Genomic DNA, 57,671 nt, shown 5'->3' with positions numbered 1-57,671 from the left:
CGCATTCAATCCGTATTCAGGCAACTATGCGGCCGGCCGGCAAGGCTCGTTCGCCAATCCTCTGACGGGGCGGGAAGGCGCGGGTCGCGGCGGTATCGTCGGCAACCAGTACAACGGCAACTATGCGGGCGGCCGTCAGGTGGCCGGTTACAACGCCCGCACGGGCCGCGCGGGCGCTGCCGAGTTCGGCATTTCCGGCAATGCGCAGACAGGGCAATACCAGACGGCCAGCAGAGGCGTCGTGACCAACCAGTCGCGCGGCAATGCCGTCGCCTGGAACAACGGCGATGTCTATGCGGGACACGACGGCAATGTTTATCGTCGATCCGACGGCGGGTCGTGGGAACAGCACACGTCGAACGGATGGCAAACGGCCCAACCGGACGACAGGATCGGCAACGACCTCCAGCAGCAGCATGACGCGCGCATGACGGGCGAGCAGCGCTTCAGCCAGCATGCGGGCGGATTCGGCGGAAGCGGCGGATTTGGCGGCCAGCACTTCGGCGGATTTGGCGGAGGCAACGGATTCGGCGGCGCGCATTTTGGCGGTGGTGGGTTCCACGGCGGGCGGCGCTAAGGGTTACGTGGCGGCACTTCAGCGCTGCGGTGCTGCTGCACTTCGGGCTTGGATGCGCACAAAACGCCCTTCGCCCGCTGCGGCGGCAGTCGCGACATGGATCAGGCAGTGCTGCATGATAGAGTTTGCTGAACGCGTCACCGTCGGGCGTATCTTCGCGGACACGCCCGCTCCCAGCACCTGATCCGTCACTGCGAGGCCGAGCATGGAGACGAAACTGACCGCCCACCTGCCCACCGTCGATATCGAAATTACGCGACGCAAGCTGCCCGATCGCAATGCGGAGAGCGTTGCGATTCACATTACCGCCGTGCCATCCGTCGGAGCCGCCGCGCGGTGGTTTCTGCAACCGGATCTTTTCTCGCTCGCGTCGCCGCTGTCGATGTTCTCGATGTGGTCGATGTGGATGCGCGCCTGGCAGCCGTGGCTGCCTTCGGTTACCGCTTTTCAACCATCTCAGGAGCCTGAAAAGCGGCTGACGGACGACGCGGCATAGGCAGAGTCTCTGCATGGAGGGTCGAACATGCACGCAATGGTTTTCGACGGATCGAGTCCCATGCTCGCCGAACGCGATTTACCCCCGCGAGCGCCGTCAGCAGGAGAACTGCTGATCGACGTGCTGGCCTGCGGCGTGTGCCGGACCGATCTGCATGTCGTCGATGGCGAATTGAGCGAACCGAAACGGCCGGTGATCCCAGGACATGAGATCGTCGGCCGGGTCGCGGCACGCGGCGCGGACGTGACGGCATTCGATATCGGCGATCGCGTCGGCGTGCCGTGGCTCGGCAGGACTTGCGGCGTCTGTCCGTATTGCGCGAGCGGCCGCGAGAACCTCTGCGACGCGCCGGGCTTCACCGGCTATACGATCGACGGCGGCTACGCCGAGCAGGTGATCGCCGATCACCGCTATTGCCTGCCGCTGCCCGAGCGCTACGACGACGCGCAAGCTGCGCCGCTGCTGTGCGCCGGTCTGATCGGCTACCGGACGCTCAGCATGGCGGGCGACGCGAAGCGCATCGGCATTTACGGCTTCGGCGCGGCGGCGCATATCGTCGCGCAGGTCGCGCGTCATCAGGGCCGTACGGTGTACGCGTTCACGCGACCCGGCGACGACACCGCGCAGCAACTCGCACGCAGGCTCGGTGCGACCTGGGCGGGCGGCAGCGATGAAGCGCCACCCGAACCGCTCGATGCCGCGCTGATCTTCGCGCCCGTCGGCGCGCTCGTGCCGCCCGCGTTGAAGGCGGTCGTCAAGGGTGGCATCGTTGTGTGCGGCGGCATTCACATGAGCGACATTCCGGCGTTTCCGTATGCGTTTTTGTGGGGTGAGCGCCGCGTCGTATCGGTTGCGAACCTGACGAGAGCCGATGGCGCAGCGTTCATGAAGATCGCTGGCGACACGCAGCTCGATATCGAAGTGACGCGCTATCCGCTCGCTGACGCAAACCGCGCGCTCGACGATCTGCGCAGTGGACGGCTGTCGGGCGCGGCGGTGTTGATGACGCGTTGAGTGCGGGGCGTTCGAATGTCGTCAGAAGATCGAGCGCCCTGTGTAGGTGGTCAACCACTCTAAAGCCAGCACGCCAGCCAGCGAATTGCCGTTGCTGTCGAGCCCCGGCGACCACACGCACACGGCCATCTCGCCCGGCAACAGCGCGACGATCCCGCCGCCCACGCCGCTCTTTGCCGGCAAGCCGACACGATAGACGAAGTCGCCCGCCGCGTCGTACGTGCCGCACGTCAGCATCAACGCCGACAAACGCTTGGCCGAACTCGAATCGAGAATGCGCTCGCCCGTCGACGGCACGACGCCGCCATTGCTCAGATAAAGCGCTGCCTTTGCGAGTTCGATGCAACTCATCGAAATCGCGCACTGACGGCAGTACGCCTCGACCACTGTCTCGGGCGGCATCTCCATGTTGCCGAAGCTCGCCATGAAGTGCGCCATCGCGCGATTGCGATGCCCGTGCTGCAATTCGGATTGCGCGACGCGCATGTCGTAGTCGATCGACGGTTCGCCCGTGACGCGCCGCATGAATTCGACGAGCGCGGTCTCCGCCTTGACGAAACGGCGGGACAACACATCGGTGACGACCAGCGCGCCCGCGTTGATGAACGGGTTACGCGGCTTGCCCTGCTCCGCCTCCAGTTGCACGAGCGAATTGAACGCCGTGCCCGACGGCTCCCGGCCGACGCGCCGCCACAGGTCGTCGCCCAGCAGCCTGAATGCCATCGTGCAGGCGAAAAGCTTCGAGATGCTTTGAATCGAAAAGCGCGTGTCGGCTTCACCGACACGAAACACGTCCCCCGTCGTCGTGACGATGGCCATGCCGAAGCTGCGCGCGGGCACCTTCGCGAGTTCGGGGATGTAGTCGGCCACGCGCCCTTTGTCGAGCCAGGGCTGCAAGTCGGTGTGAATCTGTTGAAGGATGCGCGAATAGTCCATCGATGCTTTGGGCGATGACGGTTGGATGAGTCGAGATCGGATCAGGCGCTATTGTGCATTGAAAATATTTCAACGGCGTCGTCACCGCAACGTGCTCATCGCGAAGAACCGAAGCATGCATCGACCTGCTTCAACAGCTTGCGCGACAGCCGCGTTGCGCGTCCCTGGATCAAGCGGTCGGAAAGTCGCGACAATCCATACGATGCCACGAGCGCGATCATCACAGTCACGGCATACAACGCGAGCGAAACATCCTTATCGGACTGTCTGAACGTTTCAGCGAAGAAATGAAACGTCACGTACACGCAGATGAAATGCCACAGGTAGATACCGTAGCTCTCGCGTCCCAAGGCGGCTGCGCACTGCCGGATGACGCGCGCAACGCGCGAGCGCGCCCAACTGCGCACCGCATCGCTTTGCGAACAGGCGAACAGCAGAAACGCAACCGCCCCACATGCGGCAAATATCGGTGCAAACGCATGCGACCTCGCCAGCCATACGCCGAGCGCCGCCGTTGCGATCGCGAACAGGACGGCCAGCACGAGATACAGCCACGTCGCGCGCATCGAGACAGCCGACGTGCCCAGCAGATGCGAACGGAAGCCGTACCACGCCCACATGCCGACCATGAAGCACGGCCCCTGAACGGGCGGCCAGAAGTAGCCGAACGAGTTATTGCTGACCTGACAGTCCAACGCGCCATGACAGTCGCCGACATGAAGCGTGGCGATGGACAGCGCGAGCAGCACCGCCGTCGCCAGCATAAGACGCACGCGGTTCATCGCCGCAAAGAACAGCAGCGGCGCGATCATGTAGAACAGCATCTCGACGCCGATCGACCATCCGCCCGGCACGACGTTGTTGATCGCCGTCGGCGACAGCGCATGCAGGAACAGCACGTTGAGCAGAATATCGACGGGACCATGCGTGCCCAGAATCCACGCGCGCTCGTAGCCCGAACGCATAGCGCCGTAGCTGATCAGTCCATAGACGGCGATGGCCGCGTAATACAGCGGAGCGATGCGGAAGAAGCGTTTGATATAGAAACGCAATGTGACGTGACGCGCGTCCGTGCAACGCTCGTGGTCGATTTCGAGCGTCATGAAGATCGTGATCGCGCTGATCACGAAGAACAGCTGCACGCCGTATTGACCCATGCGCGCCACGAGCGTGACGGCATGCGGAAGATTGGGAAACTGAAACGACAGGTGTACTGCGACTACCCCGACGATCGCGAGCGCCCGACCTGCGTCGAGCGCGGCAACGCGTCCTTGATCCATGCGATTGTCCTCCTCGCTTTGTGACTGCGCCTTTGAAGGCCGCGAGGTTCGTGGACAAATCGTGCTTTGCGGAAGTTCCTGATTTTTTCGCCTGCGTCGCGTGGTGCGGAGAAACAGGCGTGAACTGCTTTGTGAACCGCTTTGTGAACCCCTTTACGCCGCTTCCGGCTGCTCCGCCAGATGCAAGCCGTCGCGGCTCGTCTTGTGCGCGTCGATCAACCGATACACCGTTTCACCCGGCACCGTCTCCGATTCGAGCAACTGGTCCGCAATCGCACGCAGCACAGGCTCGTTGTCGCGCAGCAGCGCATAGCATGCATCGCTCAGATCCTTGAGCAGGATGTTCGCGTGCTCGATGGCGCCCTTCATCTGCAAGCCCGCGTATTGCGCAGGCAGCGCGGCCAGGCTGAACAGATTGCCGTCCGCGTTGAAACCGAACTTCGACACCATGTCGAGGCTGATGCGCGAGGCTTCCTGCAAGTCGGACGCGGCGCCGCTCGACGCTTCCGAGAACATCAGCAGCTCGGCATTGCGTCCGCCCAGCAGCACCTGAATCTCGTTGCGCATTTCGGTTTCGCGGTACAGATGCTTGTCCTGCGTCTTCGTGATGAGCGCAACGCCCAATGCGCCGCCGCGCGGCAGGATCGTCACTTCTTCGAGGATGCCCGTGCCGAGCAAGGCCGCAACGAGTCCGTGTCCCGCTTCGTGAACGGCAATACGGTTGCGCTCTTCTTCCGTGAGGGCGCGTTCGGCGCCATTCACATCGCCGATACGCGCGATCTTGATCGCTTCGACGAAGTGCTTCGCGGCCACGGTGTTGTCGCCCACCTTGCGCGCGACGAGCCCCGCCTGGTTGACGACCATCGCGAGCGTGGCGGGCGACAGCCCCGTAGTCAGACGCGCGAGCTGATTGAAGTCGATATCCTCGGCCTTCGAGGTGAGCCGCTCCGCATAGAAACGAATGATGTCCGCGCGATCTTCGAGATCGGGCAGACGCACCTGCACCGTGCGGTCGAAGCGGCCAGGACGGCGCAACGCTTCGTCGAGATTGTCCGGATGATTCGTCGCCGCGACGATGATCACGCCCTCGTTCGATTCGAAGCCGTCCATCTCCGCGAGCAACTGGTTGATGACGCGATTGCTTTCGGCCTCGACGGGACCGCCGCCCGTATCGGTGCGCTTCGCGAGACCATCGGCCTCGTCGATGAAGATGACGGTCGGCGCATTCTTGCGCGCGAGTTCGAACAGATGCTTGACCTTCTGAATGCCGACGCCGTAGTACTTCGCGCTGAAATAGCTGCCCGTGATCGAAATGAAGTTCGCGCCGCATTCACCCGCGAGCGCCTGCGCGAGACGCGTCTTGCCGACGCCCGGCCCGCCCGTCATCAGGATGCCGCACGGCGCGCGCACGCCCATGCCCGTGAACTGCTTCGGATTGGTCAGATAAGCCTGAATGTCGGACAACGCAGCCTTCGCTTCGCCTGCGCCGATCACGTCCTCGAACGACAGCGCCGGCGTCCTTTCCAGCAGCCGCGCGCCGCTCGTCATTTCGCGACGCATGAACCACACGAGCCCGCCGATGAGCAGCAGCGGCAGCAGCACGCTGATCGCATCGCGGGTTTTGTCGAACGCATCCATCCAGCGCGCGGAGCCGGTGTGGATATCGGCGTCCGGCAGATAAACCATTTGATAAGGCGAACGCGCGTCCGCTTTCATTTCACCCAGCAGCAACGCATTCGAGAATGCGCCGTTGTGATCGGTGACGTAGTACTTCGCGCCATCCGCCGTCGACACGAGAATCGCATTCGGACTCACGCCGACTGCCGTGACGTTGTGATCGCGAATATCGCGCAACATCTCCGACGCATCGCGCTCCTGATGGGTCCACGCCGCCGTGTCCTTGCGCATTTCGCTCGCGACGCCCGTCAGTACCGGCGAGCCTTGCACGTTACGCTGATCGTGGCGCAGATGCAGGAACGTCACGAGCGCCGCGAATGCCGTCGCGGTCACGCCAAGCATTACATAGCGGCCGTAGCGCGACCAGAACGTGTTCTTTGCCGGTTTCATCAGTTGATTCCTAAAACGGGCCACATCGTGGCCGACGCGCGAAAGCGCGGACAAAATAAGACGAGCATGCGCGCGTGATGCGCGTAACGGGACTGGATTGGAATGTGCCCGCAGCAGCGAGCGAGGAAGGGACCAGTTCTTTAGTGCAACGATGTCGGTAAAAAAGACTTGCTTATGCGGCCCTCTTTCGACTTCGGTGTGTCTATCGCATTATGCCCAGGCTTATGCCATTTCCAAAACGGTAGAAAAGGGCGTATTTAAGGGCTGATTCGCACAATCGAACCGATTGGCCTTACAGAACGGGCATTGCGGGAAGAAGTACCAATTGATGTTTGGATGACAAAACACTTTTATCTTCGCAAGGCAGCGAAGACACAGCACGCGGACGTTGCATCTGCGCAGTGTCGGTCATACGAAGATCGGGCACAGGCGAACCCGAAGCGCTCCGCCTGTGCCCGATAACGTCAGCGTCTCACGACACCCATGAGCAACGTGACGATGAAGATGATGAGGAACAGGACGAACAGGATCTTCGCGATGCTGGCTGCTCCCGCTGCAATCCCGCCGAAGCCGAATACGGCAGCGATCAGCGCGATGACGAAGAAAACCAAGGCGTAATAAAGCATGTTCCGACCTCCGTTGCTTGAGTTATGGTCCCGGGCGGCTTGCGCGGCGACGTCCCACCACTTGAGCAAGCCGTGTACCCGACCCGAAGCAACGGAGCCTTCAACGCAGGCGTCGCAAACCTACGCGATCGCGGCCACCGCCGCGCGCAACCCGAGCAGATAGCTGTCCACGCCGAACCCGCAAATCTGGCCCTTCACGATCTCCGCGAACACCGATTGATGACGAAACGCCTCGCGCGCATGAATGTTCGACATATGAATCTCGACCACAGGAACGGTCAGAATCGCGAGCGCATCGCGAATGCCGTAGCTGTAATGCGTCCATGCGCCCGCGTTGATCAGCACGGCGTCCGCGCCGTCAGTGAACGCCTGATGAATGCGCTCGCACATGTCGCCTTCGTGATTGGTCTGATAACTGTCGACCTCCACGTTCAACTCGCGCCCGAGCGCCTGCAATGCGCCGTCGATTTCCGCGAGCGTCACCGTGCCGTACTGCACCGGATCGCGCTTGCCGAACATGTTGTGATTGATCCCATGCAGCATCAGTACTTTTTTCATGTGTCCTCCGTTGGTTCGAGATCAGAGCGTCGCGCTGACTCGAGTATCGATGATCGCGCCCGTGCGCGCCGATTCCGCGATGGCTTCCGTAATGCGCAGGTTCTGCAGGCCATCACGTACGGTGACGAGCGGCTGCGCGTTGCCTTCGATCACGTCGCAGAAGTGATCCAGTTGCCGCTCGAGCGGGTCCGTGCGCTCGATGCTCGCAGTGGATACGTCGAACGGCTTCCACCACGAGCGGTCGCTTTTAGTAGCGTAGGTCTTTAGACGCATCGTGGGCACTGACAGCGAACCCATGTCGCCCGCGATCACGTAGCAGTCTTCGTCGTCGTAAGACGCATAGCTTTTGTTTTCCTGCGAGGTCTGCTCCCAGCTGCGCGGTGACGCCGCCGTGTCCGACAGCAGGAACGTGCCGAGCGCGCCATTTTCGAAACGCAGATTGATCGCCACCGTATCTTCGACGGCAAACCCGCGCGCCGCGTTCGACGCAAACGCCTGCACCGCGACGATCTCGCCGCACAGCGAACGCAGATTGCCGATCTCGTGAATCATGTTGATGAGGATCGGGCCGCCGCCCGTCTCGCGCCGCCATGGCGCGGCGTCGAAGTATTCGTCGGGCTTGAAGAACACGGCGCTGCCCATCACGCCGACCACCTTGCCGATCCGCCCTGCTCCGATGATCTCGCGCGCCTTCGCGAGAATCGGGCTGTGCGCACGATGATGGCCGACGAGCAGCGGCACGCCGGCCGCGTCCGCCGAAGCGCGCAGGCGCTCGCCTTCATCGAGGGTATGCGCGACGGGCTTCTCGATCAGCGCGGGAACACGCGCGCCGATGCATTCGAGCGCCTGCGCGACATGCAACTGGTTCGGCGTGGCGAGCACCACGCCATCGGGACGGCTCGCGGCGAACAGTTCGCCGAGCGAGCGGAAGAGCGGCACGCCGCTCTGGTTCGCCACTTCCTGCGCGGCGGGATTGGGATCGACGATCGCGGCCAGACGGCAACGCGGATTCTGCTGGATCAGTTCGATGTGACGTCGCCCGATAAGCCCGGCGCCGGCGACGGCAAGCTGCACGTGTCTCATGATTTCGTGATGTTTATCGCCCAGGGATTGGACGTCTTGGTGAATTCGGACTAGATTACTCGTGCCGATCACCAACACAATGCAGCCCAATGGAAAATCATCATGCGCTATTAGCCAATAATGACGGCTTCCTGCGCGATCTGCAGTTGTTCTGCACCGTGGCCCGCCGCGCGAGCTTCATCACCGCGTCGACCGAAATGGGCATCTCGCCTTCGCATGTGAGCAAGCGCATCGCGTTGCTGGAAAAAAGTCTAGGCGTGAAGCTGTTCCTGCGCACGACCCGCCGCGTCAGCGTGACGAGCGACGGCGAAGCGGCGTTCCAGTGGGCGCAAAAAATCCTCGACGACGTGCAAGGCATGTCCGAGGCCTTCGCCGGACTGAAGAGCGATCCGCGCGGCGTGATCCGCATCAGCACGAGCCTGCGTCTTGGCCGCGATCACGTATCGCCGATCCTCTTGCTGCTGAGAAAGCGCTATACGGCGCTCGAAATCTGGCTCGAACTGCTCGACCGGCGCGTCGATCTGGTCGGCGAGAACTTCGATATCGACGTGCGGGTCGGCAACATCCAGGAGCCGCATCTGATCGCGCACAAGATCGTCGACAGCGCGCGCATCCTGTGCGCGTCGCCCGCCTATCTGAAGCGTGCGGGGACGCCACGCACGCTCGGCGAACTCGCGCAGCACGATTGCCTGCTGTTTCGCGATCGCGACCAGCGCTTCGGCGTGTGGCGCCTGACGGGTCCGGACGGCGAGAAATCGGTCAAGGTCACGGGCCCGATCGCGTCGAATCACAGCGACATCGTGCAGCGCTGGGCGCTCGAAGGCTATGGCGTGATCATGGCGTCGATCTGGGACGTCGCATCGAGCCTCGAATCGGGCGCGCTCGTGCGCGTGCTGCCGCAACACCAGCAACCCGCCGATGTCTGGGCCATGACGTCGGCGCGCGCGTCGTCGTCCGCGAAGATTCGCGTGTGCGTGGAGTTTCTCAAGGAACAGCTGACGCGCGGACCGTACGCGCTGAAAACGCGCGGCGTGGCCGGGTTCTGACAGAGACGCGCTGCGCTGCGTGACGCGGCCTCAGCCTGCCGAACGCGGCGCGGGTCCGAGCCTTTCGGCAACGGCCGCACAGGCGGCGCGCAGCGGCTCGACATAGGATTCGAGCGGCGTGTCGTTGCGCCTGAATAGCGGAATGCTCACGCTGATGCACGCGATGGGCAGGCCATCCGCGGCGCGAATCGCGCATCCGTAGCAGAAGATCTGCGGTTCGTTTTCCTCGCGGTCTTCGGCGTAGCCGCGTTCGCGCGTCTCGTCCAGCTCGGCGCGCAAGGCATCCGGTTCGACGATCGTATTGGCCGTGAAGCGCGTGAGCGTCAGCCCGTCGAGCAGCGCATCGCGCGCCGCGTTGTCCAGCGCGGCGAGATAGGCCTTGCCGACCGAACTCGAATACAAGGTCACGCGCGTGCCGATGCGCGACGCCATGCGCACCGCGTGCGGGCTTTCCAGCTTTTCGATGTAGACCATCTCGCTGCCGCTACGCACGGCGAGGTGCACGGTTTCCTGCGTCGCGTCGCGCAGCGCCTGCAGCGCGTCCGCCGCCGCGACACGCACGTCCGAGCGCTCCCAGCTGCGGCTGGCCAGCGTCATCAAACGCGGGCCCAGCTCGAACGTACCGCCGCGCAGACTTTCGACGACCAGCCCTTCGGCCATCAACGCGCCGACGATCCGATACACCGTCGGACGCGGAAAGCCGCTCGCCGCCGCCAGTTGCGGCACGCTGGGCGCATCCTTTGCATCGGCGATCAGCTGCAGCACCGACATGAACTTCGAGAAGGCGGCGGTGCCTGTGGCGCGTGCGGCTTCGAGCGCATCGGCGGCGGGTGTCGGCATGGTCGTTGGATGAGCGTTGAAAGGCGGAACAAGGCGACGCGATTATAACGAGGCGCGCCGCCGTGCCATCACGCGACCAGATATCCGCCGTCGACGGGCAGCACGGTGCCCGTGATGAACGACGCGCCCGGCGAGCACAGAAACGCGACGGCCGGACCGATGTCGTCGGGCGAGCCCCAGCGTCCGAGCGGCGTGCGTTCGAGTATCGCCTTCGAACGCTCGTCGTTCTGCTGCAGCGCCTGCGTCAGCGGCGTGGCGATCCAGCCGGGCGCTACCGCGTTGACGCGGATGCGATCGGCCGCATACGCGATGGCGAGCGACTTCGTCAGTTGCGCGACGCCGCCCTTGCTCGCGCTGTACGCCGGCACCAGCCCGCCGCCGAAGAAGCTCAGCATCGAAGCCGTATTGACGATCGCGCCGCCGTGCGCGCGCAACAGCGGCCGCGCCGCCGCGCACGCGCGCATCGTGCCCGTGAGGTTGATATCCAGCACCTGCGCGAAGACGTCAGGGTCGAGTTCGTCGCCACGGCGTATCACGCCCGCGCAATTCACCAGCATGTCGAGCGAAGGCAACGACGCGAACAGCGCATCGACGCCCTCTTTCGACGCGACGTCGAGCGGCACTGCTTCGATGCCGTCGGCGGCGAGCGCGCTGCGCTGCTCGTCGGTCGGCGCGAGCCCGGCCGCGATCACCCGCGCGCCGAGCGCCGCCAGTTGACGCGCAATGCCCGCGCCGATGCCTTGCGTGCCGCCCGTGACGACGGCCGTCTTGCCTGCAAACAGATCGTGTTGAAACGTCATATCGATTGATGAAGTTCAGGGGTGAGTCATACGGGTTTCAGGCGTGGCGCCCGTGTCCGCGTGCTCGGCAATCGGCACGCGCACGACGAACATGTACACCAGCGCCGCCGCGAACGCGACGCCCGCGCTGATCAGGAACGCGTTGACGAACGAATGTGTCTTGTCGACCACGACGCCCGTGATGAACGGCGCGAACGAGCCGCCAAAGTAGCCGCCGAAGTTCTGGATGCTGCCCAGCGACGCCACCAGGTGCCGCGGCGCGGCCACGCTGACGAGCGCCCATGCCGCGCCGCTTGCCAGGTTGACGAAGTACATCGCCAGAGAGAGGTAGACGATCGCGAGCGTCAACGTCGGCGTGAATGCGGCGGGCACCGTGAACGCGGCCGCGCCGATCAGCCCGCAGCAGATCGGCCACTTGCGGCTGCGGATCGGCGCCATGCCGCGCGCCATTAGGCCATCGGCGACGAAGCCGCTCGACAGCATGCCGAGCGTGCCGAAGATGTACGGAATCGACACGACCCAGCCCGTCTTCGCGATGGTCAGATGCCGTTCGTGTTCGAGATAGGCAGGCAGCCACGTCAGATACAGCCACACCATATAGATCACGCCCATGAAGCCGAAGATCATGCCCCACGTCGTCGCGTTGCCGAACAGGCCGCGCCATTCGGCGAACGTCATCTTGCGTTCCGCGCGCGCGAGCGGCTCTTCTTCCGTCAGATGCTTGACTTCATGCGGCTCGAGCGCGATGTCGGCGCGATTGCGGTAGATCATGTACCAGCCGATCGACACTGCAATGCCCAGCACGCCCATCACGACGAACATCCAGCGCCAGCCGAACGACAGCAGCAGAACGGTGAGAATGGGCGGCGCGAGCGCCGGTCCGATGGTCGACGAGGTGGTGAAAATACCCGTCGGACGGCCGCGTTCACGCAGCGCATACCATTCGCTGACAACCTTGGCGCCCGCCGGGAATTGCGGCGCTTCGCCGATGCCGAGCGCGATGCGCGCCGCGAGAAACTGCGGCAACGTATGCACGAGACCGCCGCACAACTGCGCGCACGACCACACGAACATCCCGAGGCCGAGCATGACGCGCGCGCCGAAGCGGTCGAGCATCGCACCGACGGGAAGCTGCGAAAACGCGTACGCAAACGAAAAGGCCGACAGCAGCAGCCCCATTTGCGACGCCGACAAGCCAAGCTCGCCGCTCACCGAATGATTGGCGATCGACAGCGTACTGCGATCCAGGTAATTGACGATGCCCGCCAGCGTCAGGAACGTTAGCGCGATCCATTGAATGCGCCGCAGGCGCGGTGATTTCTCTTGCATGTGATGTCTCCTCCGTTGCTCTTGCGAGTCTGTGTGGAAGTTACTGCGTGAATGGCATGGGGTTGCCTGGCAATCAGTAAGTGGCGCGTCCTCCGGAAAGATCGAACACTGCGCCCGTGCTGAACGTGCATGACGACGAGCACAGCCACAACGTCAGTTCCGCGACTTCGTCCGGCTCGCCGAGACGCTTCATCGGGCTCTTGTCGATCATCGTCTGCACGTGCGCGGGCGACATCTGTTCGAGCAGCGACGTGCGCACGGCAGCGGGCGCAATCGCGTTGACGAGCACGTTGCCCTGCGCCAGTTCCTTGCCGAGCGATTTCGTCAGCGCCAGCACGCCCGCTTTCGCGGCGCTGTAGGCGGACGCATTCGGCGTGCCTTCCTTGCCCGCGAGCGACGCGATATTGACGATGCGCGCATCGCGCGCGCGGCGCAGCGTGGGCACGAGTTGCCGGCACACGTTGAAGGTGCCTTTGAGATTCACATCGACGATGCGCGACCATTCGGCGGGATCGTATTCGTCGAGGGGCATCGTCGGTCCTGCGTAGCCCGCGTTATTGACCAGCACGTTGACGCCGCCGAAGCGTTCGAGCGTTGCCTGCGCCGCGCGCTCCACTGATGCGATGTCGACGATATCGACCGCAAAGCACGCGATGCGCGGGTTATCGGCGAATGAAGCATCCGTATCGCGATCCCACACGGCCACGGAAGCGCCGCAGTCCGCGAGCCGGCGCGCGATCTCCGCGCCGATCCCACGCGCGCCGCCCGTCACGACGGCCACGGCGCCCGTGAAGTCATACGACGCACGGCGCAATTCGAAAGGCGCATTCACCGCTCACCTCACGAACTGGTCGACATAGTTTGCGCCGAGCCCGACGCGCTCGTAGTGCGCGCGGCACATGTCGAGCTTGGTGAACACGTCTTCGTAGCCGGTGTAGTTGCCATACGGATCGCAGTAGTACATGACGCCGTTGACCTGGAAGTACGTAATCATTTCTTCGACGTCTTCAGGCACATAGAGCGTGTGCGTTTCGCCCGGCGGCTCGAACACGTAGCTGCCTTCCGTGGCGACCCAGTCGTGCTCCAGATAACGCCAGCGCCCTTTGAGCACCATGCCGTGCACGGCCTGCGGATGGCGATGGCGGCTCAGCACGCCCGACTTGCGCACGCGCAGCAGATTCATCCAGTAGCCGCTCGATACGTTCAGGCACAGCGGCCGGAACGAGACGTTCTCGCCTTGCGGCACCCACACGCGTTCATCCTGTGGAATCGCGGACTCGACGACGATTTCACGCAGCGCTTCGGGCGGATTGGGGAGCTGATAAGGCGTCATCGCATCGACGCCATTGGTTGGGGCTGTCATTGTGTCTCCGAAGATTTCGTCCATATTATGGACTAGAAAATCGTATTGTGGACACAATGGTCGAACGGATCGACAGCGGTGTCAAGCGTTGATTACGCGATTGCGCACATGCTTGCGAAAGGAAAACCGCTGACCAACGGGGCGTTCAAGCCGTGCTGTGGGTCGCATCGCCGACACGTGTTTCGAGAAAACGCAGCAGCGCTTTCACCTTGCTCGAATGACGGCGATTGGGCAGATAAGCGGCGTAGACGACGGCCTCGCCGTTTTGCGCCGTTATGTCGTAATCGGCGAAGAGGCGCATCAAACGCCCCGCCTTGATCTCGCGATTAACGAGCCAGTCGGGCAACAATGCCAGCCCTTGCCCGGCGAGCACCGCTTCGAGCAGCATCTCGAGGCTGTTCGAAATGAGCCGTCCGCGCACGTCGATACGCTCGTGTTCCGCGCCCTGGCTAAACGTCCACACCTGACGCGCGCGATAACTGCCGCCATACGCGATGCGCAGACATTCGTGTCCGGCGAGCGCGGCGGGCGTCGGCGGCGTGCCGGCGCGTTGCAGATAGTCGTGGTTCGCAACGATATAGCGCGGATTGTCGGCGAGCTTCTTCACGACGAGATTGGGATCGCGCGACAGCAGGCCGATCCGCACGGCGACATCGATGCGATCGAGCGCGAGGTCTGCGTAGTGATCGGCGACGACGACATCGAGTGCGACGCGCGGATACTCGGCGAGAAACGCGGCGAGATGCGGCGCGAGCTGGATGCGGTTGTACGCGGACGGCACGGTGATGCGCAGTGCACCGACGGGCGCGGCGCCGCTGTCGACAATGCTCTCATCGGCTTCGGCGAGATCGTCGAGTACTTTGGAGATCTGCTCGACGTAGGCGGTGCCTGCATCCGTCAGGCTGACCTTACGCGGCGTGCGGGTGAGCAAGGCCGTGCCGAGCGATGCTTCGAGCGCATCCATGAGCCGCGTCACCGACGACGTCGCGACGCCGAGACGCTGCGCGGCCTTGGCGAAACCGCCTGCGTCGGCGACTTCGAGCAGAGTGTTCAACGCGAGCAGTTTGTCCATGCGGGCGATTATGCCGATGAAGGTGATTGCGTTCCACGCAACGGACGTTTGCAATCTGTGCCTATTCAGGCGGCGGGTCGTAACGGTTAATCTGTGTTGGTGGGATCTGCGATGCGGATTTGGGTTTGCTGGGCGCAAGCTGGGTGGTTTGCGTGTGGTTTTGCTGGCATCCGCGTGATGTTATTGGTTCGCAAGCGTTGCCCCTGTGCGGGGCGGCACTTTGGTTTTGCCTGGCGCAAGCTGGGTGGTCTGCTTGTGGTTTTGCTGGCATCCGCGGTTTGTTAGCGTGTTTCAGGCGTTGCCCCTGTGCGGGGCGGCACTTTGGGTTTGCCTGGCGCAAGCTGGGCGGTTTGCTTGTGGTTTCGCTGGCATCCGCGATTTGTTAGCGTGTTTCAGGCGTTGCCCCTGTGCGGGGCGGCACCTACTTTTCTTTGCCGCCGCAAAGAAAAGTAGGCAAAAGAAAGCGGCTAACACCGCCAGCTCTTGTGTTTGCCTGAGGGCCCCCACAGGGTCTTACGCTTCACACGGTGGCGTTCTTGTTTGCGTGTGTTGCCAACGCTTCGAACAGATGCCTCACCCGCTTCGAACGTCCGCATAACTGCTGGCGGCAGCGAATGGTATCGGCCGCCCAGGTGGCAAACTGTGTGCAGGTTGTCCCGTCGTATAGCCTGGCGCCCCTACAGCTCGGGGCGCGTGCGCTATCGGTCCGAAGTGAGGCGTGTGGAGCACTTGGGCCTACACACAGTTTGCCACCTGGGCGGCAGTAGACTGTCTGGCACCGCATGCTGAAGCGCAGGCGCGTGAAGCGGGTGAGGCGTACAGAGAGAACGTTGGCAACGAGTTCGAACAGGTACGCTGCCGTGTGAAGCGTAAGACCCGTTGGGGGCCCTCAGGCAAACACAAGAACTGGCGGTGTTAGCCGCTTTCTTTTGCCTACTTTTCTTTGCGGCGGCAAAGAAAAGTAGGTGCCGCCCCGCACAGGGGCAACGCTTGCGAACCGATAACATCACGCGGATGCCAGCGGAAACTACACGCAAACCACCCAGCCTGCACCCGCACCCAATACACGCCACGCGCAGCGTTCACCGCAATTCGCTATGCTGCAAGGCAACACCGAACCACAACACGCACGCCAGGCATTCAAGCCATAGCCAGACATTGGCAAAAGGCAAATGGCAAAAAGGCAAAACGGAAAAAGGAAGAAGGAGTCGGCATGACCAGCAGTCCATCAACACTCGCACGCAGCGAACCACCCACCACCGCGCTCACGCGCGGCCTGATAACGTTATTCGCCTTCAGCTGCGGCGCGATCGTCGCCAACCTCTACTACGCTCAACCAATCACCGAACTGATCGCGCCGTCCATCCACATGTCGAGCGGCATGGCGAGCCTGATCGTCTCGCTCACGCAGATCGGCTACGCGCTCGGCCTGTTCTTTCTGGTGCCGCTCGGCGACCTGCTGGAAAACCGCAAACTGATGATCACGACGGCGCTAGTGTCGATAGCAAGCCTCGCCGCCGCGACCTTCACGCATGCGCCAGGCGCGTTCCTCGCGGTCTCGCTGCTGATCGGCTTCAGTTCCGTCGCGGTGCAGATATTGATCCCCCTGGCCGCGCATCTCGCGCCAGACGAAACGCGTGGACGCGTCGTCGGCACGATCATGGGCGGACTGCTGCTCGGCATTCTGCTGTCGCGGCCCATTTCGAGTGTCGTCGCGGGTCACTTCGGATGGCGTGTCGTGTTCGGCTCCGCTGCCGTGCTGATGGCGATCGTCACGACCGTCCTCGCGCTGACCATCCCGACACGCCAGCCCTCGCATCAGGCGACGTATCCGCAACTGATCGCATCGCTCGGGCATCTGCTGCGCACGATGCCCGTGCTGCGTCATCGCGCGCTGTATCAGGCCTTGATGTTCGGCTCGTTCAGCCTGTTCTGGACGGCCGTGCCCGTCGAACTGACGCGTCACTACGGGCTGTCGCAGACGGCCATCGCCGTGTTCGCGCTGGTCGGCGCAATCGGCGCGACGTCGGCGCCCATCGCGGGCCGGCTCGCGGATGCAGGTCACACGGTGCGCGCGACGCTGATCGCGCTGGTGGTCGGCGCGCTCGCCTATTCGCCCAATCTGATTCACCCCGCGTGGGGCGTTGCCGGTCTCGTCGTGACGGGCGTCGTGCTCGACTTCGCGGTGCAGATGAACATGGTGCTCGGCCAGCGCGAGATCTATGCGTTGCATGCCGCGAGCCGCAACCGGCTGAACGCGCTGTATATGACGAGCATCTTCGTCGGCGGCGCGATCGGTTCGGCGCTCGCCAGCCCGCTGTACGATCATGGCGGCTGGACGCTGGTGGCAAGCGTCGCGACCGCGTTCCCGGTGATCGCACTCGTGCACTATCTCTTGATCGGCAGGCCGCACGCGGCGAGCCGCGCATGAAGAACTGAATCACGTTACTCGCGCAGAACGCAAACGACAACGGCGCGAACCGGCTCGACTGATCTGCCGGTTCGCGCCGTTTTTTCTTGCAGCGCGTGCGTTACCGATGCGCGCTATTCATGCGCACCAAGCGGTTGCGGCAACGGCCCGGTATCTTCATCGGTACGCTCGCTCAGCCCCGCTTTCATCCGTGCACGCTTCGACCACACGGCAGTCAGGATCGGCACGAGCAGCGCGGTCACGAGGCACGCGGTCGCGACCATCGCGGTCGCGGCCGGGACCACGGGTTTGAAGTGCGGAATCATCTCGCCGATGATCGACGGGTTGGCCACCGCCGCGCCCGCCGTCGACGATGCCGCGAGACCCGCCGCCCCGTTGCCGCCCGCGATATAGCGGTCGGCGAGAATCAGCGGAATGCCCGTGATGACGATCACGCCCAACCCGAGCAGCACGCCCGGAATGCCGCTCTTGACGATCACGTTCAGGTCGATGCCGTTGCCGAGCGCGAAGCCGAAGAACGGAATCAGCGGCACCACGCAGCGCCCGAACAATTCGCGCAGCGCGCTATCCAGATTGCCCAGCGTGAAGCCGATGACGAACGGCAGCACCGCGCCGACGAACAGCCGCGGCTCGAAGAACGCGACGCCCGTCGCGCCGAGAATGATCATGCTGACGAGCGGCCCCGATTCGATCGACATCAGCACGAACGCGCCCGCTTCTTCCTTTGTGCCGTACTGCTGCATCACGGCCGCATAGAGACCGCCGTTGGTCATGTCCATCGAGGTCGTGATGGCCAGCACCGACAGCCCGGCGAACAGACCCGTCTTGATGCCGTCGATCGGCAACAGAGACGAGGCGATGATCGTCGCGAGCCACGCCACCAGCATCTTCGTGACAAGCAGCGTGCCCGACTTGCGCAGCACGGTACCCGTGGCGCGCAGATCGATGGTTGCGCCCATGCAGAAGAACCACACGGCGAGAATCGGCACGGTGCCCGTAATCAGGCCATTCGTGAACGACCCAAAGTATTTGCCCGCGCCCGGCGCGAACGAATGCACGCATGCGCCCAGCAACAGCGGTACCAGCATGAGACCGCCCGGTATGCGGTCGATTGCCTTCTTCAGTTTCATGTCTCCTCCATACGACGCCAGGCCGGTGATGGGAACGGTGGAAAGGTCCGGTATGGTCCGGCTACATCCACCTGTCCGCGGACTATAGCATCGACAAAGGAACGATGTTCCGTTTTTGTCGACGCCGAGATTAATCGTTTACCCTGCTTTCAGAATACGGGTCCGAGAACAGGGAGATTTAACGTTTTCATCATTTCGGACCGGCGTTCCGATCGTGCTAGACTGCGCCCACAATCAACCCGGACGCGACGTCCAGCGTGCCGCCCTGCAGTGGAGGAGACATGGAAGTCAGACAGAGCATCAACAGCGAATACGCGAAAACGCTCGATACAGCGGGCCTTAGAAAAGAGTTTCTGGTCGAGAAGGTGTTCGAGCCGGACGCGCTGGCGCTCACGTATAGCCATATCGACCGGATCATCGTCGGCGGCGCGTTTCCGCAGACGCGCGCTGTCGAAGTGCCTGGTTCGCTAGGCAAGTCGATCGGTGTCAGCTATCTGCTGGAGCGGCGCGAACTCGGCGCGATCAATATCGGCGGCGACGGCTGGGTCGAAGCGGACGGCAAACGCTTTGTGGTGCGCAACGAGGAAGCGATCTATGTCGGCAAGGGCACGCAGTCGCTGACCTTCGGCAGCGACGATCCCGCGCATCCCGCGAAGTTTTATCTCAACTGCGCGCCTGCGCAGGCCACGTATCCGACGCGCACCATCACGCTCGCCGAAGCGTCACCGCAAACGCTCGGCGACCCCGCGACGAGCAACCGCCGCACGATCTACAAGTTCATCGTTCCCGAAGTGCTGCCCACCTGCCAGCTGTCGATGGGCATGACCAAGCTCGAGCCGGGCAGCCTCTGGAACACGATGCCGTGCCATACGCACGAGCGGCGCATGGAGGTGTATTTCTACTTCAACGTCGCCGATGACGCCGCCGTCTTCCACATGCTCGGCGAGCCGCAGGAGACGCGCCATATTCTCGTGCACAACGAGCAGGCCGTGATCTCGCCGAGCTGGTCGATTCACTCGGGCGTCGGCACGCGCGCCTATACGTTCATCTGGGGCATGGTCGGCGAAAACCAGGTGTTCAGCGACATGGACCATCTCGCCGTGCGCGATCTGCGCTAATGCAACGCAGCCTTTCATCGAACAGGAATCGCGCATGACTTCGCATCCTTCGCATCCATTTGATCTTGGCGGCAAGGTCGCGCTCGTGACGGGCAGCAACACGGGACTCGGCGCGGGCATGGCGCGCGCGCTCGCGGCCGCGGGCTGCGACATCGTCGGCGTGAGCCGCTCGGACGACAGCGACACCGCGCAACAGGTGAAGGCGCTGGGCCGCCGCTATGTCGGCGTGAGCGCCGACCTGTCCAGCACGGCGCCCATCGACGACATCGTGGGCGCCGCGCTCGAAGCCTGCGGGCGCATCGACGTGCTGGTGAACAATGCGGGCATCATCCGCCGCGCGGACGCGCTGACGTTCAGCGAGGACGACTGGGACGCCGTGATGAACGTGAACCTGAAGAGTGCGTTCTTTCTCGCGCAGGCTGTTGCACGTCACTTCGTCGATCAGGAGAAGCGCGGCAAGATCATCAACGTTGCGTCGATGCTGTCGTTCCAGGGCGGCATCCGCGTCGCGTCGTACACATCGTCGAAGAGCGGCATGCTGGGCCTGACGCGGCTGCTCGCCAACGAATGGGCCGCACGCGGCATCAACGTGAACGCGATCGCGCCGGGTTACATGGCGACGTCGAACACGGCGGCGCTGCGCGACGACGAGCAGCGCAACAGCGAGATTCTTGCGCGCATTCCGGCGGGACGCTGGGGCACACCCGACGATCTCGCGGGGCCGGTCGTGTTTCTGGCGTCGTCCGCTTCGGACTACGTGCACGGCCACACGCTCGCGGTCGACGGCGGCTGGCTCGCGCGATGATGTGATTTGATGTGAATTGCGCGGCGCACGCGGTATATTTCGACGATCAGCAACATCGTTGTGGAAGACGCTGCGGGCAACCGCTGCAAAGACACTATGGCAGCCACCGACAAACTCAAGACCACGGCCGCCGCGCCCCGCAAGCGCGCCGCCGCTCCGCTCGTGCCCGACGCGGACACCGCCGACAAGGGCGAATCGCTCTCGTCGATTGCGCGCGTATTTGCGATCCTCGGCGCGATCGGAGACAGCGGGCAGATTGGCATCAGCGAACTATCGCAACGGCTTTCGCTGTCGAAGACGACCGTGCACCGCGTGCTGCAAACGCTGAAGGCGCTCGGCTATGTGACCCAGGAAGTCGAGACCGAGCGCTATCACCTCACCATCCGGCTGTTCGAACTCGGCGCGAAGGCGCTGGAGAGCGTCGATCTCGTGCGCGAGGCTGACATCGAAATGCGCCGCATTGCGGGCGCGACGCGTGAGGCCGTGCACCTCGGCACGTTCGACGAAGACGCGATTATCTACATTCACAAGATCGATGCCGATTATGGGCTGCGGATGCAGTCACGGATCGGGCGGCGCAATCCGTTGCATAGCACGGCGATCGGCAAGGTTTTGCTTGCGTGGATGGAACCGGCTGAAGCGCGCGAGGTGTTGTCGCATATCGAGTTTCGCAAGTCGACGGCGAAGACGTTGTCGTCGGCTGACGCTGTGATGAGTATTTTGCCGCAGGTGCGGGCGCAGGGGTTTGGCGAGGATATCGAGGAGCAGGAAGAGGGTTTGCGGTGCCTGGCGGTGCCTGTGTTCGACCGGTTTGGGCGGGTGATTGCAGGCTTGTCGGTGTCGTTTCCGACGATGCGGTGTGGGGCGGATACCAAGTTGCATTACGTGGCCTTGCTTAAGGCTGCGGGGGCTGCTGTGTCGGCGAGGCTTGGGTATCGGGAGGTGGCGCAGGTGGCGGCTGAGGTCACACATCCGGAGTGAGGGCGCCTGTGCGGCGCGGGCGGTTTGGTGTTTTGGGCTTTGCGCTGGCGTCCGCGTTACGGTGTTTGCTACGCACCCGGTTTGGTTTTCTTGCGTCGGCGCTGGCATCCGCGTTATGCCTCCGTGCTTCAAGCGTCGCCCCTGTGCGGGGCGGCACCTACTTTTCTTTGCCGCCGCAAAGAAAAGTAGGCAAAAGAAAGCGGCTCACACCGCCAGCCCGTATTCTTATCCACGGGCCCTCAACGTCCCCACTATTCACCCAGCAACGTCCTTGTTTGCGTGAGTTGCCAGCGCTTCGAACAGATGCCTCACCCGCTTCCAATGCCCGCATAACTGCCCAGCGGCAGCGAATGGTATGCGCCGCCCAGGTGGCAAACTGTGTGCAGGTTGTCCCGTCGTATAGCCTGGCGCCCCTACAGCTCGGGGCGCGTGCGCTATCGGTCCGAAGTGAGGCGTGTGGAGCACTTGGGCCTACACACAGTTTGCCACCTGGGCGGCCGTGGACTGTCTGGCACGGCGTGCTGTAGCGCAGGCGCGTGAAGCGGGTGAGGCGCACCGCTAGAGCGCTGGCAACTATCGTGGGTCACGAGGTTGCCGTGTGAAGTGTAAGACCCTTCGGGGGCCCTCAGGCAAATACTAGAACTGGCGGTGTTAGCCGCTTTCTTTTGCCTACTTTTCTTTGCGGCGGCAAAGAAAAGTAGGTGCCGCCCCGCACAGGGGCAACGCTTGCGAACCAATAACATCACGCGGATGCCAGCGCAAAGCCCCAAAACACCAAACCGCCCGCGCCGCGCAGGCCCAAAAAACCCTCACCGCAAATACTCCCCCAAAAAATCAACAAACGTCCGCAGCTTGACGGAAAGCTGATTCCTCTCAAGATAAATCGCATGAATATCCGCCGCAGGCAACGCCCAATCAACCAAAAGCGGCACGAGCGCGCCCCGCTCGAGATACTCCCCAATTTCCCACTCAGAACGCACAACCACACCACGCCCTTCAAGCGCCCAGTGCAGCACTGCACTGCCATCGTTACTCGCTAGCGGCCCGTCGACCTTCACGGTCTCCACGCGCTTGCCGCGCGAAAAATGCCACGTCCCATAAGCCGACTCATTCTCGCGCAGCACGATACACGCATGCCGCGTCAAATCATGCGGCAACAAAGGCGTCCCGTGACGCTTCACATATTCGGGCGACGCACACACAATCCGCCGGTTCTTCATCAGCAAACGCGCATTGACACGCGCATCCGGCACCTCGCCAAACCGGATGCCAAGATCGAAACCCTCTTCCTGCAAACTCATCGGCCTGTCGGTCAGATGAAGCTGAATCTTCATCATCGGAAACCGCGCGACGAAATCGGAAATCGCAGGCGCAATCCGCGCACGGCCAAAGCCAAACGAAGCATTCACACGCAGCAATCCCGCCGGCTCAGCCCGGCTGCGCGTCACCAGCTGTTCAAGCTCCTGCAACTCATCGAGTATCCGCGAGCCATTCGCAAGATATAGCTCGCCTTCCGGCGTCAGGCTCAAACGCCGCGTCGTGCGGTTCATCAGCCGCACGCCGAGCCGCTTTTCGAGTTGCGCCAGACGCTTGCTGACGGCAGGCGGCGTCACGCCAAGCTCGCGCGCCGCCGCCGCAAGATTGCGATGCCGCGCAACCAGCGCGAACAGATTCAGATCCGAGAAGCCGTCCATGTTCAATGTCTCCCAACGCTCGCCGCGATTCGTTCCCTGTAGTTACGACCGGAATGCATTCAGGGAAACCCAATCGCCCAAGGCATCAATTAGACTCGATTCAACCTTGGGAGACAACGATGTTCGAAGGATTCACCGATGCGTCGGCCCACATCGACGGCATCACGATTCATGCAATCAAGGGCGGACACGGTCCCGCGCTGCTGCTGTTGCACGGCCATCCGCAGACACATGCGATCTGGCACAAGGTCGCGCCCGCGCTGGCCAGGCACTTCACCGTGATCGCCGCCGACCTGCGCGGCTACGGCGACAGCGGCAAGCCGCAAGGCACGACGGATCACGCGAACTACGCGAAGCGCCGCATGGCGCTCGATCAGGTCGAACTGATGCGCGCGCACGGCTTCGCGTCGTTTGCCGTGATCGGCCATGACCGCGGCGGGCGCGTGGCCGCGCGCATGGCGCTCGATCACCCCGATGCCATCGAACGCCTCGTCACGCTCGACGTCGCGCCGACGCTCGCCATGTACGAGCAAACCTCATTCGATTTCGCCCGCGCTTACTGGCACTGGTTCATGCTGGTACGGCCCGCGCCATTTCCGGAGACGTTGATCCGCGCGGACCCCGACCTCTATCTGAAGCAGACCATCGGTGCGCGCAGCGCGGGCCTCGCGCCGTTCACCGCCGAAGCCTACGCCGAATATCTGCGCTGTCTGTCCGATCCCGCCACCGCGCATGGCATCTGCGAGGACTACCGCGCAAGCGTCACGATCGATCTCGAACACGATCGCGCGACGCTCGCCGCCCGCGAGCAGATCACCTGCGATTTCCTCGCGTTATGGGGTGCGCACGGCGTGATCGAGCAATGCTTCGAACCGCTCGAAGAGTGGCGGCCATACGCGCCGAACGTGCAAGGCGAAGCCCTGCCCTGCGGCCACTACATCCCCGAAGAAGCGCCGCAGCTTTTGCTCGACCGCGTGCTGCCCTTTCTCGGCGCGTGACGCCCAAACAAAGAAACCTCACATCGCCATGTCGAAACGAACCCTCTACCAGAAGCTCGTCGAGTCGCATCTCGTGTCGCGCATCGACGAACAGAACGTGCTGCTGTACGTCGATCTGCATCTGATGAACGAGTACACCAGCCCGCAGGCCTTCAGCGCCCTCGAAGCGCGTGGCCGCGCCGTGCGCAGGCCACGGCAGCAACTCGCCGTCGTCAGTCACATCATTCCCACTCACGCTGAAACGCCGCGCGTGATCCGCGACGCCGCCTCGCTCATGCTGGCGCAGAATCTCGGCCGCAACTGCGAGCGCGCCGGCATCCGCCTGCTCGCCGCGAATGATCCGATGCAAGGCATCGAGCACATCGTCGCGCCTGAAATGGGACTCGTGCGGCCCGGCATGGTCGTGCTGTGCGGCGACAGTCACACGACCACATACGGCGCCCTGGGCGCGCTCGGCTTCGGTATCGGCACGTCCGAGGTCGAGCATGTGCTCGCGACGCAAACCCTCGTTTATCGGCTCGCGCAGACGATGCGCATCGTGATCGACGGCGCGCTGCCTTACGGCACGTCATCGAAAGACGTCGTGATCTGGCTGCTCAGCCGGATCGGCGCACAAGGCGCGCGGGGCTACGCCGTCGAGTTCGCGGGATCGACCATCGCGTCGCTGTCGGCGGAAGCGCGCATGACCTTGTGCAACATGACCGTCGAAGCAGGCGCGCGCGCCGCGCTGATCGCGCCCGACGCGACCACCTTCGACTACGTGCGCGCGCACGTCAAAACGCTCGACGAAGCCGCATGGCAAGCCGCCCTCGACGACTGGCGCACCCTTCGCTCCGACGACGACGCGCGCTTCGACGCCGAACATCGTTTCGACGCGCGCGACATCGCACCCTTCGTCACGTGGGGCACGAGCCCGGACCAGGCCATCGCAATCGATGCGCGCATCCCCGGTGAAGCCGAACAGCCTTCGCGGGAAGCCGCCGCATCGCTGCGCCGCGCGCTCGATTACATGGGACTCGAAGCGCAACAGCCGCTGGCCGGCACGCGGATCGATCGCGTCTTTATCGGTTCGTGCACGAATGGGCGTATCGAAGATCTGCGCAGCGTCGCGCAGATCGTGCGCGGCAAGCACGTCGCGCAAGGCGTGCGCGCGATGATCGTGCCCGGCTCGGGCAGCGTGCGCCGCGCGGCGGAACAGGAAGGCATTGCGCAGACGCTGATCGACGCCGGCTTCGAATGGCGCGAGCCGGGCTGCTCGATGTGCCTGGCGATGAACGACGACATGCTCGACGAAGGCGAGCGCTGCGCCTCGACCACCAACCGCAATTTCGAAGGACGCCAGGGACGCGGCGGCCGCACGCATCTGATGAGTCCCGCGATGGCAGCCGCAGCCGCATTGACCGGCTGCATCACCGATGTCCGCACCCTGGAGGCACACGCGTAATGAACCGCTTGACGATCATCGAAGGCACGGCGGCGCCGTTACCCATCGACAACCTCGACACCGACCAGATCATGCCGAAGCAGTTTCTGCGCATCGTCGACAAGGCCGGTCTCGCCGATGGCTTGCTGTACGACCTGCGCTTCGACGCGCAAGGCACGCCGCGCGCCGGCTGCGTGCTCAACCAGCCCGCCTATGACGGCGCGCGCATTCTGATCGGCGGAGCCAACTTCGGCTGCGGATCGAGCCGCGAGCACGCCGTGTGGGGCTTGCAGCAATACGGCTTTCAGGCCGTAATCGCGCCGAGCTTCGCGGAGATTTTCTATTCCAACGCGATGAACAACCGGCTGCTGCTCGTGCAACTCGAACGCGACGCAATCGATGCGCTCGTGCAGGCTTCGACCCAGACGCCTGCATCGACGCTGCGCATCGATCTCGAACGGCAGACCGTCACCGCAGCGCAAGGACAGACCTACACGTACCCGCTCGGCGCGCGCCACAAGCGCATGGTGATCGAAGGCATGGACACGATCGACCTCACGCTCGCGTCGCTGGGCGATATCGAAGCGTTCGAGCGCGAGCATTTCGCACGCCGCCCATGGGCCCAGGTGCTATGACAGCCACGCCGCAATCGCCGTAGCGGCTTCACCCTTTCACGTTCAGACCCGCCGATTCCCTTCCGACTGCAGAAGGGAACGGCCCCGCTTTGCCCCGAAAAACGGAGGAGACATGAAGCGCAAACCGTTCTACAAGGTTCTCTATGTACAAGTGCTGTTCGCCATCGCGGCGGGCGTGCTGCTCGGACACTTCGCGCCGCATGAAGCCGTCGCGTTGAAACCGCTCGGCGACATGTTCATCAAACTGGTGCGGATGATCATCGGGCCGGTGATCTTCTGCACGGTCGTGACGGGTATCGCCGGCATGCAGGACATGAAGAAGGTCGGACGCGTCGGCGGCAAGGCGCTGCTGTATTTCGAGGTCGCGTCGACGCTCGCGCTCGCGATCGGTCTCGTCGCCGCGCACGTGCTCAAGCCGGGCAGCGGCTTCAACGTGGATCCCGCGACCCTCAATGCGAGCGCCGTATCGGGCTACGCAGCGCAGGCCGCGCATGGCGACGGCATCGTCGCGTTCATCATGCACGCGATCCCCGACACCTTCGCCGGCGCGATGACGCAAGGCGATATCCTGCCCGTGCTCGTCATTGCCATGCTGTTCGGCTCGGCGCTGGCCGTGCTGGGCGACAAGGCCGCGCCCGTGACGAACCTCGTCGAAACGCTGTCGAAAGCGTTCTTCCGCATCGTGCATATGATCACCAGCCTCGCGCCCATCGGCGCGTTCGGCGCGATGGCGTTCACGATCGGCCGTTACGGCATCGTCTCCCTGCTGCCGATGCTCAAGCTGATCGGCTCGTTCTATCTGACGGCAGCGCTGTTCGTCGCGATCGTGCTGGGCCTGATCGCCCGGATGTGCGGCTTCAGCCTGTGGCGCTTCCTCGTGTATATCCGCGACGAACTGCTGATCGTGCTCGGCACGTCGACATCCGAGGCGGCGTTGCCGCAGCTGATGGAAAAGCTCGAACGGCTCGGCTGCCCGCGCGGCGTGGTCGGCCTCGTCGTGCCGACGGGTTACTCGTTCAATCTCGACGGCACCAACATCTATATGACGCTCGCCGTGCTGTTTCTCGCGCAGGCGACCAACACGCATCTGACCGTCACGCAGGAAATCACGCTGCTGCTGGTCACGATGCTGACATCGAAAGGATCGACAGGCGTGACGGGCGCGGGCTTCATCACGCTGGCCGCGAGCCTTTCCGTGGTGCCGACCGTGCCCGTCGCGGCGATGGTGTTGATCCTCGGCATCGACCGCTTCATGTCCGAGTGCCGCGCGCTGACGAATATCGTTGGGAACGGCGTCGCGTCGATCGTCGTGTCGGCGTGGGAAGGCGGGCTGGATCGCGATGCGCTCGCCGTTGCGCTAGGGCGCCGCGCAAACGATTTCCCGGCCCCACACTTCGAGACACCCACTCCAACGCAGACCACCGATATCGAAAAAGCATAACCTCGCGTTTTTCCTCATCACACAAATACTGCGCAATGTGCGTTAGATCGCATCCGGCCGGGTCGATTGCTGGCAACTTCATTCACATCATGTTGATCGTGCGGACGACGCGATGCGCGTCCGTTACCCGGGTTCGTCCCTGGTAAAGGCGTGCAGCATGGGTGTACGTCAGGTTCCGGCGGGATGCTGAATCGCAGGCGGTCAGCACCGGACACGCGTACGGAGTTGTGTTTGCCGTATATGACCACCAGCGAGGTAACAACCATGAGAATCAGCACATTGCTCGGGTCTGCGGCGTTGACCGTGGCCTTCGGGCCAGCCCTTCTGTCCGCCGCTGCGTGGGCTGACGGGCCGCGGTCAGCCTATGACAATGGCGGCACGAATGAGGCTTCGCTCGATCCGGGCGAAGAGCAGATGACCGCCGACGAGGAAAACAAGGCACGCCTGAAGGATCTGAGCGACGCCTATCACAGCGGCTACAACGCCCGCGCGAAGGAGGATGCCGACACGTACGCTTCGCTGCGCGAGCAGTTGAAGCACACGTCGAAGGCCAGCGCGCAGCAACCGCCCCCGTTGCCGTCAGACATGCCCTCCGACGACAACGCGCAGGTGCGGCGCGTCAACCAGCCGCGCGTCGCGCAGCGGCAGTTGCAGGCGCAAGCCGCTTACGACGATGACGATGGCGCGCCCGTGCAATATGCACCCGCGCCGCCGCCGCGTCCGCGCTACCGGCCCGCGCCCGTCGTCTATACGCAGCCGCCGATGTACGACGGCCCCTCGCCGGAAGAGATGCAAACGGTCGTGTTCCAGCCGTATCAGCCGCCGCCCGTGCAGTACGTGCCCGTCTACCACCAGCCTGTCTACGTGAGCCAGCCGGTCATGCCGATGCAGTATGCGGCGCAGGTGCCCGTGTACCGCCCCGGGTATTACGGCTACCGCGGCTACGGCTGGTAGACGGAAGCAACGTGTGGGGTCTGCATGCCGCGCCTTCGCGAGAAGGTGCGGCATGCGCTCGTCCATGCGCAGCGCCGCGGTCCATCACCAGCCGAACTTCGCCTCGACGCCCACATAGTCCGCATTGCGCGCGCCTAACGCGCGTATCGAATCGCCGACTTCGAAGTGCACCGCTTCGAGCGCGAGCGCGACGTTCGAGCTGACGAGCCAGTCGGCGCGAACCTGCGCGTACATGCCCGTCCAGCGCGTGCCCTTGCCTGCCGTGCCCGGCACCACGGCGGAGCCCTGACCGTAGATGGCGTCGGCTGTCGTCGCGCGCCACTGGAAGCCGAGTGCCGTCAACAGCGTGATCTTCGGCGTCACCTTGAAGGTGATCGACGGCTTCACGTGGATCAGGTTGCTGTAGCCCGTGTAGCCCGCCAGCGTGAAGTAGTAGCCGTTGGGAAACAGCGGGTTGAAGGTGCCGACGCGTCCATCGCCCGGATGCCGGTCGCCCGATGCGCCGTCCACCTGCAGGCCCAGGCGCGGCGAGCCCGCCACCGATGCAAACGTATAACCGCTCAGCACGCCGAACGCCCACGCGCCGATCGTGTCGTTGCCGACGTGACCCGTCTGGATCATCGTTTCAGCATCCCAGTCGAACGGCGCGACCTTGCCCGCGTAGCGCACGTCGAACACATCGCGATGCTCCGTGCCCGTCGCATCGAGAAAGTGCGCGTTGTCGCGGTTGTAGCGCGACCAGTACGCGGACAGATCGCCCGGCCCGGTGTTCGCGCGCTCGACGCGTACGCCACTGAACGTCAGATGACGGTTCGACACGTCGTCGAACACCGTGACGTCGCGGTACTGCACCGGCTGCGTCATGTAACCGATGAAGCGCCACTTGTCGATTTCATAATCGGCCCATATCGCGTCGAACGCCTGGCGCACGTTCGGGCCGTCGCGCACCGACACGAAACGCTGCAAGTCGAACGCCATCTCCTGGCGGCCGACGCGCGCCTTGAACGTGCCGCCGCCCACGCCATAGACGAACGCCACGAACGCCTGCTCGATATCGAGCGGATTCTTGTCGACGGGTGTGACGGAATCCTTGCCGAAGGGACGCGCGTCTTCGAGCTGAAAGAACGCCTGCACATGCTCGCCGATGTGCGCGTCGGCATGCACCTGCGCGCGCTGGATCACGTAACTGTCGGGCCGCGCGCTGCCGAGACCGAACAGCGGCGTGTTGTTCAGCTCGAAGCGCTCACGCAGGGTCGCGCCGAGCGATAGATAGGTTGAAGGATCGCCGCCCAGCGGAATGTACTTGAGCGCGTCGAACGGTTTGCGCGGCACGCACGGCAACGCCAGCACCGACCAGTCTTCCTGCCAGCGGTTGAACGACAGCGACGACGGCCGCTTCGCGCTGCATTGCGATGTGTCGGCTGGGCTCGCATCCGACGTGGCGTCGGCGGCGAGCGCGCTCGTGCCATCCGCGAGTCCGCATACGGCGAGCGCCGCACAGGCGGCGACCCTTCTACCGCGTCTGATCGCGCGTCTCATTGAACGACGCACCGTCACTTCTTCGCTTCGTGAATCTCAGCGACATAGCCGCCGGGAAATTCGACCACCGCGCTGCGCCCTTCGACCGTGCTGCCCGCGGGCACCAGCACCTTCACGCCGACGCCTTGCGCCTTGGTGAGCGTCGCGTCGAGATCGGCGACCCGATAGCCCGTCGTCTCGCGGCCATACGGATACGGCAGCTTGCCGTCCGTCACGAACACCAGCATGTTGCCGAAGCCCGACGCGATCCGCACGCGCCGGATCGTGTCGCCGGACCGGCCGATCTCGCCGCCATCCGCACGGCGGTTATCGGAGACGACCTTGCCGTGCGAGAAGCGCACGAAACGCTTGATGAAGTTGTCGGCTGCCTGCGCGGACACGTAGACGCGATTGTCCGGCACGGTTTCGAGCGGACCATACGACGGCGCCTTGGTGTGCCAGTAGAGCTGCATGTAAAGGCCGCCCGGCCACTGAATGACGGCGTCCTTGCCGATCGGATCGTCGAACGTATCGACGATCACATCCGCGCCCGCTGCGCGCGCGGCGCGCACGGCCTTGTCCATATCGGTGACGAGATAGCCGGTACGCTCGCTGCCGAACGGGTACGGAACCGGCGTCTGGAACGCGAACACCGACAACATGCCGACAGGCGTCTGCACGTATTGCGAGGCCGTCTTGCTCGGCGTCGGCGTGACCGTGAACACGGCGCGCGGCGACGCCTTGCCGCCGAACGTCGCCACGAAGCTGTCGACGAATGCGTCGATGTCCTGGTTCGACACATAGACGTGCGTCGTGTCGTACTGCGGCCCGACGGACACGACGGGCGCGCTCTTGCCCGCGCTCTGATGGTCGGCTTCCGCGAAAGCGGGCGAACCGGCCAGCGTCACGCCGAGCGCCGCAATCGCGACGACAGTAGCGCGCAACAATCGATACATCTTGACGGTACTCATGAAAACACTCCTTGCTGGTAATGGTTGCCGCCGCGTCTCATATCGACGCGCGGCGCGATCAGGTTTGCGCCGGCGCCGCGCCCGTGTTTCTCGACAGCACCGCGAGCACGCACAACGCGGCGAGCGGCAGCAGCAGCGCCCAGAACGACGCGAGCAGATACCCGCCCGCTCCCGCACCCGCGCCAATCGCAAAGCCCGCGACGGGCGGCAGCGTGCGCATCAGACGGCTGCGTGCCGCATGCCGCGCTTTCTGGTCGCCCGGTGAAAACAGCAGATCGAACACGTCGATCACGGCCTGCGTGACGTTGCCCGTCATCACCGTGTTCGCGACGACCGAGCGTGCAGTGAGGCGGCCATGCGCGTTCTGCACGCCCATCGCCGCCGCGCCCAGCAGACCGCAGGCAATCGTCAGCGGCGCGTCGGAATCGGTGATGGGCGCGGCCAGCACGCCCGCTGCCATGAAGCCCGTCAGCAGCACCGCCTGCAGCCCGTACAGCGCGCAGGCGCGCACGCCATGTCCGCGCAGAAGCAAGCGGTTGTCGAGCACGCGCGCGAGCACGATGCCCGCGATGAACGCGGGAAACGCGAGCCACTTGATCAAAAGCCCACTGCCCGCCCCTGCCAGGCCCGAGCCGATCAGGATGAAATTGCCCGTCACGTGCGCCGTGAACAGCCCGAACAGCGCGACGAAGCCGAGCGTGTCGACATAGCCCGCAATGGTTGCCAGCCAGGTGTCCTCGCCCGGAACGTGATCGAGCTGCGCCGCGCGTTGCGCCTCCGCGCCCGCGCTCACTGGTCCTTGCTGCATGACGGCGTCGGCTTGTTGCTGGCGACGGTTGGCGCGCTTTGCGTTTGCGCGTCGGGCGTGCGTATCTGCGCCTGCACGAACGGAATCGCATGCTCGCCGATCACGATGCCGAGCAATCCGGCGAGCGCGATCAGCGGCGGCGCGGGCGACTGCACGCGCACGAGGTAATACAGCAGGCCGACCACGAGGCCCGCGCCCAAAGAAATCAGATACGACATGGCTTGCTCCTTCTTTGCGTCACGCTTCCTCCCGCAACGAGCGGGGAGTCGGCGCGCTCATTCGACATGGTCGACTCCATTGCCCGCGCTCACACCTCTCGTTGCCCGGACGCCTGCGGCCGCAGCACAAGCCGGTAACGGCCCGCGCCGCCGATCGCAATGGTGCCGAACAGGATCAGCAGCATCCACGCGAATTGCCCTTGATCCAGCGTCCACTCGCGATGCACGAGGCCGAGCGCGATCGCGCTGACGAGCATGATCGGCAGCGCGGCGAGCCGCGTCGCGATGCCCGCGATCATCAGCAGCGGACATAGCACTTCCGCGAAAATCGCAAACGCCAGCGTCAGCGTCTTGCCGAGATGCAACGGGTCCTCGATCGCGTCGAGCTGGCTCGCGAAGTGGAGCGCCTTCGGCAGTCCATGCACGAGCAGCACGAGCACGCTCGCGGTGACGCGCAGAAACAGCAGCGCGGCGTCGGGTGCGGAAAAGCGGTTCATGGCGTGCTGGCACATCAGAACGCAAAGCAGCTGCAACCGAGCGCGCCCCAGAACGAGTTCGCGTCGCTGGCGGGTACGTTGCTGCGCCATGCCCATCCATGCGCGTGACGGTGCACGCCGCACAGGTTCACGCACGCGTCGTTGCACGCTTGCTGCAACGGTGCAGCGGCCGGACGGTAGCGCGCATAGCCGCCATATTCCGCGACGGGCGACCACGTCGGGCTGACGGGCAACGCGGGCGGAGCGAAGGTTTCGAACTCGTCGACGGCATAGACCACGCGGCCGTTCACGACCGTCAGCACCGAAGTCAGATGCTTGATGTTGTCTTCATCGGTCGTGAAGTAGTCGTCGGACAGCACGGCGAAATCGGCAAGTTGGCCCGGAATCAAAGCGCCCTTGCGCGTCTCGTCGTTCGAGAACCACGCGCTGCCGACCGTATAGCGGCGCAGCGCTTCCATGCGATCGAGCCGGTCCTGTGCCGCATACATCAGCGTGCCGCCCACCGTGCGTCCCGACACCAGCCAGTACAGCGACACGAACGGATTGAAGCTCGCGACGCGCGTCGCGTCCGTGCCTGCGCCGACGGGCAGTCCTGCCGCCAGCATCTGCCGCACGGGCGGCGTGTGCGCGGCGGCTTCTGCGCCATAGCGGGAAATGAAATACTCGCCCTGATACGCCATGCGATGCTGGACGGCAATGCCGCCGCCTAGCGCAGCAATACGCTCGATGTTGCGCTGTGAAATCGTCTCGCAGTGGTCGAAGAACCAGCGCAGACCGTTGAACGGCGTGTCCTCATTGACGCGTTCGAACACAGTGAGAAAGCGTTCGATGGACTCGTCGTAAGTCGCATGCAGACGGAACGGCCAGCGGTTCTGCACGAGCAGCCGCACGACAGCTTCGAGTTCGCTTTCCATCGCGTCGGGCAGATCGGGGCGCGGCTCCAGGAAGTCTTCGAAGTCGGCGGCGGAGAACACCAGCATTTCGCCCGCGCCGTTCACCTTCAGGAAGTCGTCACCATCGCCGGGCTTCGTGACCTTGACCCACTTCGCGAAGTCTTCGATTTCCTTCTTCGCGTTCTGCGTGAACAGGTTGTACGCGATCCGCACCGTCAGCTCGTTGCGCTTCGCGAGTTCCATGATGACGGCGTAGTCGTCGGGATACGCCTGATAGCCGCCGCCCGCATCGATGGCGCTCGTCACGCCGAGACGGTTCAGCTCGCGCATGAACTGGCGCGACGAGTTCATCTGGTCGTCGAGCGGCAGCTTCGGACCTTTCGCGAGCGTCGCGTACAGCAGGCCCGCGTTCGGGCGCGCGATCAGCATGCCCGTCGGATTGCCACGGCGGTCGCGCTGTATCTCGCCGCCCGGCGGGTTCGGCGTATCACGGTCGTAGCCGACGGCGCGCAGCGCCGCTGCGTTCAGCAATGCGCTGTCGTAAAGATGCAGGATGAAGACGGGCGTATCCGGCGCGATCGCATTGATCTCTTCGAGCGTCGGGCCGCGCTTCTCCGCAAACTGAAATTCGTTCCATCCGCCGACCACGCGCACCCATTGCGGCGCCGGCGTGCGCGCCACCTGGGCGCGCAGCATCTCGAGCGCATCGCGCAGCGACGGCACGCCATCCCAACGCAACTCGAGATTGAAATTGAGGCCACCGCGAATCACGTGAAGGTGCGAATCGTTGAGGCCGGGGATGACGGTACGGCCCTTCAGGTCGATGCGGCGGGTCGAGTCGTTCGCCCATTGCATCATGTCGTGATCGTTGCCGCTCGCGACGATCTCGCCTTTCGCGACGGCCAGCGCCGTCACGAACGAACGCTTGTCGTCCTGTGTCGCGATCTTGCCGTTGTAGATCACCAGGTCCGCAATGCGGGCGGGCTGAATGGGTGCGGTCATCGTCGCTCTCCGTGAATCGTGGTCAGGCGTAGTCACGCGCGACGTCAGCGACGCCGCGCGTGAGCAAAACAAAAAAATGCTCGAGGCAATAAAGCCCGATCAGCCCGCTTCGCTCGCGTGCTCGCCGAGAATCTGCTTCGCGTAACGCACGCCGATGCCGTACGCGCTGTGCGCCTTGAAGATGTCCATGCAGCCTTCGTACGTTTCGCCGCGCGCCCAGTCGCGTTGCAGTTCGCACATGAACTGCAGCGAGTTCATCGGCACGGCGCCCGCCTGGACGATGCGTTGCACGGCGCGCTCGTGCGCTTCTTCCGTGATGTCGCCGCATGCATCCGTCGGCACGTAAATTTCGAAGCCTTCGGCCAGCATCTGGATGGTCGGGAACGTCACGCACACTTCCGTCCACAGACCCGCAATCACGATCTTCTTGCGGCCCGTTGCCTTGATCGCTTCACGGAAGCCCTTGTCTTCCCACGAGTTCATCGACGTGCGGTCGATCGGCTTGGTCTCCGGAAACACCGCCTGCACTTCAGGCAACAGATGGCCGCTGAACGAATCGGCGGCGATCGTCGTCAGAATGGTCGGCACGTTGAAGAGCTTTGCGGCCTTCGCAAGGATCTGGACGTTGTGCAGGACGGTCGTGCGTTCGTGCGAGTGCGTGCCGAAGAACATCTGCGGCTGATGATCGATAAGCGCGAGCGCGCAGGTGTCGGGCGTCAACAGTTCATGTGCCATGAGTAGCTCCATTTCGCAGGCATGCGAGAGACCCGCACGGTTGCGTGAAGGCAACCGCGCTAGCGTCCGGTTAGTGGATGAATCCAGTCGACGTTGCATCGGCTATGCGGATGCGAACGGCGTCCCGCGCAGTTGATGCGCGAGTTTCACAATGCCGTGCAGGCATTTCGACTTGCGAGAAGGTTAGTGACGGGCGGACTTAAAGTCCTGATGCGCGCCTTAAACGTTATTAAGGGGCGTTGTTAAGCGGTGTTGTCAAGCGGTGTTGTCAAGCGGTGTTGTCAAGCGGTGTTGTCAAGCGGTGTTGTCAAGCGGTGTTGTCAAGCGCGAGACTGCACGGGAACGACACGCAACGATGTACGCGTGGCCGACGCATCGCGCGCGCCCGCACGTTCGACGCCGTTGCGCTGTTCCCAGTCGAGCGATGTCGCGAACCAGCGTTGCGCATCGTCGTGACGGCCGAGCTTGCACAGCACGTCGGCCTTGATCCTGCATAGCTCGGCGTAGTACCAGCGCTCGCCGTTGTCGTCGGCGTGGCGCAGTGCGTCGTCGATCGTCGCGAGCGCTTTCTTGTCGCGCGACGCCTTCATCAGCGCGACAGCGAGTTGCCCCTGCAACGGCGAAAGCTGCGCGAGATAGCCGGTTGCGCGCAGCGCGGAGATCGAGTTGATCAACTGTTCGATCGAACCGACACCGGGGCTGTCGAGTGTTGCGAGCCATGCGTCGTAGCACGCGCAGCACGCGCTCCAGATCGTGAAGCCGAAGCGTGTCGACAGTTCATGCAGCACGTCGATGCCGTGACGCGCCGCCGCCTGATCGCCATTCAACAGCGCAATCGGCACGAGCGCTTCGACGAGCACATAGCAGATGACGATTTCATGGTCGTACTGCGCGGCCGAATCGAAGCAGCGCGCGGCGAGATCGTATGCGCCGCTGCGCTCGCCTTGCACCCATCGCACACGCGCCAGCGTCGCGCGCGCAGCGATGCCATGATCGACGCGAAAGCCCGGCGTGTGCCAGCGGCTCAGCGGCTTTTCTTCGTACTCTTCGATCATCCGCTCGAGCAGTTCGCGTGCGCGCGGCTGGTCGCCCGCATAGTGCAGCGCGATCCCTTCGACGCGCGCCGACAACACGGCCAGCGTCGCATCGCCGCTGCTGCGCGCGAAATCGCCGAAGCGGCGCGCGAGCATCAGCGCGTCGCGCGCGCGTCCGCTGTACTGATGCCAGTTCCACGCGCCCCAGCGGGCCCGCGATGCGTAGTCGGCATGACCGGCCTGCATCGCCTCGTTCAGCACGAGCGCCCATGCCTCGCGCGTCTCCGTCAGCGGACCTTCCGTATAAACGAGCCCGGCGGCGAGCGCGGACATGAGCCGCAAGCGCGCTTCGACGCCGTTCCGGCCGTCGTCCTGGGCGTCAGAAGCCACGAAGCGCAGCGCGGCACGCGCACGGCTGCAACACTCTTCGACCAGTGAGAGTTCATACAGATAAGGCACGGTGACAGCCGCGAGCGCAATGCCCGTCGCGTGGTCGCCGCGTTCGCCGAGTGTCCAGTCGAGCGCGGTGCGCAGGTTGCCGAGTTCGCGCGTGAACTCGGCCAGCCATTCGACGACGGGCCGCTCGGCCCAGCGCTTCTGCGCCGTGTCGAGCATCTGCAAAAACAGCGCCGCATGCGCGCCCGCCGCAGCGATGCGCTCGCCGTTGTCGTCGAGTTGCTGCAGCGCGTAGGCGCGCGTCGATTCGAGCAGACGGTAGCGATACGACGAGCCTTCGAAGTCCGTGGTCAGCAACGAGCGCGAGACGAGACCGCTCACGGCGTCGAGCGCTTCCATGCGCGTGAGCCCGGCGTGCTCCGCCATCGCGCAGGCGGCGTCGAGCGTGAAGCCGTTGACGAACATGCCGAGCCAGCGCAACAGCTTCTGTTCGTCGCCGCTCAGCAGACGGTAGCTCCAGTCGAGCGTCGCCTTGAGCGTCTGATGACGCGGCAACGCCGTGCGCCGACCGCCCGTGAGGATGCGGAATCGGTCGTCGAGATGCTCGGCCAGCAAGCCGATGCCGAGCACGGCCGCACGCGATGCCGCCAGTTCGAGCGCGAGCGGAATGCCGTCGAGACGGCGGCACACCTCGCCCGTCAGACGAACGCTGGTTTCGTCGAGCGAAAAATGCGCACCGTCGGCCTGGGCGCGCGCCAGAAAGAAGCGCACGGCGGGCGTGCGCAGCACATCGGTGCCCGGATCGTCCGGCGTCGGCACGGATAGCGGCGGCACCTGATAGACGATTTCATCCCGCACGCGCAAGGCTTCGCGGCTCGTCGCCAGCACGCGCATGCGGCTGCCCGCGCCAGTCAGCGATTCCGCGATGGCGGCCACGATCTCCAGCACCTGCTCGCAGTTGTCGAGCACCACCAGCGCCTCGCGGTCGCGCCATTCGGCGGCGATCTGCGCGAGCGCGGTGCGGCTCGCGGAAAGCCGGCTGCCCATCGCGAACGCGAGTGCGTCGAGCGCCGACGGCGCATCGTTCACGGCCGCGAGCGGCACGAACACGACGCCATCGGCGAACTCATGATGGACAGCATGCGCGACTTCGACCGCGAGGCGCGTCTTGCCGATGCCGCCCGTGCCCACCAGCGTCACGGCCTGATGCGCGCGCAACGCCGCAGCCACGCCGTCGAGCGCGTCTTGCCGGCCGATCAGCGCCGGCACGCGCGCGGGCAACGGTTGACGCGAAAGTCGCGGCGCGTCGGCGCTGACGGTTGCGTCCTCTTGCGTGGCGGACGGCAGGCCGGCGGCGTCGTGCGCATCGACATCGTCATGCATGACCAGACGGTAGCCGCGGCCGGGCACCGTGCGCAGACGCTCGCGCTCGTCGCCGAACGCGCGGCGCAGCGCGGAGATATGCACCTGCAGATTGTTCTTTTCGACCACCGTGGTCGGCCAGACGACACGCATGATCTCGTCTTTCGATACGAGTTCGCCGTCGGCTGCGATCAGCAACGCGAGAATGTCGAACGCGCGACTGCCGATCGGGACCTTCTGCCCATCGAGCCGCACTTCGCGATGATCAAGTGAAATCTCGAGTTGACCGATCTTGATCGTCATCATCTGAAGAGGTGATGTGGAGGACTGTGGAACCCGCAACGGCGATTGCGCAACGTTGAAGGCTCACACGATACGATGCTGCTTCCCATATGGCCGTGACGATTGCAGCCATGACAGGACGATACGACAAGCGGGACCGACTGCGAAGCAGTGTACAACGAACAAAAGCCGCCCGGCATGCCTGACGGGCGGCGTTCTCGATGCCTGGCGCCGCGCGCGGCCATGCGCGCGACGCAAATACCCGGCTGCTTACTGCTTCAGGAACGACAGCAGGTCGGCGTTCACCTGCTCGGCATGCGTGCTGCACATGCCGTGCGGCGCGCCGGCATAGACCTTCAGCGTCGCGTTCTTCACCAGCCTGGAAGCAGGCTTCGCCGAGGCGTCGATAGGCACGATCTGATCGTCGTCGCCATGCAGGAAGAGCGTGGGCACGTCGATCTTCTTCAGGTCGTCCGTATAGTCGACCTCGGAGAACTGCCTGATGCACTCGTACTGGCCTTTGATCGAGCCCGCCATGCCCTGGCGCCAGAAGTCCTCGATCAGCCCTTGCGAGACCTGCGCGTCGGGACGGTTGAACCCGTAGAACGGCGTCGCGAGGTCGAGGAAGAACTGCGAGCGGTTGGCGGCGACGCCCGCGCGAATGCCGTCGAACACCGACATCGGCAGGCCGCCCGGGTTGTCGGCCGTCTTCAGCATCAGCGGCGGCACGGCGCCGATCAGCACGGCCTTCGCGACACGCTTCGAGCCATGACGGCCGATGTAATGCGCGACTTCGCCGCCGCCCGTCGAATGGCCGACCAGCATGGCGTTCGTCACGTCCAGCGCATCGAGCACCGCGGCGAGATCGTCCGCGTAGGTGTCCATGTCGTTGCCGCCCGACGCCTGGCCCGAACGGCCATGCCCGCGACGGTCGTGCGCGATCACGCGATAGCCCTGGTTCACGAGGAACAGCATCTGCGGGTCCCACGCGTCGGCGGACAGCGGCCAGCCGTGCGAGAAGACCACGGGCGTGCCCGTGCCCCAGTCCTTGAAGAAGATGTCCGTGCCGTCCTTAGCCTTCACGAAGTTGTCACGCTGGTTGTGCGCGTTCATCCTTTGTTCTCCGTCGTTGCATCGCTTCGCGCACGCTTGCGCGGCGAGCGTCTGGTGTTGGAAGAGACGGAGCATAGCGAGGCGCGCGGTCAAAGTCCTGATGCGCGGCTTAAACGTCCTGAACGGAACCTTGTGCGCCTGATGACATGACGGCTTCGACAGGCGCGCGCTATAGCCGCGAGCGCCCGTCTGCGGAGATTAAGAAGTTTTCAGGCGGATTCGAACGCCGGTGACCGTGTGCGTTAAAGGTCGCTGGCCATCGCCGGCTGGCCGCTAGCGGTATCGACCGATAGGCGTGACGCGTGCGTCATCTGCAGAAGCGCCGCCAGCCGCCTGATATCGGGTGCGTTCGATTGCAGGTCGACGCGCGTCGACACATCGGTCAGCAGCGAAGCCGCCCGCGCCGTCTCGCCCCGTTCGAGCAGATGGTCCGCGAAGTTCAGCACGGCGCGCAGTTCGAGCATCGGCGCATGTTGCTCTCTGGCCGTCTGCATCGCGTCGAGCAGATGGCGGCGCCCTTCCGTTTCGAACTCGTCGGCGATCGACACGCGACCGTTCGACTGGATCACCCGCGATTGCTCCAGCGCCGTCACGCCCATCACGCGCTGCAACTCTGCGATAAAGAAATGCTCGCCATGCGCGTTGCAGAACTCGAGCGCCGCGTCGAGCTTCGAGCGCGCTTCGGCGATGCGCCCCGTTCTCGCCAGCGCTTCGGCGCAGACGGCGAGAACGGGCGTCAGCACACGCCGGAAGCCGCACGACAACAGCCGTTGCAGCGCGGGTTCGAGCTTCATCAGGCCGGCGTGCGGGTGCCCTTGCAAAATGTCGAGGTGTCCCGCGTGACACTCCCCGTACGCCTGCCAGATCTCGAAGCGGTTCAACGCGACCTGCGAGCGCAGCACGACCAGATAGCGCGCGGCCGTTTCGAGCTCGCCGCATTGCAGCGCCAACGGCACGGCAACGACGGCAAGCAGGTGACTCAGCGACGGCTCCAGCATGTCAGGCCGGATCGAATTGACGACGTTCTCGACCAGTTGCATCGCCCGTTCGGGATGCCCTTGCAGCCATACGATCCGCGCCAGCGTGCCGTTGCCGAACGTGAACGGATCGACAGCGACGCCCAGGCTGCCGGGCGCGATCGGCCCGAGTTCGGTCAGCGCGGCGATTGCCCGCTCCAGCCGCACGCGCGCCTGCTCATGCTCGCCGAAGCAATGCAGCGACACGGCGATCATTTCGGCGGCGAGAATCTGCTGCCACGGCGTGCCGCAGCGTTCCGCAAACGCCTGGAAGCGGGTCGCGAAGCGGAACGACGCGTGAATGTCCGACGATGCGAGCATCGAGTTCCAGGCGCCCCACAGCGCGCGCGCCTCGAACGCATCGTCGTGTGCCTGGCGCGCGAGCACCAGCACGCGCTTCCACAACGGCCCCGCCTCGCGCACTGCGCCGCCCGTGTGCAGCAGCGTCGACGCGTACGCGGAACACAGGCGCATTTCACACAGCGTATCGACGGAACCGGGCGGCAGTGCATCGAGCGCGGCCAGCGCGCGCCCCGAGCGCTCGTAGCATTCGTGCAGCAGCGGGCCTTGCAGCAGCGTCCCCACTAGCGAGCCCGTCAGCGCGACGCCGAGCGCGGGATTGCCGCCCGGCGAGAACGCCCATTCGAATGCGGCGCGCGCGTCGTCGAGCGCAAGACGCGGCTCGGCAGCCGCGAGACCCTGCGCGGCACCGCTGACCGACAGCTTGCCGTGCTCGATCCGCTCCTGCAGATAGTGCATGTGACGCGTCGCGATGCGCTGCAGTTCGCCTTCGTCGCGCAGCTTCTCCATCGCATACGCACGCGTCGATTCCGTCAGCCGGTATTGCGCGATCGCGCCGCAGAACTCGACGCTCAACAGCGACTTGGCGGCCAGTTCGCTCAGGCTCGAAATGACGGAGGCGATCGGCATGTCCGGCTCGGTCGCGACCGTGCAGACGGCATCGAACGTGAAGGCGCCGGCAAAGAAGCCGAGCCGCCTGAACAACATACGTGAAGTCGTGTCGAGCAGCGCGTAGCTCCAGTCGAAGGTCGCGCGCAAGGTCTGATGACGCGGCAGCGCGGAGCGCAGGCCGCCCGTCAGCAGGTTCAGACGGTCGTCCAGGCGCGACGCCACGCCTTCGACGCCGAGTGTCGCCACGCGTGCGGCGGCCAGTTCGATAGCAAGCGGTAAACCTTCGAGCCGCCGGCAGATTTCGCCGACCAGACGGATCGCGTTGTCATCTGCACCACATTCGGGCGCAACCGACTTCGCGCGGCTCAGGAACAGTTCGACGGCCGAATGCGCGAGGATTGCATCGACCGATGCACCGCTTGCGGGCACGGCCAGCGGCTCGATGCGAAACACGGACTCGGCCCAGATATGCAGCGGCTCGCGGCTCGTCACGAGCACGCGCAGCGCGGGACTGCGCGCGGCCAGCGCTTCGACGAGACTCGCAACCACGTCGATCACGTGCTCGGCATTGTCGAGCACGAGCACGCACGGCGCGGCGGCGATGACGTCGGCGAGGCTTTCCTGGGTCAGGTATTCATCGGATGCATCGATCCGCAATGCGCCCGCGAGCGCCTTAAGCACGGTGTCGCGCGTCGAGGCTTTGGCGAGTTCGACGAAGCAGACCGGCTCGCGGGAATGCTCGCTGACGGTCTCGCGCATGGCTCGCGCGACGTGGACGGCCAGACAGGTCTTGCCGATCCCGCCCGCACCGACCAGCGTGACGACGGACGCATCGCGAAGCCGCTCGACGATCTGCGCGACTTCGCCCTGACGCCCAACCAGCGTCGCGGCGCAGGCAGGCAGCCCGCCGCCGTTCGCGAACTGCCCGCCCTGCCGCTCCGGCGCTCGCGCATGACGGCTCTCCGAGACGAGCAGATAGCCACGTCCCGGCACGGTCTTGATGAGTTCGCGGTCGGCGCCGAACAGCTTGCGCAACGCGGCGATATGGACCTGCAGCCGGTTCTCCTCGACGATCGAGCCCGGCCACACGGCGTCCATGATGGCGTCCTTCGACACGATGCCGCCGTCCGCGCGATACAGCACTTCGAGTATGTCGAAGGCACGTGCGCCAACCCGCACCGAACGGCCGTGCTGACGAATCTCTCGCTGTTCGAAATTGACGAGCAATGTGCCGATCTGAATCATGGCCGCCTCCAGGAAATGCTGATCGCGAATTCGATCGAACGAAGATGTGCACCTGGTTGAAGGTCGAAGATCGTGTGCGCCAATCTTTCGCAGCGTGCGTGGCTATTGGCTTGCGCGCATCGCGCCGCGACGCTGCTCAAAGATTGGGCTGTGTCGATCACGCAAATGGACTGGCTAAGAGAGAAATGCGTTCGAATTGTAAACATGCCGTAACGGCGTGTCTTGAATAATAGTGACCTGCATTGAATTTGTGCGGTCTTTTTTACCGTTATGAGGACGGCATCACATCTGGTACATAGCCCGGACGTCAAGCCCCGAACGACGGCAAATTCCGCCAAAATACGCGCCTCCTGAAACGGCGTGAATCGACGCGCGATAAAACCATAAATGCCACCCGCCTGTTTTTTGAATATTTATCGCCAGTCGCTTCCGTGTAAACTGGCCGGACTAAGTTTCGCAGGCGGTGCATGAATTGAGGACGTTGCTCATGTCGACTTACGCACATCCCGCAGCAGCCGCGCCTCCCACGCCAAAGGACATGCTTGGATGTGTGTCGAGCAAATTACGCAAAGATATCGAATTAGATATTGGCGACATCCGCTTCTATCGCAAGTGCATGGACGAAGCGCATCTGGATCGCGTCGCCATGCCCGCATCCGACCGGGGTTTTCTGGTCGGTATATCGCTGAACAGCGGGCATCGGCGGAATATTTTTAACGGCGAGCGACGCATCGTCAAACGGTTTGAAGCGGATTCTATTTATATCCGCGATTTCTCAGAAGATTATCGCGCTGATCTATATGGGAATTTCGACTTCGTGCTGGTCGAATTATCGCGTGCATTCTTCACACGACTCAGCGACGAACACGGCGGCCCCGGCATCGACGGGCTGACCTGCGCGGTCGAACAGAAAGACCCGGTGCTCGGTCATCTCGCGCGTGCGCTGGACAGCAACCTCGCCCACTACGGCGCCATCGATTCGCTGTTCGCCGAGCAGATGGGCGTGATCGTCGGCACGCACCTTGCGCAGCGCTACGGCAATCTGCGCGATCGCCGGCCTCGCACCAAAGGCGCGCTGTCTCACGCCCATGAGGCACGCGCCAAAGAATTGCTGATCGAGCGATCGCGGCAAGGCGCGTCCATCGCCGATGTCGCCAGCGAATGCAACCTGTCGCGCGGCTATTTCATCCGGGCGTTTTCCCGCGCCACGGGCCGCACGCCGCATCAATGGCTGCTCGAACAACGCGTCGGCGAAGCGCGGCAACTGATCGAAGCCACCGATCTGACGCTCACCGAAATCGCGAGCTTTTGCGGCTTCGCGGACCAGAGCCATCTGAGCCGCCTGTTCCTGAAGGCAACGGGCACGTCGCCGGGCGCCTGGCGGCGCGCAGCGGGCCGCCAGATCGCCGCCCATCTGGACATCGCTCAGGACCGCGCTTAAGAAGGCACCCGCTTGCCGGGCAGCAACGTGACGGTGCACGTCATGCCCGCCGCGAGGTGCATCCCCGCCGGCACACTGTCCAGATGCACGCGCACGGGCACCCGCTGCGCGAGCCGCACCCATGTGAAGATCGGGTTCACGTCCGCCAGCAGGTCGTTGCCGCTGGTCGGATTGTCGCGGTCGGCGATGCCGCTCGAGATGCTGTCCACGTGCCCCTGAATGTCGACGCCGCCCGACAGCAGGCGCACCACCGCGCGGTCGCCGACCTGCACGCGCGGAATCTTCGTTTCCTCGAAATAGCCGTAGACCCAGAACGAGTGCGCGTCGATCAGCGCCATCCTCGCTGCGCCCGCCGTCGCATAGTCCCCCGGCCACAGATTCAGATTGGTGATATAGCCGTCGGCGGGCGCTCTCACCACGCTGCGCGTCAGATTGAGCTGCGCCGTCTGCTGCTCGACGACGGCGGCTTTGTACAGCGCCTCGGCGGCGCTATAGGCGGCGATGTCGGCACGGTAGGCGGCATCCGACTGGCTCGCAGCGGAGACGGCATCTTCGCGGGTTTCGTCGGAGATCACGTCGCCCGCGAGGTTCGCGCGGCGCGCCGCCTGCTCGCGCTTCATCTGGTCGCGCGACGCGCCTTCCGCCACCTGCGCCTTCGCGCGCGCCATCTCGGCCTGGGCTCGCGCGATGTCGGCATCGGCCTGCGCGACAGCGTAATTGAAGCGATAAGGATCGAGCACGAACAGCACGTCGCCGCGATGCACGTACTGGTTGTCCTTCACGCGCACTTCGCTGACGAGCCCCGACACATCGGTCGCCACGTCGATCACGTCGGCGCGCACGCGGCCATCGCGCGTCCATGGCGAGTACATGTAGTTGACCCACAGCAGGCGCACCAGCACCAGCGCGATCAGCAGGATCGTCACCGTGAAGAGCGCGCGCAGGAAGGATTGCGGTTTGATCGTCATTTTTATTGGCAAGCGGATTCGTTTCGACAGGGGGCGTTCATGGCCGCGTCATCCACGCACCAGCAGCGAGACGCCGCTGAACATCGCGGCGAACAGCGCGACCCGGAACAGCCCGGGGTGCCATGCATACCGATAGACGCCGAGCCGCGCGAACAGCAGATCGAGCATCACGAAGACCACGACACAAGCGATCAGCACCGGCAGCAGATACGGCACGAGGAACGAACAGAATTCGATTTCAGCGGGCATCGTCAGGCTCCATGGCAGCGCGGTCGGCTGCCGTCGCGGCGAAACCGCCGCCCAGTTCTTTCATCAGCAACGCCCACGCGTCGAGCCGTTTAGCCTCGACGTCGGCGAGCTGTTCTTGCTGCTCCTGCAGCGCGTTCTGCGCAGCGAGCACGTTCAGAAACTCCGTGATGCCGTTTCGATAGCCCGACTCCGCAAGCCGGTAGGCGTCGCGCGCCGCATCGAGCGTGCTTTGCGTCGACGCCTGTTGCCCGTCGAGCGCTTGCAGCGACGTGACCTGCGCCGCGACGCCGCGCATCGCGGCGACGATGGCCGCGTTGTAGGCATCGACGGCGGCGTCGCGGTCCGACACGGCCACGCCGTACTCGCCGCGCAGCCGCCCGCCGTCGAAGATCGGCAGCGAAATGGCCGCGCCCAGGCTATGGCCCGCGCCGTTGCTGCTCAACAGGTTGAAGAATCCGCCGAAGGTCGCCGCCGATCCCAGCGATGCTGTAGCGAGCAAATTGATGTTCGGGTAGAACGCGGCATGCGCGGCCGCCATGCCTTTTTCGGTCGTGAGCACGCGCCAGCGCTGCGCGACGATATCGGGCCGATGGCCGATCAGATCGACGGGCAGCGACGCGGGCAACGCGATCGGCACATTCAGCGCGAGCGCCGGGCGTTTGAGCGTATCGCCGTAACCGGCGCCCTTGCCTGCCAGCGCGGCGAGATCGATGCGGTCCAACGCAAGCTGCTGCTGCGTTTCCTGAACCTTCGTCACGCTCATGGCCGCTTGCGTCGTGGCCTGCGACACTTCGAGACGGCTGCCGATGCCCGCGTCGAGACGGCGCTTCGCGATGTCGAGCGTGTGCTGTTCCTCTTGCTGCACGGCCTGATCGGCGTCGAGCAGCGCGTATTGCAGCGCGAGCTGCACGTAGGCGCGCACCACGGCTGTCTGCAGTTCGACCACGGCAAAACGGTCGTCGGCAACCGAGGCCTGCACGGCATCGAGCGCGCCTTCACGGATCGCGCGGTTCTTGCCCCACAGGTCGAGATCGTACGAAAGACCCGCCGTTGCGCTGTTGTTCCAGACCGTCGTGCCGCCGGGCGGCGCAGGCGTCGTATAACGCGCGAAGCGCTGGCGTTCGAAGTCGCCCGACGCGTTGACTTGCGGCAACTCGGCCGCGCCCGCGACCTGTGCCTGGAACCTGGCGTTGTCGATGCGCGCCTGCGCTTCCTTCAGGCCGGGATTGCCCGCCGTCGCGTCCTTGACGAGCGCGTCGAGTTGCGGATCGTTCCATGTGCTCCACCAGTCGTCAGTGGGCCAGGCGGCATCCTGGCGTGTCGTGCGGATCGCGTTGCCGGGATCGAGCGAGGCCGGATTCAATTCGGTTTCGTGCGGACGGATGCCGCCGCTATTGATGCACGAACACAGCAGCACACACAGCGCCGCTGTCGAAAGCGCGCGGCCCGCCGCGTTGAGGAAGGAGACGCGCTGCTTCATGCCGATACTCCATTCGAAGCCGCCGACGTCTGCCACAACGGCAGCGTGTCGTCCTTCAACATCAGCTCGGTGAAATGCATGAGCCGGCGCATCCGTCTGGCGATCAGTGCATCGGCCGTCGTGTCGTCGAGATCGACATGCGACAGCGCGCGTTTGACCTGCTGCGTCGCGCTCATCGCGTGGTCTCTTGCCTCTGCGGTCGCGGCGGAAAACACCTCGGCCATCGCGTCGAGCCACTCGCGCTGAAGCGCGCGCCAGTCGTCCGGCAAACGTGCGGCCACACGCGCCGTGTCCCTGCGTATCGCGATCATCGCGCGCCCCACTTCGAGCGCCGCGAACGCCGACGCGACGAGCCGCGTCGAATCCACGCGTTCCCCGGCAGGCGCCGACGCGATCCGCATGATGAAGCCGCGCATGCCAGACTCGAAACGATGTGAGAGGTCTTCGAGGTCGTCGTCGCGCGCGGACTTCGTGACCAGCGAGCGGATCTGCTTCAGGTATTGCCGTGAAATCCAGTCGCCCGCCAGCGGCACGATCGTCGAAAACGCGACGGCTGCTGCGGCGATGCCGAGCGACAGACCGAAGGCCGTGTCGAGAAACCCGGCGGGATGATACGTAACAGGGTTCGCGATGTTGACCGTGTAGCAGAAGAACACGCCAAAGCCGAGACCGAGCGTCGCAGTCTTCGGAAACGTATTCAGATAGCTGCTGACGACGATCGGGAACGCCATGCACGCCGCGAGCAACGGAAAACTGTCGAACAGCGGGAACACGAAGAACGCGATGAAGAAGCCTGTGATCGCACCGGCAACGCAGCCGCAAAACATCTGCCAGCTTGCGACAACGGGATCGGGCGCGAGCGTGAACAGCGCGCTCACGATCGCGACGGACACCAGCGCGCTCGATCCGCCGACCCAGCCCGACGCCAGCCACATCGCGCCCACCGACAGCACGGCCGCCGCCGCGCGCATGCCGTTGAGGATCGCGGCCGCACGATTCGAGGTGGCGCGCGTGCTGTCGATATGCGTGATCAGACGCAGCACCGATTGCTGCCAGGGCCGCTGGTCGGCACGGCGTGCCTCCACGAAACTGCGGCACAGTTCGCGCAGATTGCCGACGAAGCCGTGCAACGCCGCGCCCGTCATTTCGATGAAGACGCGCTGGCATGCGGGTTCGCCTTCCAGTTCCTTCAGCGCGGCATCGATCCGTCCTTTCAATGACCGCTCGAAGCCGGCAAGCGGGTCCGACAGCGCGTCCACCTGTCGCTCCGGCGACGCACCCGGCGCAATGCCATTGGGCACGATCGCGAGAAGCGAGCCGATCAGCTGATTGGCCGCGCGCATCGCGCGCGCACTGGCCTCGACCGATGCCTGCGCGATCACCTGATGCAGCGCGTGTGCCGACGCGAGCGTATCGACGAAGCTCGCATCGAGCTTGATGAATGCATGATGCTGCAGGCGGATCGACGGGTCTTCGAACACGGCGCCGGCACGCAGGCTTTGCACGTTCGCGCGCTCGCGCAGCAAATCGAGCATCGTGCCGAAGCCGTCCTTCGGCAGTGCCGCGCCGAGCAGCGTGTGACTGGCCGCGAACAGATGACCCAGATTGTTGGTGCTTGCCGCGTACAGATCGGGCGCCACGCGACGCGGCAGAATCAGCGCGCTGACGAGACTCGCGCATGCGACGCCGATCACCACTTCGCTGATCGTATAAACGATGTTGTCGAACACGCCATAAGGATTCGACAAGGTTGGCAGCGACGTGATCGCAGTCGCGTAGCCCGTCAGCAGAAAGCCATACGACTGGAAGTTGCGGAAGTACGACGAGCCGAACACGCACAGCCCGATCCACGCGGCGAGCATCAGCAAAAAGAGCCACGACGCCTGCGAGAACAGCGACACCAGCACCAGCCCCGCGAGACTGCCGCACACCATGCCGAGCCCGCGATAGAAACCGCGCGCGATCACCATGCCGCTTTGCTGGAACATCAACACGACGATGCACGACACCATCGCCGTGCCTGGCCCGCGCAGTTCGAGACGCATGCACAGGCCCATCGCGAGCGTCGCGGCAATCGCGACCTTGGCGACATGCCTGAAGCGCGGATAATCGTCGCTCCAGTATTGCCTGAGTTCGTCACGCCATCGCGGCCATGCCGCGATGCCTGCATCGACATTCATAGGGGTTCCGTTTCTTGCGATCGGTACGGCATCGGCTTCGCTTCGCAAAGAAGCGCGCAATACGCGTACGTTGAAGGCTTTGAGTTTGCGTGAAACGGGGTCGTGTCGATTGCCGAATTGCACGTTCATGCCTGCATTCGACCAGCAATAGGAATCACGTATTGCGCGAATGCCAACACACCTTCATGCTATGAGCGATAACGCATTCACACACTCCTCGCTACGCCATTCATGAACCTCTCGTTTGAAGTCCTGCAAGCGCTCGATGCAATCGATCGCACAGGCACGTTCGCAGCCGCGGCCGAAGAGCTGCACAAGGTGCCCTCGTCGTTGACGTATCTGGTTCAGAAGCTGGAAGTCGATCTCGGCGTGAAGCTGTTCGAGCGCACGGGCCGCCGCGCAAAACTCACACATGCGGGCCGCGTCATCGTCGAAGATGGCCGGCGTCTGCTCGCGGCCGCGCGCGAACTCGAACAGAAAGCGAAGCGCATCGAGCATGGCTGGGAATCGGAACTGCGCGTCGCCATCGATGAAATCATTCCGTTCGATCTGATCTGGCCGCACGTCACCGAGTTCTACAAGCTCCATCTCGGCACCCGGCTGCTGCTGTCGAAAGAAACGCTGGGCGGCACATGGGACGCGCTGATCACGCGACGCGCGGACCTCGTCGTCGGCGCGGCGGGCGAGCCGCCGCCCATCGCGAACCTCATCGCGAAGCCGATCGGCTCGTTGCAGCATGCGTTCGTGATCGCGCCCAGCCATCCGCTCGCATCGGCAACCGAGCCGTTGACGATGGACGCTGTCGCGCGTCACCGCGCGGTCGCGATCAGCGACACGTCACGCAAGCTCACGCCGCGCACCATCGGGCTCGGCGCCAATCAGGAAGTGCTGACGGTGCCGACGCTCGAAACCAAGCTCGCTGCGCAGATTCGCGGCCTCGGCGTGGGCACGGTGCCCGAATGTATCGCCGCGGGGCCGTTGAATCGCGGGCAACTGGTGCGCAAGGAAGTGTCGGGGATGCGCTCCGTCACGCAGTTCTATCTCGCGTGGCGCGACGACGAAGCCGGCAAGGCGCTGCGCTGGTGGGTCGATCAACTCGACCGGCCGGACCTGATCGACGACGTCGCGCAACGGCTCGTGGCCATGAGCTGACGCATCGAACGACGCGAGGCGCTACGCGTACTTTTGCAAGGGCGTGGCGTCGATCAGTCTGCTCCCCGTGTCCACGTACTGCCCGTCGCTCCACGCTTTCGCCGACATCAGCACTTCTCTCCAGATCGCATGCGTTTCCGCGTTGGGGCCGTGCATCAGCACGAGCGCCGCACCCAGCGCCGCGAGCAGCCGCAGCCGCGCGCGCTGGCGTGACGACGCAGGCGCGGATTCGTCCGCAGGTGCAATGGCAGCAAGCGCGCGCCGCGCCCATTTGCAGCACTCGTCGATCAGCGACAGTTCGTAGAACAGAAACACGGCATGGACGGCCAGTGTTTCGCGCAATGCTTCGTCGCCATCATCGGACAGCACCCAGCCGAGCGCCGCGCGTACCTCGTCGAGCAGAGCGGGCAGGCCGCTGCGCCAGCGTTCACCCGCGCATCGACCGGCAGCGCGCGCGTTGCCGTCGATCACCGTAGACAGATAACGCGCGTGATTCAACGCGACGATGCGCCGCTCGCCGTTGTCGTCGAGCTTTTGCAGCGCGTACATGCGCGTCGTTTCGAGCAGCCGGAACGACGCAGTGCCGGGCCCGGTGCTCGCGACCACCAGCGACTTCTCCACCAGCGCCGCCATCGCCGCGACGACATCGAGTTCCCGTGTTTCATGATCGCTCGCGATCGCAATCGCGGCTTCGAGCGGAAAGCGGTCCGCAAAAATGCCGACACGGCGCAAGGTCTTGCGTTCGGCTTCGTCGAGCAGCGCATGGCTCCAGTCGAGGGTCGCCTTCAGCGTCTGGTGGCGCGGCAACGCGGTGCGCGTGCCGCCCGTCAACATGCCGAAGCGGTCGTCGAGATGCGCGGCCAGCGTGTCGATGCCGAGCAGCGCGGCGCGGGCCGCGGCGAGTTCGATTGCCAGCGGTATGCCGTCGAGCCGCCGGCATACCATGCCCGTCACGTGAAGGCTCGCGTCGTCGGCGGCGAAGCGGGCGTCGATCGCGCGGGCGCGCATCAGGAACAGGCTCACGGCGCTGCAGCGGCGCACGCGCGGCGTATCGTCGTTCGGTTCGGGCACGTCGAGCGCGGGCACCCAGTACAGCGATTCAGACGGAATGCGCAACGGCTCGCGGCTCGTCGACAGGATGCGCAAGCGCGGACAGGCGTTCAGCAGATGGTTCGCAAGCTGCGCGGCCACGTCGATCACATGTTCGCAGCCGTCGAGCACGATCAGCATGCGCCGCTCGCCGATCGTTTCGACAATGCGCTCGCGGGTCGAACAGCCGCCTCCGGGCGGTACGCCGATCACGGACGCGATCGTCGCCAGCACACTGCCCGGGTCCGACGCCGAACCCAGCGACACGAAATAGACGCCGCCAGGCGCATGCTCCAGCAGGCGGCGCGCGACCTCGACCGCGACGCGCGTCTTGCCGATCCCGCCCGAGCCGACGAGCGTCATGTGACGCGCGCTGCGCAGCACGGCACTGACATGCGCCGTCGCTTCATCGCGGCCGACGAGCACGGAGCCACACGCGGGCAGATTGTTCGGCACGGCGCTTTGCGCGAGCGCGTGTCGCGCGTCGTCCGAAGCCGCGGCGTGATCGTGGTGCTGCACGAATGAAACAGAACCCACCAGCCGGTAGCCGCGCCCCGCGATCGTCTTGATGAGGTCGCGGCTGTCGCCGAGCAGCTTGCGCAGCGCCGACATGTGCACCTGAAGATTGTTGTCGCCGACCACCGTGTCCGGCCACACGCGCTCCAGAATCGTTTCCTTCGACACCAGCCCGCCCTGCGCCTCGATCAGCAATTCGAGTATGTCGAACGCACGATTCCCGATGCGCACCGTCATGCCGTCGACGCGCGCTTCACGGCGTGCGAAATCGATGTCGAGTGGTCCGACGCGGGTCATGAGCGAATCGCGCAGGCAGGCGCGCGCAACGCTTCACGGCGTGCGCCGCTGATTCGTAGTCGAGAGGAGTCTCGGATAGAGCAAGACACAATGCGTTGCATGCTGCATACCGGTTGATGTGCTTGGCAGTCTAGAACGGCGCGGCTGATGCATGGGTGGAAAAATCCGAACGATCTGTTCAAAAATTTTGAAGCCGTTGTTGTGAGTTCATCGGTTGCGATGGGTCAGGCGTGCCGCCCTCGTCAAAGCGAAAGCGTGGTGGCGAAACGCGACACCTCATCGGCCTGGCGCAGCGTCGTAGTTGACGGGCACCCACTGATACGTCGCGCCATCCTTGCGGATATGCCCGAGACCGGGAAACGCGATATGCGCCGCCGCGACGAGATCGCGCCGTTCGGCAGCAAGATCCAGCATCTCGCGTCGCGCGTGTTGCGCGGCGTGGGCATCGCTGTCGTACTCGACGGATGCATCGGGGTCTTGCAACTGGATCGCAGCCACATGCACGATATCGCCCCACGCGAGCAGCCGTTGCGACGCACTCCCGATCACATAGGCACTGTGCCCCGGCGTATGCCCCGGTATGACCAGCGCGCGAATGCCGGGCTCGATGGCCACGTCGTTGCCGCTGAACGGCTTGAAGCGCCCTGCCGCGACATAGGGCGCGACGGATGCGCTCGCGGCATCGAAGAAACTGCCGAGAAACGCGGGGGCTTTCGCCTTGTTCGCGGGGTCGAGCCAGTAGTCGGCTTCGGCTTTGCTGGTGCGAACGATGGCATTCGGAAACGTCATCGCGCCATTCGACACGATTCCGCCGACGTGATCCTTGTGCAGATGCGTGAGCAGCACTTCGTCGACGTCTTCCGGACGGTAGCCCGAGGCGCGCAGATTCGCAATCAGCTTGCCGCAGCAGTCGCCATACAGCACGCCGGCACCCGTATCGATGAGCACGAGTTTCGAACCGGTGTTGACGAGGAACGCATTGATCGAACCCTGCACGGGCGGCTGCAGGAATTCGCGGTCGAGATCGCGCGCGATATCCGCTTTCGAAACCCCTTGAACGACGGAATCGATGGGAAAAGGATGCGTGCCGTCGGAAAGCGCCGTCACTTCGAAATCGCCCACCGTCATCCGGTAGAAGCCGGGCGCCTGGATGCCGGCCTTCGGCGCGGCGGCCAGGGTATCGATGGGCGAACCCGCGGCGATGCACAGACACGACAACAACAAAGAAGCGCGCAGCCATGCTGCACGCAACACCTGAAGACGGATCATCGTTACTCTCTCACTCGCTTCGACATGCGCCGAAGCATAGCGAGTCCGTCGAATCGCGGCCGCTAATTGTTCTTAAATGTTCTGTGCAGCCGCGTGGCAGTGCGCAAGATAAGCGTGAATCTGGCTCACGACGGCCGCGCCGTCGCCCACGGCGGACGCCACGCGCTTGGTCGATTCGGAGCGCACGTCGCCGACCGCGAACATGCCGGGCAAGCTGGTTTCGAGCGGATAGTGAATGCCCGTGCCGCCATGCGTCTGCGAGCGCCGCGCAAAGCCCGTCACGACGAAGCCATGGCTATCCAGTTCGACACCGCTCGACATGAGCCAGTCGGTCTTCGGATCGGCGCCGATGAACAGGAACAGATGACGCGTTTCGATCGTTTCGTCACCCTCGTCTTCGCGCCGCACGTGGACGTGCGTCAGTCCCGCTTCATCGCCGTCGAGCGCTTGCAGCGTGCAACGCGTGCATACCGAGACGTTCGGCAACGAGCCGATCCGGTCGATCAGATACTTCGACATGCTCGCGTTCAGGTCCGCGCCGCGAATCAGCACGCGGATGCTGCGCGCGAAGTTGGCGAGAAACACGGTGGCCTGGCCAGCGGAGTTGCCGCCGCCGATCAGCACGATGTCCTGCCCCTTGACCAGCTTCGCCTCGATGGGAGACGCCCAGTAGTAAATGCCGCTGCCTTCGTACCGGTCGAAGCCCGCCACGCCCGGCTTGCGATACGCCGCGCCGCTCGCGACGACCACCGTGCGCGCGTTGACACGCTGGCCGTCGAGCAGCGTCAACCCATGAATGCCGTCCTCGCTGTCGACACACGTGACCTTGCCGGGAATCGCCAGATGCGCGCCGAACTTCAACGCCTGCTGGAATGCGCGCGCGGCGAGCGCCTGGCCCGAGATGCCCGTCGGAAACCCGAGGTAGTTCTCGATCCGCGAACTCGCGCCTGCCTGCCCGCCTGGCGCGCGCTGGTCGAATACGGCAACCGACAGACCTTCCGTAGCCGCATACACGGCGGCAGCGAGTCCCGCAGGCCCCGCGCCGACGATCGCGACGTCGTAGATATGCGAGCGCTCGAAGGTCGGCACGAGGCCGAGGCACGACGCAAGCTGCGCTTCGTCGGGCGCGCGCAGCACGGAGCCGTTCGGGCAGAACACCAGCGGAAAGTCGTCTGGGCCCGTCGTGATGCCGGCGAGCAGCGTCGCGGCGTCGGCATCGTGACGCGCGTCGATCACCATCGCGGGATAGGCGTTGCGGCGCAGAAAGCCCTGCAGTCTGATCAGGCGCGCATCGTCGCCGTTGCCGACGATGATCGGCCCGAGACCCTGCTCGATCAGCCCCAGCCGGCGCAAAATCAGCGCGCGCATGATGTGCTCGCCGAGTTGCGCGTCGGCGACGATCAACGCGCGCAGCTTGTCGGGCGACACCATGAGCGTTTCGCAATCGGTGAGCGCAATGCCGTCGATCAACGCGGGCTTGCCCGACAGCTGCGCCATCTCGGCCATGAAATGGCCGTCGTCGTGTTCGGTCACGAGCGTCGAGCGGCCGAGGCTGTCGCGCGAACAGATCCGCACGCGGCCGTGCAACAGCACGAAAAGCCCCAGCGCGATGCGCCCCGTTTCGAAGATCAGCTCGCCCGACTTGAAGGACATCGGCTGCGCGAAGCGGCGCAGGCTCGCGATCTGCGCAGCGGACAGGCGGGGAAACATCTGATGCTGCCGGAACTCCAGCGACGAATAGGGCATCGCCAGATCCGGCGCGCCCGCATCGGGCTGGGTGGACAGAAGCGCCGGGGTGTTGATCGCCGGAGTACTCATTGCTTTGCTATGCCTTGACTGAATGTGTTGACGCGCGTGGCCGCTAGTTGGGCCACTCCGATCCCAGCACCAGCCCGCAGAAATTCAGGCGCCGGTAGTCCGGGTCCCATCGGTCGAGCACGTCCGCGTTGACCGTGCCGAACGTCGTTTCGGGCCGATGCTCCATGCCGCACGCGTACATCTCGATCAGCTTCGTCTTGAAGCCGCGTTCGCGCGGAAACGCGTGCACGATGGCGTCGCGCTGCTGCGCCGTGAACTCGTGAAAGCGCGTGCCGCGCACGTCCATCTGCACGCCAGCGCTGACCAGCGCGACGAGCGGCGACATGTGCTCGGGAATGCCTGGCGTGGTATGCAGCGCGATCGCGGTCCACACCTGCGCCGTGGCGGATTCGTCGGCGCGATGACTGCGCAGGAATTCGCGCGCCGCGTTCGCGCTGTCGATCTCGAAGCGGTTCCGCGACCGGCGATACCGCTCGTTCAGCCCGACGTTGTGAAACAGCGCGCCAACGTACAGCAGTTCCGTATCGAATGCGAGCGCTTCCTTGCAACCGATCAACGCAGCGAACAGAAACACGCGCAGCGCATGATGCAGCAACAACTCGGGTTCGACACCGCGAACATGCTCGAAAGCCGCGCGAGCCAGCGCGCCGTCGGGGATGTCGACGCCGGCAATGTTCTTGTTCATGTTCACTCCTCCGCGCCGGATGAGGCCCGGCGATATGCTCCAATGCACTGTGCAGCGTAGCAATGCGGAGTGAAGAATACTTTGTCGAAGCATTAAAAAACCTGAATACACGCGAAGAAATTCGCGTGCTTCGAATCCGGATGTGCGTCTCTTTCAGGGGCTGAGATGCCCGCCGCATCGCGCGGCGCGTAGCACGAAACACATCGCGTTTCGACTAAACACATTGCTGCCAGCCGTGTGCGCGGTCGCATCGAGCGCGGTTTCGGCCTTTAAATTTCCTGAAAGCGCCGCCTTGCGCGGGTCGACGAAGCATACGCCTGCTGTCGTGTTTTTTTGGTTGCGTCCAGCGCAATGCGTGATTGCTCCATGGACCGATTCATCGAGCGGCGCGCAACGTATCGGGTATCGGCATCGAATCGGGGCCGCCGCCCTATACCAACGTATGAGGCCCTGACTACTTGGATTAAGCGGACGTCCCAACGTACGATGGTTCATTGCGTCGCCTCGGTCTATCTTTGTCTCAAGCGGAAAAAGAACGTGTTCCGCACAAGACAAAACGGATCAGACAGCACGAGGTGAACGGTTCCATGGACAAGATCTTGAGCATGCGCATTTTCTCGCGCGTCGTCGAGTCGGGCAGCTTCAGCGCGGTGGCGGAGCACATGAACTGCAGCACGGGCAGCGTATCGCGCGCCGTGTCGTCGCTCGAAGACCAGCTGCACGCGCGACTCCTTCAACGCACGACACGCAAGGTTTCGCTGACGGAACCGGGCGAGCGCTACTACCAGAAGTGCAAGAAGATCCTCGCCGATCTCGAAGACGCCGAAGCCGAAGCGGGCGATGCCCGTACCAGCGCACGCGGCACGCTGCGGATTCACTGCGTGACCGATCTGGGTCTCGCGCAACTGACGCATTCCATTCTCGAGTATCGCAAGCGCTTTCCGTCGGTCGCCGTGCAATTGAAGTTTCTGCCGCGCATGGCGAATCTGCTCGAAGACGAAGTGGATGTGTCGATCGTCGCCGCACCGACGCTGCCCGACTCGCGCAACGTCTGCAAGCTGATCGGTCATTGCGAGCGCGTGCTGGTCGCCTCCCCTGCCTTTCTTCAGACGCATCGGATCGAAACCGCAAGCGACCTCGACGAGCATGCGCTGACGCCGATGCCGTTCCGGATCGAGCCGAACGGCCATCCCGTGAAACTCAGCCTCGTGAAGCCGCTGGGACAGCAGATGGGTCAGGAAGGCGCCGGCCAGTTCGCGATCAACGACACCGAGGCGATCCGCATTGCGACGCTGGCGGGCGCGGGCGTCGCGGCATTGCCGGTGCATTGCGTGATCGACGATATTCGCAATGGCAGGCTGCTTCAGTTATTCCCCGAATCGCGCCTTCAAAATACGAGCGTTTTCGCCGTTTATTCAAGCCGGCATCATATCGACGCGAAGATCAAGACCTTCATCGATTTCATGACGTCGCATCTGAAAGAAGCGCTCGACACCCGCCTTTTAAACGAGCACCCACATCAACCCTTCAGCCGTATAGCGCGCGTAATGGAGAATGCATGATGCGCACCCTCGCCTTTCCTTTCTTCCGGCCCAGCTATGCGATTGCCGCGTGTAGCGTCGCATTGGCCGCGACCTGTGCGTATCAGGCGCCGGGCATGATGCAGGCAATTCTCGTGGTCGGCGCGAATGCGCAATTGCCGCTCGAACGGCTGGCCACGGAAGCCGGCAAGCCGACACCCGTGTCGGCTACGGATGTGTCGACGCCGTGGAAGGAACGTGTTCCCCCGCGCGCCCGGCCCGCGATGCAAAAGCTCGACAGTTTCGGC

The 57,671-nt window shown here is 64.1% G+C and carries 49 protein-coding genes (2 of these 49 running past the window's edge); 17 read left to right on the top strand and 32 right to left on the bottom strand.

Translation table 11 applies throughout. The features are described from left to right. From PPGU16_RS33335 to PPGU16_RS33325, 3 genes are all read left to right on the top strand, one after another. A protein-coding gene (locus PPGU16_RS33335; protein WP_243460757.1) for a carbohydrate-binding family V/XII crosses the window boundary here: on the top strand, positions 1-577 show its 3' end. It extends 1,853 nt beyond the left edge of the window; the window shows 577 of its 2,430 coding nt (coding positions 1,854-2,430); its start codon lies beyond the left edge, outside the window; it ends in the stop codon at positions 575-577. 205 nt (positions 578-782) lie between these two features. Next, entirely contained in the window at positions 783-1,073 is a 291-nt protein-coding gene (locus PPGU16_RS33330; protein ID WP_180726958.1) for a hypothetical protein, read from the top strand. A 27-nt stretch (positions 1,074-1,100) separates the two neighbouring features. Next, the gene (locus PPGU16_RS33325; protein WP_180726957.1) at positions 1,101-2,087 is read left to right on the top strand and encodes a zinc-dependent alcohol dehydrogenase family protein; all 987 of its coding nucleotides are present in this window, start codon (positions 1,101-1,103) and stop codon (positions 2,085-2,087) included. A 21-nt stretch (positions 2,088-2,108) separates the two neighbouring features. On the opposite strand, the gene PPGU16_RS33320 is transcribed toward PPGU16_RS33325, so the two are convergent. The 6 genes from PPGU16_RS33320 to PPGU16_RS33295 form a co-directional block, all read right to left on the bottom strand. Continuing rightward, complete coding sequence (locus PPGU16_RS33320; protein ID WP_180726956.1) at positions 2,109-3,023, bottom strand: glutaminase; 915 nt, start codon at positions 3,021-3,023, stop codon at positions 2,109-2,111. 95 nt (positions 3,024-3,118) lie between these two features. After that, positions 3,119-4,303: an acyltransferase family protein gene (locus PPGU16_RS33315; protein WP_180726955.1), complete on the bottom strand. Its 1,185-nt coding sequence runs from the start codon at positions 4,301-4,303 to the stop codon at positions 3,119-3,121. A 153-nt stretch (positions 4,304-4,456) separates the two neighbouring features. Continuing rightward, the gene (locus PPGU16_RS33310; protein ID WP_180726954.1) at positions 4,457-6,370 is read right to left on the bottom strand and encodes an AAA family ATPase; all 1,914 of its coding nucleotides are present in this window, start codon (positions 6,368-6,370) and stop codon (positions 4,457-4,459) included. A gap of 464 nt (positions 6,371-6,834) precedes the next feature. Beyond that, entirely contained in the window at positions 6,835-6,996 is a 162-nt protein-coding gene (locus tag PPGU16_RS33305; RefSeq protein ID WP_180726953.1) for a DUF1328 domain-containing protein, read from the bottom strand. Between the two features lie 120 nt (positions 6,997-7,116). Then, positions 7,117-7,554 (bottom strand): type II 3-dehydroquinate dehydratase, encoded by a 438-nt coding sequence (aroQ, locus tag PPGU16_RS33300; protein WP_180726952.1) that lies wholly within the window; start codon positions 7,552-7,554, stop codon positions 7,117-7,119. A gap of 21 nt (positions 7,555-7,575) precedes the next feature. Next, positions 7,576-8,637 (bottom strand): Gfo/Idh/MocA family protein, encoded by a 1,062-nt coding sequence (locus PPGU16_RS33295; RefSeq protein WP_180726951.1) that lies wholly within the window; start codon positions 8,635-8,637, stop codon positions 7,576-7,578. Positions 8,638-8,726: 89 nt separating this feature from the next. Between PPGU16_RS33295 and PPGU16_RS33290 the strand changes: the two genes are divergently transcribed. Beyond that, on the top strand, positions 8,727-9,683 hold the full coding sequence (locus PPGU16_RS33290) for a LysR family transcriptional regulator (RefSeq protein WP_180726950.1): 957 nt from the start codon (positions 8,727-8,729) through the stop codon (positions 9,681-9,683). A gap of 30 nt (positions 9,684-9,713) precedes the next feature. Here PPGU16_RS33290 and PPGU16_RS33285 read toward each other — a convergent pair whose 3' ends face one another. From PPGU16_RS33285 to PPGU16_RS33260, 6 genes are all read right to left on the bottom strand, one after another. Beyond that, positions 9,714-10,523, bottom strand: a complete 810-nt coding sequence (locus PPGU16_RS33285) for an IclR family transcriptional regulator (RefSeq protein ID WP_180726949.1) — start codon at positions 10,521-10,523, stop codon at positions 9,714-9,716. A 68-nt stretch (positions 10,524-10,591) separates the two neighbouring features. Continuing rightward, positions 10,592-11,323 (bottom strand): SDR family NAD(P)-dependent oxidoreductase, encoded by a 732-nt coding sequence (locus PPGU16_RS33280; RefSeq protein ID WP_180726948.1) that lies wholly within the window; start codon positions 11,321-11,323, stop codon positions 10,592-10,594. A 15-nt stretch (positions 11,324-11,338) separates the two neighbouring features. Then, a complete protein-coding gene (locus tag PPGU16_RS33275; protein ID WP_180726947.1) occupies positions 11,339-12,652 on the bottom strand; it encodes an MFS transporter in 1,314 nt (437 codons plus the stop codon). Between the two features lie 73 nt (positions 12,653-12,725). Beyond that, on the bottom strand, positions 12,726-13,484 hold the full coding sequence (locus tag PPGU16_RS33270; protein WP_180726946.1) for an SDR family NAD(P)-dependent oxidoreductase: 759 nt from the start codon (positions 13,482-13,484) through the stop codon (positions 12,726-12,728). Positions 13,485-13,487: 3 nt separating this feature from the next. Further along, positions 13,488-14,015, bottom strand: coding sequence for a 2,4'-dihydroxyacetophenone dioxygenase family protein (locus PPGU16_RS33265; protein WP_007749131.1), 528 nt, complete (start codon positions 14,013-14,015; stop codon positions 13,488-13,490). Positions 14,016-14,160: 145 nt separating this feature from the next. Next, positions 14,161-15,087: a LysR family transcriptional regulator gene (locus tag PPGU16_RS33260; RefSeq protein WP_180726945.1), complete on the bottom strand. Its 927-nt coding sequence runs from the start codon at positions 15,085-15,087 to the stop codon at positions 14,161-14,163. Positions 15,088-16,300: 1,213 nt separating this feature from the next. Between PPGU16_RS33260 and PPGU16_RS33255 the strand changes: the two genes are divergently transcribed. Beyond that, on the top strand, positions 16,301-17,518 hold the full coding sequence (locus PPGU16_RS33255) for an MFS transporter (protein ID WP_180726944.1): 1,218 nt from the start codon (positions 16,301-16,303) through the stop codon (positions 17,516-17,518). A gap of 113 nt (positions 17,519-17,631) precedes the next feature. Here PPGU16_RS33255 and kdgT read toward each other — a convergent pair whose 3' ends face one another. Next, on the bottom strand, positions 17,632-18,648 hold the full coding sequence (gene kdgT / locus PPGU16_RS33250) for a 2-keto-3-deoxygluconate transporter (RefSeq protein ID WP_180726943.1): 1,017 nt from the start codon (positions 18,646-18,648) through the stop codon (positions 17,632-17,634). A gap of 281 nt (positions 18,649-18,929) precedes the next feature. On the opposite strand from kdgT, the gene kduI reads away from it, so the two are divergent. The 3 genes from kduI (at position 18,930) to kdgR (ending at position 21,552) form a co-directional block, all read left to right on the top strand. Further along, the gene (kduI, locus tag PPGU16_RS33245; RefSeq protein WP_180726942.1) at positions 18,930-19,766 is read left to right on the top strand and encodes a 5-dehydro-4-deoxy-D-glucuronate isomerase; all 837 of its coding nucleotides are present in this window, start codon (positions 18,930-18,932) and stop codon (positions 19,764-19,766) included. A gap of 34 nt (positions 19,767-19,800) precedes the next feature. Then, a complete protein-coding gene (gene kduD / locus PPGU16_RS33240; protein WP_180726941.1) occupies positions 19,801-20,571 on the top strand; it encodes a 2-dehydro-3-deoxy-D-gluconate 5-dehydrogenase KduD in 771 nt (256 codons plus the stop codon). 96 nt (positions 20,572-20,667) lie between these two features. Further along, positions 20,668-21,552: a DNA-binding transcriptional regulator KdgR gene (gene kdgR / locus PPGU16_RS33235; RefSeq protein WP_180726940.1), complete on the top strand. Its 885-nt coding sequence runs from the start codon at positions 20,668-20,670 to the stop codon at positions 21,550-21,552. An 809-nt stretch (positions 21,553-22,361) separates the two neighbouring features. Here the strand turns inward: kdgR and PPGU16_RS33230 are convergent. Next, on the bottom strand, positions 22,362-23,246 hold the full coding sequence (locus tag PPGU16_RS33230; protein WP_180726939.1) for a LysR family transcriptional regulator: 885 nt from the start codon (positions 23,244-23,246) through the stop codon (positions 22,362-22,364). Between the two features lie 119 nt (positions 23,247-23,365). Between PPGU16_RS33230 and PPGU16_RS33225 the strand changes: the two genes are divergently transcribed. The 5 genes from PPGU16_RS33225 to PPGU16_RS33205 all read left to right on the top strand — a co-directional run bounded on the left by PPGU16_RS33225 (position 23,366) and on the right by PPGU16_RS33205 (position 28,697). Then, positions 23,366-24,244, top strand: a complete 879-nt coding sequence (locus PPGU16_RS33225; protein WP_180726938.1) for an alpha/beta fold hydrolase — start codon at positions 23,366-23,368, stop codon at positions 24,242-24,244. Between the two features lie 28 nt (positions 24,245-24,272). Then, positions 24,273-25,688 carry a 3-isopropylmalate dehydratase large subunit gene (gene leuC, locus PPGU16_RS33220; protein ID WP_180726937.1) on the top strand — a complete coding sequence of 472 codons (1,416 nt, stop codon included), beginning with the start codon at positions 24,273-24,275 and terminating at the stop codon, positions 25,686-25,688. Next, complete coding sequence (gene leuD / locus PPGU16_RS33215; protein ID WP_180726936.1) at positions 25,688-26,302, top strand: 3-isopropylmalate dehydratase small subunit; 615 nt, start codon at positions 25,688-25,690, stop codon at positions 26,300-26,302. Before leuC ends, leuD begins: the two co-directional genes overlap by 1 nt. Positions 26,303-26,414: 112 nt before the next feature. Then, entirely contained in the window at positions 26,415-27,743 is a 1,329-nt protein-coding gene (locus tag PPGU16_RS33210; protein WP_180726935.1) for a dicarboxylate/amino acid:cation symporter, read from the top strand. Positions 27,744-28,007: 264 nt separating this feature from the next. Further along, on the top strand, positions 28,008-28,697 hold the full coding sequence (locus tag PPGU16_RS33205; protein ID WP_180726934.1) for a hypothetical protein: 690 nt from the start codon (positions 28,008-28,010) through the stop codon (positions 28,695-28,697). 84 nt (positions 28,698-28,781) lie between these two features. Here PPGU16_RS33205 and PPGU16_RS33200 read toward each other — a convergent pair whose 3' ends face one another. From PPGU16_RS33200 to PPGU16_RS33155, 10 genes are all read right to left on the bottom strand, one after another. After that, positions 28,782-30,236: an alginate export family protein gene (locus tag PPGU16_RS33200; protein WP_180726933.1), complete on the bottom strand. Its 1,455-nt coding sequence runs from the start codon at positions 30,234-30,236 to the stop codon at positions 28,782-28,784. A 14-nt stretch (positions 30,237-30,250) separates the two neighbouring features. Next, entirely contained in the window at positions 30,251-31,186 is a 936-nt protein-coding gene (locus PPGU16_RS33195; RefSeq protein ID WP_180726932.1) for a glyoxalase, read from the bottom strand. A gap of 58 nt (positions 31,187-31,244) precedes the next feature. Then, on the bottom strand, positions 31,245-31,994 hold the full coding sequence (locus PPGU16_RS33190) for a YoaK family protein (RefSeq protein WP_180726931.1): 750 nt from the start codon (positions 31,992-31,994) through the stop codon (positions 31,245-31,247). Beyond that, positions 31,976-32,212, bottom strand: a complete 237-nt coding sequence (locus tag PPGU16_RS33185) for a DUF1427 family protein (protein WP_180726930.1) — start codon at positions 32,210-32,212, stop codon at positions 31,976-31,978. The genes PPGU16_RS33190 and PPGU16_RS33185 overlap by 19 nt, the downstream gene beginning before the upstream one ends. An 89-nt stretch (positions 32,213-32,301) precedes the next feature. Continuing rightward, positions 32,302-32,709 (bottom strand): DoxX family protein, encoded by a 408-nt coding sequence (locus PPGU16_RS33180; protein ID WP_180726929.1) that lies wholly within the window; start codon positions 32,707-32,709, stop codon positions 32,302-32,304. 14 nt (positions 32,710-32,723) lie between these two features. Next, positions 32,724-34,604: an amidohydrolase gene (locus PPGU16_RS33175; RefSeq protein ID WP_180726928.1), complete on the bottom strand. Its 1,881-nt coding sequence runs from the start codon at positions 34,602-34,604 to the stop codon at positions 32,724-32,726. 99 nt (positions 34,605-34,703) lie between these two features. Beyond that, a complete protein-coding gene (locus PPGU16_RS33170) occupies positions 34,704-35,339 on the bottom strand; it encodes a hydrolase (protein ID WP_180726927.1) in 636 nt (211 codons plus the stop codon). A gap of 320 nt (positions 35,340-35,659) precedes the next feature. Continuing rightward, positions 35,660-38,437: an ATP-binding protein gene (locus PPGU16_RS33165; protein ID WP_180726926.1), complete on the bottom strand. Its 2,778-nt coding sequence runs from the start codon at positions 38,435-38,437 to the stop codon at positions 35,660-35,662. Positions 38,438-38,683: 246 nt separating this feature from the next. Then, a complete protein-coding gene (locus tag PPGU16_RS33160; RefSeq protein WP_180726925.1) occupies positions 38,684-39,526 on the bottom strand; it encodes an alpha/beta fold hydrolase in 843 nt (280 codons plus the stop codon). Between the two features lie 242 nt (positions 39,527-39,768). Then, positions 39,769-42,699, bottom strand: coding sequence for an ATP-binding protein (locus tag PPGU16_RS33155; RefSeq protein WP_180726924.1), 2,931 nt, complete (start codon positions 42,697-42,699; stop codon positions 39,769-39,771). Positions 42,700-43,186: 487 nt separating this feature from the next. Between PPGU16_RS33155 and PPGU16_RS33150 the strand changes: the two genes are divergently transcribed. Continuing rightward, positions 43,187-44,140 (top strand): AraC family transcriptional regulator, encoded by a 954-nt coding sequence (locus PPGU16_RS33150; RefSeq protein WP_180726923.1) that lies wholly within the window; start codon positions 43,187-43,189, stop codon positions 44,138-44,140. Here the strand turns inward: PPGU16_RS33150 and PPGU16_RS33145 are convergent. The 4 genes from PPGU16_RS33145 to PPGU16_RS33130 are packed head-to-tail and all read right to left on the bottom strand — an operon-like array spanning position 44,137 to position 49,017. After that, positions 44,137-45,108 (bottom strand): HlyD family secretion protein, encoded by a 972-nt coding sequence (locus PPGU16_RS33145; protein WP_180726922.1) that lies wholly within the window; start codon positions 45,106-45,108, stop codon positions 44,137-44,139. The genes PPGU16_RS33150 and PPGU16_RS33145 overlap by 4 nt on opposite strands. 48 nt (positions 45,109-45,156) lie before the next feature. Next, entirely contained in the window at positions 45,157-45,357 is a 201-nt protein-coding gene (locus tag PPGU16_RS33140) for a DUF1656 domain-containing protein (protein WP_180726921.1), read from the bottom strand. Then, positions 45,347-46,837 (bottom strand): efflux transporter outer membrane subunit, encoded by a 1,491-nt coding sequence (locus PPGU16_RS33135; RefSeq protein WP_180726920.1) that lies wholly within the window; start codon positions 46,835-46,837, stop codon positions 45,347-45,349. The genes PPGU16_RS33140 and PPGU16_RS33135 overlap by 11 nt, the downstream gene beginning before the upstream one ends. Next, positions 46,834-49,017 (bottom strand): FUSC family protein, encoded by a 2,184-nt coding sequence (locus PPGU16_RS33130; RefSeq protein ID WP_180726919.1) that lies wholly within the window; start codon positions 49,015-49,017, stop codon positions 46,834-46,836. Before PPGU16_RS33130 ends, PPGU16_RS33135 begins: the two co-directional genes overlap by 4 nt. Positions 49,018-49,248: 231 nt before the next feature. On the opposite strand from PPGU16_RS33130, the gene PPGU16_RS33125 reads away from it, so the two are divergent. Beyond that, complete coding sequence (locus PPGU16_RS33125; protein ID WP_180726918.1) at positions 49,249-50,169, top strand: LysR family transcriptional regulator; 921 nt, start codon at positions 49,249-49,251, stop codon at positions 50,167-50,169. A 21-nt stretch (positions 50,170-50,190) separates the two neighbouring features. Here PPGU16_RS33125 and PPGU16_RS33120 read toward each other — a convergent pair whose 3' ends face one another. From PPGU16_RS33120 to PPGU16_RS33105, 4 genes are all read right to left on the bottom strand, one after another. Further along, a complete protein-coding gene (locus PPGU16_RS33120) occupies positions 50,191-52,071 on the bottom strand; it encodes an ATP-binding protein (RefSeq protein WP_243460756.1) in 1,881 nt (626 codons plus the stop codon). A gap of 276 nt (positions 52,072-52,347) precedes the next feature. Next, positions 52,348-53,340, bottom strand: a complete 993-nt coding sequence (locus tag PPGU16_RS33115; protein ID WP_180726917.1) for an MBL fold metallo-hydrolase — start codon at positions 53,338-53,340, stop codon at positions 52,348-52,350. A 72-nt stretch (positions 53,341-53,412) separates the two neighbouring features. Next, positions 53,413-55,158, bottom strand: coding sequence for an FAD-dependent oxidoreductase (locus tag PPGU16_RS33110; RefSeq protein WP_180726916.1), 1,746 nt, complete (start codon positions 55,156-55,158; stop codon positions 53,413-53,415). Between the two features lie 43 nt (positions 55,159-55,201). Then, the gene (locus PPGU16_RS33105) at positions 55,202-55,843 is read right to left on the bottom strand and encodes an HD domain-containing protein (protein ID WP_180726915.1); all 642 of its coding nucleotides are present in this window, start codon (positions 55,841-55,843) and stop codon (positions 55,202-55,204) included. A 587-nt stretch (positions 55,844-56,430) separates the two neighbouring features. On the opposite strand from PPGU16_RS33105, the gene PPGU16_RS33100 reads away from it, so the two are divergent. Both PPGU16_RS33100 and PPGU16_RS33095 read left to right on the top strand, forming a co-directional pair. Next, positions 56,431-57,405, top strand: a complete 975-nt coding sequence (locus PPGU16_RS33100; protein WP_180726914.1) for a LysR family transcriptional regulator — start codon at positions 56,431-56,433, stop codon at positions 57,403-57,405. Continuing rightward, positions 57,402-57,671, top strand: partial view of a hypothetical protein gene (locus PPGU16_RS33095; RefSeq protein WP_224031077.1) — the 5' portion only. 81 nt of this gene lie beyond the right edge of the window; 270 of the gene's 351 nt are visible here — the first part of the coding sequence; the start codon lies at positions 57,402-57,404; the stop codon falls past the right edge of the window. The genes PPGU16_RS33100 and PPGU16_RS33095 overlap by 4 nt, the downstream gene beginning before the upstream one ends.

This window comes from Paraburkholderia largidicola, from assembly GCF_013426895.1.
Taxonomy (GTDB): domain Bacteria; phylum Pseudomonadota; class Gammaproteobacteria; order Burkholderiales; family Burkholderiaceae; genus Paraburkholderia; species Paraburkholderia largidicola.
The sequence above is the reverse complement of the archived record's forward strand: the minus strand, read 5'-3'. Positions and strand labels throughout refer to the sequence as shown.

What these genes read in the sequence shown, in the direction of transcription:
- PPGU16_RS33295 (WP_180726951.1), bottom strand. Translation starts at nt 8,637, where the DNA reads ATGAGACACGTGCAGCTTGCCGTCGCCGGCGCCGGGCTTATCGGGCGA.
- PPGU16_RS33315 (WP_180726955.1), bottom strand. Translation starts at nt 4,303, where the DNA reads ATGGATCAAGGACGCGTTGCCGCGCTCGACGCAGGTCGGGCGCTCGCG.
- PPGU16_RS33205 (WP_180726934.1), top strand. Translation starts at nt 28,008, where the DNA reads ATGAGAATCAGCACATTGCTCGGGTCTGCGGCGTTGACCGTGGCCTTC.
- leuD (WP_180726936.1), top strand. Translation starts at nt 25,688, where the DNA reads ATGAACCGCTTGACGATCATCGAAGGCACGGCGGCGCCGTTACCCATC.
- PPGU16_RS33110 (WP_180726916.1), bottom strand. Translation starts at nt 55,158, where the DNA reads ATGAGTACTCCGGCGATCAACACCCCGGCGCTTCTGTCCACCCAGCCC.
- PPGU16_RS33145 (WP_180726922.1), bottom strand. Translation starts at nt 45,108, where the DNA reads ATGACGATCAAACCGCAATCCTTCCTGCGCGCGCTCTTCACGGTGACG.
- kdgR (WP_180726940.1), top strand. Translation starts at nt 20,668, where the DNA reads ATGGCAGCCACCGACAAACTCAAGACCACGGCCGCCGCGCCCCGCAAG.
- PPGU16_RS33260 (WP_180726945.1), bottom strand. Translation starts at nt 15,087, where the DNA reads ATGGACAAACTGCTCGCGTTGAACACTCTGCTCGAAGTCGCCGACGCA.
- PPGU16_RS33165 (WP_180726926.1), bottom strand. Translation starts at nt 38,437, where the DNA reads ATGATGACGATCAAGATCGGTCAACTCGAGATTTCACTTGATCATCGC.
- PPGU16_RS33325 (WP_180726957.1), top strand. Translation starts at nt 1,101, where the DNA reads ATGCACGCAATGGTTTTCGACGGATCGAGTCCCATGCTCGCCGAACGC.
- PPGU16_RS33140 (WP_180726921.1), bottom strand. Translation starts at nt 45,357, where the DNA reads ATGCCCGCTGAAATCGAATTCTGTTCGTTCCTCGTGCCGTATCTGCTG.
- kduD (WP_180726941.1), top strand. Translation starts at nt 19,801, where the DNA reads ATGACTTCGCATCCTTCGCATCCATTTGATCTTGGCGGCAAGGTCGCG.
- PPGU16_RS33160 (WP_180726925.1), bottom strand. Translation starts at nt 39,526, where the DNA reads ATGAACGCGCACAACCAGCGTGACAACTTCGTGAAGGCTAAGGACGGC.
- PPGU16_RS33185 (WP_180726930.1), bottom strand. Translation starts at nt 32,212, where the DNA reads ATGTCGTATCTGATTTCTTTGGGCGCGGGCCTCGTGGTCGGCCTGCTG.
- PPGU16_RS33310 (WP_180726954.1), bottom strand. Translation starts at nt 6,370, where the DNA reads ATGAAACCGGCAAAGAACACGTTCTGGTCGCGCTACGGCCGCTATGTA.
- PPGU16_RS33225 (WP_180726938.1), top strand. Translation starts at nt 23,366, where the DNA reads ATGTTCGAAGGATTCACCGATGCGTCGGCCCACATCGACGGCATCACG.
- PPGU16_RS33305 (WP_180726953.1), bottom strand. Translation starts at nt 6,996, where the DNA reads ATGCTTTATTACGCCTTGGTTTTCTTCGTCATCGCGCTGATCGCTGCC.
- PPGU16_RS33255 (WP_180726944.1), top strand. Translation starts at nt 16,301, where the DNA reads ATGACCAGCAGTCCATCAACACTCGCACGCAGCGAACCACCCACCACC.
- kduI (WP_180726942.1), top strand. Translation starts at nt 18,930, where the DNA reads ATGGAAGTCAGACAGAGCATCAACAGCGAATACGCGAAAACGCTCGAT.
- PPGU16_RS33190 (WP_180726931.1), bottom strand. Translation starts at nt 31,994, where the DNA reads ATGCAGCAAGGACCAGTGAGCGCGGGCGCGGAGGCGCAACGCGCGGCG.
- PPGU16_RS33150 (WP_180726923.1), top strand. Translation starts at nt 43,187, where the DNA reads ATGTCGACTTACGCACATCCCGCAGCAGCCGCGCCTCCCACGCCAAAG.
- PPGU16_RS33125 (WP_180726918.1), top strand. Translation starts at nt 49,249, where the DNA reads ATGAACCTCTCGTTTGAAGTCCTGCAAGCGCTCGATGCAATCGATCGC.
- PPGU16_RS33330 (WP_180726958.1), top strand. Translation starts at nt 783, where the DNA reads ATGGAGACGAAACTGACCGCCCACCTGCCCACCGTCGATATCGAAATT.
- aroQ (WP_180726952.1), bottom strand. Translation starts at nt 7,554, where the DNA reads ATGAAAAAAGTACTGATGCTGCATGGGATCAATCACAACATGTTCGGC.
- PPGU16_RS33155 (WP_180726924.1), bottom strand. Translation starts at nt 42,699, where the DNA reads ATGATTCAGATCGGCACATTGCTCGTCAATTTCGAACAGCGAGAGATT.
- PPGU16_RS33135 (WP_180726920.1), bottom strand. Translation starts at nt 46,837, where the DNA reads ATGAAGCAGCGCGTCTCCTTCCTCAACGCGGCGGGCCGCGCGCTTTCG.
- PPGU16_RS33265 (WP_007749131.1), bottom strand. Translation starts at nt 14,015, where the DNA reads ATGACAGCCCCAACCAATGGCGTCGATGCGATGACGCCTTATCAGCTC.
- PPGU16_RS33210 (WP_180726935.1), top strand. Translation starts at nt 26,415, where the DNA reads ATGAAGCGCAAACCGTTCTACAAGGTTCTCTATGTACAAGTGCTGTTC.
- PPGU16_RS33230 (WP_180726939.1), bottom strand. Translation starts at nt 23,246, where the DNA reads ATGGACGGCTTCTCGGATCTGAATCTGTTCGCGCTGGTTGCGCGGCAT.
- leuC (WP_180726937.1), top strand. Translation starts at nt 24,273, where the DNA reads ATGTCGAAACGAACCCTCTACCAGAAGCTCGTCGAGTCGCATCTCGTG.
- PPGU16_RS33170 (WP_180726927.1), bottom strand. Translation starts at nt 35,339, where the DNA reads ATGGCACATGAACTGTTGACGCCCGACACCTGCGCGCTCGCGCTTATC.
- PPGU16_RS33105 (WP_180726915.1), bottom strand. Translation starts at nt 55,843, where the DNA reads ATGAACAAGAACATTGCCGGCGTCGACATCCCCGACGGCGCGCTGGCT.
- PPGU16_RS33180 (WP_180726929.1), bottom strand. Translation starts at nt 32,709, where the DNA reads ATGAACCGCTTTTCCGCACCCGACGCCGCGCTGCTGTTTCTGCGCGTC.
- PPGU16_RS33290 (WP_180726950.1), top strand. Translation starts at nt 8,727, where the DNA reads ATGGAAAATCATCATGCGCTATTAGCCAATAATGACGGCTTCCTGCGC.
- PPGU16_RS33280 (WP_180726948.1), bottom strand. Translation starts at nt 11,323, where the DNA reads ATGACGTTTCAACACGATCTGTTTGCAGGCAAGACGGCCGTCGTCACG.
- PPGU16_RS33195 (WP_180726932.1), bottom strand. Translation starts at nt 31,186, where the DNA reads ATGAGTACCGTCAAGATGTATCGATTGTTGCGCGCTACTGTCGTCGCG.
- PPGU16_RS33285 (WP_180726949.1), bottom strand. Translation starts at nt 10,523, where the DNA reads ATGCCGACACCCGCCGCCGATGCGCTCGAAGCCGCACGCGCCACAGGC.
- PPGU16_RS33130 (WP_180726919.1), bottom strand. Translation starts at nt 49,017, where the DNA reads ATGAATGTCGATGCAGGCATCGCGGCATGGCCGCGATGGCGTGACGAA.
- PPGU16_RS33120 (WP_243460756.1), bottom strand. Translation starts at nt 52,071, where the DNA reads ATGACCCGCGTCGGACCACTCGACATCGATTTCGCACGCCGTGAAGCG.
- PPGU16_RS33320 (WP_180726956.1), bottom strand. Translation starts at nt 3,023, where the DNA reads ATGGACTATTCGCGCATCCTTCAACAGATTCACACCGACTTGCAGCCC.
- PPGU16_RS33175 (WP_180726928.1), bottom strand. Translation starts at nt 34,604, where the DNA reads ATGACCGCACCCATTCAGCCCGCCCGCATTGCGGACCTGGTGATCTAC.
- PPGU16_RS33115 (WP_180726917.1), bottom strand. Translation starts at nt 53,340, where the DNA reads ATGATCCGTCTTCAGGTGTTGCGTGCAGCATGGCTGCGCGCTTCTTTG.
- PPGU16_RS33100 (WP_180726914.1), top strand. Translation starts at nt 56,431, where the DNA reads ATGGACAAGATCTTGAGCATGCGCATTTTCTCGCGCGTCGTCGAGTCG.
- PPGU16_RS33275 (WP_180726947.1), bottom strand. Translation starts at nt 12,652, where the DNA reads ATGCAAGAGAAATCACCGCGCCTGCGGCGCATTCAATGGATCGCGCTA.
- PPGU16_RS33200 (WP_180726933.1), bottom strand. Translation starts at nt 30,236, where the DNA reads ATGAGACGCGCGATCAGACGCGGTAGAAGGGTCGCCGCCTGTGCGGCG.
- kdgT (WP_180726943.1), bottom strand. Translation starts at nt 18,648, where the DNA reads ATGAAACTGAAGAAGGCAATCGACCGCATACCGGGCGGTCTCATGCTG.